The organism is Bradyrhizobium sp. IC4060 (genome assembly GCF_020193715.1).
In the GTDB taxonomy this organism is placed as follows: domain Bacteria; phylum Pseudomonadota; class Alphaproteobacteria; order Rhizobiales; family Xanthobacteraceae; genus Bradyrhizobium; species Bradyrhizobium yuanmingense.
This window is the reverse complement of record NZ_JADYVJ010000023.1, coordinates 1-57671: the sequence shown is the minus strand read 5'-3', so window position 1 is coordinate 57671 and position 57671 is coordinate 1. Positions and strand designations below refer to the sequence as shown.

General features: G+C 57.3%; 36 protein-coding genes and 7 pseudogenes (1 of these 43 running past the window's edge). 27 read left to right on the top strand and 16 right to left on the bottom strand.

Going from position 1 to position 57671, the window contains the following annotated elements:
- Positions 1-1210, top strand: partial view of a 5-methyltetrahydropteroyltriglutamate--homocysteine S-methyltransferase gene (metE, locus tag I6F16_RS35440; protein ID WP_225174497.1) — the 3' portion only. 1136 nt of this gene lie to the left of the window's left edge; only the last 1210 of its 2346 coding nucleotides appear in the window; its start codon lies off the left edge, out of view; its stop codon occupies positions 1208-1210.
- A 514-nt stretch (positions 1211-1724) separates the two neighbouring features.
- On the opposite strand, the gene I6F16_RS35435 is transcribed toward metE, so the two are convergent.
- Positions 1725-2285 carry a hypothetical protein gene (locus I6F16_RS35435; protein ID WP_162131276.1) on the bottom strand — a complete coding sequence of 187 codons (561 nt, stop codon included), beginning with the start codon at positions 2283-2285 and terminating at the stop codon, positions 1725-1727.
- A gap of 1467 nt (positions 2286-3752) precedes the next feature.
- On the opposite strand from I6F16_RS35435, the pseudogene I6F16_RS35430 reads away from it, so the two are divergent.
- The 7 genes and pseudogenes from I6F16_RS35430 to cysN form a co-directional block, all read left to right on the top strand.
- A pseudogene (locus tag I6F16_RS35430) lies at positions 3753-4011 on the top strand (IS3 family transposase); the annotation flags it as partial.
- Between the two features lie 154 nt (positions 4012-4165).
- Positions 4166-4456: a hypothetical protein gene (locus tag I6F16_RS35425; protein ID WP_202801512.1), complete on the top strand. Its 291-nt coding sequence runs from the start codon at positions 4166-4168 to the stop codon at positions 4454-4456.
- Positions 4453-4788, top strand: coding sequence for a hypothetical protein (locus tag I6F16_RS35420; RefSeq protein ID WP_202948392.1), 336 nt, complete (start codon positions 4453-4455; stop codon positions 4786-4788). The genes I6F16_RS35425 and I6F16_RS35420 overlap by 4 nt, the downstream gene beginning before the upstream one ends.
- A 1640-nt stretch (positions 4789-6428) precedes the next feature.
- A complete protein-coding gene (locus I6F16_RS35415; RefSeq protein ID WP_074448398.1) occupies positions 6429-6614 on the top strand; it encodes a hypothetical protein in 186 nt (61 codons plus the stop codon).
- A gap of 790 nt (positions 6615-7404) precedes the next feature.
- The gene (locus I6F16_RS35410) at positions 7405-8508 is read left to right on the top strand and encodes a sulfotransferase (protein ID WP_276574071.1); all 1104 of its coding nucleotides are present in this window, start codon (positions 7405-7407) and stop codon (positions 8506-8508) included.
- Between the two features lie 210 nt (positions 8509-8718).
- Positions 8719-9675, top strand: a complete 957-nt coding sequence (cysD, locus tag I6F16_RS35405) for a sulfate adenylyltransferase subunit CysD (RefSeq protein ID WP_085969306.1) — start codon at positions 8719-8721, stop codon at positions 9673-9675.
- Entirely contained in the window at positions 9675-11558 is a 1884-nt protein-coding gene (cysN, locus tag I6F16_RS35400; protein ID WP_225174496.1) for a sulfate adenylyltransferase subunit CysN, read from the top strand. The genes cysD and cysN overlap by 1 nt, the downstream gene beginning before the upstream one ends.
- Positions 11559-12899: 1341 nt before the next feature.
- Here the strand turns inward: cysN and I6F16_RS35395 are convergent.
- Positions 12900-13352 carry an Lrp/AsnC family transcriptional regulator gene (locus I6F16_RS35395; RefSeq protein ID WP_036016017.1) on the bottom strand — a complete coding sequence of 151 codons (453 nt, stop codon included), beginning with the start codon at positions 13350-13352 and terminating at the stop codon, positions 12900-12902.
- Between the two features lie 41 nt (positions 13353-13393).
- Here I6F16_RS35395 and I6F16_RS35390 point away from each other — a divergent pair, with 41 nt between their 5' ends.
- Positions 13394-14080, top strand: coding sequence for a LysE family translocator (locus tag I6F16_RS35390; RefSeq protein ID WP_225174495.1), 687 nt, complete (start codon positions 13394-13396; stop codon positions 14078-14080).
- Positions 14081-14111: 31 nt separating this feature from the next.
- Here I6F16_RS35390 and I6F16_RS35385 read toward each other — a convergent pair.
- The 3 genes and pseudogenes from I6F16_RS35385 to I6F16_RS35375 all read right to left on the bottom strand — a co-directional run bounded on the left by I6F16_RS35385 (position 14112) and on the right by I6F16_RS35375 (position 16453).
- A pseudogene (locus I6F16_RS35385) lies at positions 14112-15651 on the bottom strand (IS66 family transposase).
- 96 nt (positions 15652-15747) lie between these two features.
- Positions 15748-16071: an IS66 family insertion sequence element accessory protein TnpB gene (gene tnpB, locus I6F16_RS35380; protein WP_225174494.1), complete on the bottom strand. Its 324-nt coding sequence runs from the start codon at positions 16069-16071 to the stop codon at positions 15748-15750.
- Between the two features lie 70 nt (positions 16072-16141).
- Complete coding sequence (locus tag I6F16_RS35375) at positions 16142-16453, bottom strand: transposase (RefSeq protein WP_225174493.1); 312 nt, start codon at positions 16451-16453, stop codon at positions 16142-16144.
- 929 nt (positions 16454-17382) lie between these two features.
- On the opposite strand from I6F16_RS35375, the gene I6F16_RS35370 reads away from it, so the two are divergent.
- The 6 genes from I6F16_RS35370 to I6F16_RS35345 all read left to right on the top strand — a co-directional run bounded on the left by I6F16_RS35370 (position 17383) and on the right by I6F16_RS35345 (position 25342).
- Entirely contained in the window at positions 17383-19794 is a 2412-nt protein-coding gene (locus I6F16_RS35370) for a 2-aminoethylphosphonate--pyruvate transaminase (protein ID WP_249785726.1), read from the top strand.
- Positions 19795-19825: 31 nt separating this feature from the next.
- A complete protein-coding gene (gene rtxC, locus I6F16_RS35365; protein ID WP_225174491.1) occupies positions 19826-20884 on the top strand; it encodes a dhydrorhizobitoxine desaturase in 1059 nt (352 codons plus the stop codon).
- Positions 20881-21699, top strand: a complete 819-nt coding sequence (locus I6F16_RS35360) for a gamma-glutamyl-gamma-aminobutyrate hydrolase family protein (RefSeq protein WP_225174490.1) — start codon at positions 20881-20883, stop codon at positions 21697-21699. The genes rtxC and I6F16_RS35360 overlap by 4 nt, the downstream gene beginning before the upstream one ends.
- Before the next feature lie 162 nt (positions 21700-21861).
- The gene (locus I6F16_RS35355; RefSeq protein ID WP_225174489.1) at positions 21862-22731 is read left to right on the top strand and encodes a DMT family transporter; all 870 of its coding nucleotides are present in this window, start codon (positions 21862-21864) and stop codon (positions 22729-22731) included.
- On the top strand, positions 22728-24014 hold the full coding sequence (locus I6F16_RS35350) for a hypothetical protein (RefSeq protein ID WP_036016009.1): 1287 nt from the start codon (positions 22728-22730) through the stop codon (positions 24012-24014). Before I6F16_RS35355 ends, I6F16_RS35350 begins: the two co-directional genes overlap by 4 nt.
- Positions 24014-25342: a glutamine synthetase gene (locus tag I6F16_RS35345; RefSeq protein WP_225174488.1), complete on the top strand. Its 1329-nt coding sequence runs from the start codon at positions 24014-24016 to the stop codon at positions 25340-25342. The genes I6F16_RS35350 and I6F16_RS35345 overlap by 1 nt, the downstream gene beginning before the upstream one ends.
- 970 nt (positions 25343-26312) lie before the next feature.
- On the opposite strand, the gene I6F16_RS38290 is transcribed toward I6F16_RS35345, so the two are convergent.
- From I6F16_RS38290 to I6F16_RS35325, 4 genes and pseudogenes are all read right to left on the bottom strand, one after another.
- The gene (locus I6F16_RS38290) at positions 26313-26492 is read right to left on the bottom strand and encodes a hypothetical protein (protein ID WP_338076645.1); all 180 of its coding nucleotides are present in this window, start codon (positions 26490-26492) and stop codon (positions 26313-26315) included.
- A gap of 785 nt (positions 26493-27277) precedes the next feature.
- Positions 27278-27549, bottom strand: a pseudogene (locus I6F16_RS35340) (alcohol dehydrogenase catalytic domain-containing protein); the annotation flags it as partial.
- 1763 nt (positions 27550-29312) lie between these two features.
- The gene (locus I6F16_RS35330) at positions 29313-29537 is read right to left on the bottom strand and encodes a hypothetical protein (protein WP_225174487.1); all 225 of its coding nucleotides are present in this window, start codon (positions 29535-29537) and stop codon (positions 29313-29315) included.
- Positions 29538-29681: 144 nt separating this feature from the next.
- Positions 29682-29834, bottom strand: coding sequence for a hypothetical protein (locus tag I6F16_RS35325; protein WP_162131275.1), 153 nt, complete (start codon positions 29832-29834; stop codon positions 29682-29684).
- Positions 29835-31218: 1384 nt separating this feature from the next.
- Between I6F16_RS35325 and I6F16_RS35320 the strand changes: the two genes are divergently transcribed.
- Positions 31219-31389, top strand: coding sequence for a hypothetical protein (locus tag I6F16_RS35320; RefSeq protein ID WP_210161159.1), 171 nt, complete (start codon positions 31219-31221; stop codon positions 31387-31389).
- A gap of 757 nt (positions 31390-32146) precedes the next feature.
- Entirely contained in the window at positions 32147-32452 is a 306-nt protein-coding gene (locus I6F16_RS35315; RefSeq protein ID WP_225174486.1) for a hypothetical protein, read from the top strand.
- 1394 nt (positions 32453-33846) lie between these two features.
- Here I6F16_RS35315 and I6F16_RS35310 read toward each other — a convergent pair.
- The 3 genes from I6F16_RS35310 to I6F16_RS35300 all read right to left on the bottom strand — a co-directional run bounded on the left by I6F16_RS35310 (position 33847) and on the right by I6F16_RS35300 (position 37529).
- Complete coding sequence (locus I6F16_RS35310) at positions 33847-34038, bottom strand: hypothetical protein (RefSeq protein ID WP_225174485.1); 192 nt, start codon at positions 34036-34038, stop codon at positions 33847-33849.
- 1285 nt (positions 34039-35323) lie between these two features.
- Entirely contained in the window at positions 35324-35953 is a 630-nt protein-coding gene (locus tag I6F16_RS35305) for an FMN-binding negative transcriptional regulator (RefSeq protein ID WP_036015989.1), read from the bottom strand.
- 97 nt (positions 35954-36050) lie between these two features.
- Complete coding sequence (locus I6F16_RS35300) at positions 36051-37529, bottom strand: PLP-dependent aminotransferase family protein (protein WP_036015987.1); 1479 nt, start codon at positions 37527-37529, stop codon at positions 36051-36053.
- A gap of 528 nt (positions 37530-38057) precedes the next feature.
- On the opposite strand from I6F16_RS35300, the gene I6F16_RS35295 reads away from it, so the two are divergent.
- From I6F16_RS35295 to I6F16_RS35260, 7 genes and pseudogenes are all read left to right on the top strand, one after another.
- Positions 38058-40118, top strand: a complete 2061-nt coding sequence (locus I6F16_RS35295) for a prolyl oligopeptidase family serine peptidase (protein ID WP_225174484.1) — start codon at positions 38058-38060, stop codon at positions 40116-40118.
- An 844-nt stretch (positions 40119-40962) separates the two neighbouring features.
- Positions 40963-41133, top strand: a pseudogene (locus I6F16_RS35290) (ATP-binding protein); the annotation flags it as partial.
- 18 nt (positions 41134-41151) lie between these two features.
- Positions 41152-41268 (top strand): annotated as a pseudogene (locus I6F16_RS35285) (IS481 family transposase); the annotation flags it as partial.
- Between the two features lie 132 nt (positions 41269-41400).
- Positions 41401-41544: a hypothetical protein gene (locus tag I6F16_RS35280; protein WP_157784027.1), complete on the top strand. Its 144-nt coding sequence runs from the start codon at positions 41401-41403 to the stop codon at positions 41542-41544.
- A gap of 377 nt (positions 41545-41921) precedes the next feature.
- A complete protein-coding gene (locus I6F16_RS35275; RefSeq protein WP_225174500.1) occupies positions 41922-44297 on the top strand; it encodes a S9 family peptidase in 2376 nt (791 codons plus the stop codon).
- 361 nt (positions 44298-44658) lie between these two features.
- Positions 44659-44894 (top strand): annotated as a pseudogene (locus I6F16_RS35270) (transposase); the annotation flags it as partial.
- Between the two features lie 436 nt (positions 44895-45330).
- Positions 45331-45522: a hypothetical protein gene (locus tag I6F16_RS35260; RefSeq protein WP_225174483.1), complete on the top strand. Its 192-nt coding sequence runs from the start codon at positions 45331-45333 to the stop codon at positions 45520-45522.
- Between the two features lie 158 nt (positions 45523-45680).
- Here the strand turns inward: I6F16_RS35260 and I6F16_RS35255 are convergent, their stop codons facing one another.
- Positions 45681-46925, bottom strand: a complete 1245-nt coding sequence (locus tag I6F16_RS35255) for an ABC transporter substrate-binding protein (RefSeq protein WP_225174499.1) — start codon at positions 46923-46925, stop codon at positions 45681-45683.
- A 994-nt stretch (positions 46926-47919) separates the two neighbouring features.
- On the opposite strand from I6F16_RS35255, the gene I6F16_RS35250 reads away from it, so the two are divergent.
- The gene (locus I6F16_RS35250) at positions 47920-49884 is read left to right on the top strand and encodes a beta-L-arabinofuranosidase domain-containing protein (RefSeq protein WP_225174482.1); all 1965 of its coding nucleotides are present in this window, start codon (positions 47920-47922) and stop codon (positions 49882-49884) included.
- 744 nt (positions 49885-50628) lie between these two features.
- Here the strand turns inward: I6F16_RS35250 and I6F16_RS38125 are convergent.
- A complete protein-coding gene (locus I6F16_RS38125) occupies positions 50629-50919 on the bottom strand; it encodes an aminotransferase class I/II-fold pyridoxal phosphate-dependent enzyme (RefSeq protein ID WP_276573579.1) in 291 nt (96 codons plus the stop codon).
- A gap of 826 nt (positions 50920-51745) precedes the next feature.
- Here I6F16_RS38125 and I6F16_RS35240 point away from each other — a divergent pair.
- Positions 51746-52778: pseudogene (locus I6F16_RS35240) on the top strand (IS3 family transposase); the annotation flags it as partial.
- Between the two features lie 260 nt (positions 52779-53038).
- Here the strand turns inward: I6F16_RS35240 and I6F16_RS35235 are convergent.
- Positions 53039-53905, bottom strand: coding sequence for a hypothetical protein (locus I6F16_RS35235; RefSeq protein ID WP_225174481.1), 867 nt, complete (start codon positions 53903-53905; stop codon positions 53039-53041).
- Positions 53906-54892: 987 nt separating this feature from the next.
- The gene (locus I6F16_RS37875; protein WP_249785722.1) at positions 54893-55141 is read right to left on the bottom strand and encodes a hypothetical protein; all 249 of its coding nucleotides are present in this window, start codon (positions 55139-55141) and stop codon (positions 54893-54895) included.
- A gap of 807 nt (positions 55142-55948) precedes the next feature.
- Here I6F16_RS37875 and I6F16_RS35225 point away from each other — a divergent pair.
- Positions 55949-57671: amino acid adenylation domain-containing protein (locus I6F16_RS35225; RefSeq protein WP_225174498.1), on the top strand; the 1723-nt coding region annotated here is incomplete at its 3' end.

Here is a 57671-nt window from a genome sequence, read left to right as displayed (position 1 = left end):
GGCGCGAGCACTCGCTGGCGACCAAAATGTTGGGCTCGCTCTTGCCGATTCGGAATGCGCTGCGACTGCCCGCCGGACTTCGCCGAAGATCCATGATGCCAATGTCGCTACCCGGATGAGGGCGATCGACCAGACGATGCGCAGGCGCGCAAGCCCATTTGCCCGTCGTTCCGAGATCCAAAGGGCGCGCTTTGGACTACCAGCTTTTCCCACCACGACAATCGGATCGTTTCCGCAGACCAGAGAGGTTCGAAATGCTCGTGCGGCGCATGCGCTAGGCGCGATGAGCGACGAACAATACGGCAGGTTCATCAAGGAGGAGATAGCCCGCGCCGTACGTTGGCAGGAGGACATCGGTCTTGACGTCCTCGTGCACGGCGAATTTGAGCGCAATGACATGGTGCAGTACTTTGGCGAGCAACTCGGCGGCTTCCTATTTACCAGGAAGGGATGGGTACAGTCTTATGGTTCGCGCTGCGTCAGGCCCCCGATCCTGTTTGGCGATGTAGTGCGGTCGAAGCCGATCACTGTGGACTGGTGGTGCTATGCGCAATCACTAACTAGCAAGCCGATGAAGGCGATGTTGACCGGACCGGTGACGATCCTGAACTGGTCGTTTGTTCGCGATGATATTCCTCGAAGCGAGGTCTGCCGTCAGCTGGCGCTCGCGATCCGCGACGAAGTCCGCGATCTCGAGAATGCCGGTGCGGCCATGATCCAGATCGACGAAGCGGCACTCCGCGAAGGATTGCCCTTGCGCCGATCGGAGTGGAAGGCATATCTCGATTGGGCCGGAGAGTGCTTCCGCATTTGCTCATCGGGCGTTGCCGATCAAACGCAAATTCATACACATATGTGCTACTCAGAGTTTAACGACATCATCGGTGCGATCGCTGCAATGGATGCGGATGTCATTTCGATCGAAACGTCGCGATCGAAAATGGAGCTACTGGACGCATTCAGCAAGTACGACTATCCAAATCAAATCGGACCGGGCGTGTACGACATCCACTCTCCACGCGTTCCCGAGGTGGGCGAAATGCAGGAGCTGATGGTACTGGCTCGGACGCGTTTGCAGGAATGGCAGCTCTGGGTCAATCCGGACTGCGGCCTAAAAACGCGCAACTGGGAGGAGGTTCGACCTGCGCTAACCAACATGGTCGCTGCCGCCCGCGAACTGCGTGCAGCATCCGATCCGCAAAACCATTGATCCCGCGCTCGGGTCTGTTCTCGACCAAGCGAATTTGCTTGTGGTCATTTGCGCTCTCCGCAATCTCGAGCAAGCCTTGGGGCCAACCAAAATGCCAGGCCCCAGTTGGTGGTCCGAAGGAGGTGAACCCGGAGGAACGACGCTGACGCGTCGCGCTACTTGGCCGAGAGAGAATAGCCGACGGTTCATCAAGGCGAGAAACATTCGCCGAAAATATGGACTCATATCGACACATTTATCGTTGTTAATTATGACGTGGTAAGCGATCGTTTGGTCTGAGAGTCAAAATCTACACAGAGGTGTGTCGCTCGCGAGTACATTGGGAACGGTTGCGACAGCAATGCGAGGAGTGATGCCGGACGGTCACCGCAAGCCCCCACCACAATCGGTCCGCTCGGACATGTTTCCCGTCAGGCGCTCTCATTCAGGAAACTCTAGATAGTTTCCGACGAGAGGACGCCGAACCCAGTTCCTGCCTCAACTCACGCCAATCTATTGTGCAGGATGGCCGCCGCTATCCGAGCCAGATACGCCAATGCGTCGGCTGCACGGCGACGTGCTCTCCGGTATTCGCGTTGATCCATCCGCCGAACACCCGGCGACAAGGAAAGACCACCCGGTGAATTGAATTGCCCTCGATCACGGCAATCTCCAGATCCTGATCGAAGGGCGGCATGATTTCGAGCCGCTCCCAGATCGAATCGCCATTAGATCCTGGACGAAGTTCATCGCTGCGAGCTGACAAATTTAGACAACCTTGTGAACATTGCGAACATCGCTTGGTTTCCGCGCGAACAGGCTCTGCCCGATTAGACCGGACGGCGCGCGGTATCGATGGCGTGAGCCGCGGCAGAGGGCTATCGGCCGTCGCATCGTTGGTACGGAACACGGTCCGCTCGCGAACCGAAATATTTAGATTTCCGCCGGGAAACAAGGCCTGAGCTTCAGTCGAATCGATCTGGGTCAGCTCAAGACCTCGGCTGTTGGTATTTGTAACTGTTCTGCACGAACTAAACTGGTCTGCAGCTCCAGCAATCCGGCCCGCGGCGGGGTAGATGGTCCGGCTTTCCGTCATGTCACATCTCTTGTTGGTGACACATCTCCGTGTTCTGCAGCGTCATGGCGTGGGTGTGCGGGCGACCTCAGCCGCGCTCTCGCGCGCGTACCACGCGCTCCAGCGAGCGCGCGAAGACGCCGGATTCGGTTGACACCATTAGAATGAACGTAGCTTCGCTCGGAGCCCATAATCGGGCCTGTCCGCAGGTCGATAAAGTAGACGCCATCGCAAGCGGCGCAACTTATCATGTGCAGGTCATCGACCCGCGGCTCGGCTGCGTCCGGAAGGAGTCCTAAAAAGTGATCGCTGGTACCCGGACATGAAAGCATCATGGGCTCAAGTCGTTCTTTCCGCCATGCGTATGACCTTACTAGAAGATGACTGCTATCAGGACGGAGTCGCCGCAGCATTGATGCGGGTCAAAAGGCCAGTCCATCCGGAGTGGTTGAGCTCGAGCGGCAGCTACGTGCCACAGACGCCCGCGTTGGCAGTCGACATGTCCGAACTCGGGAGTCCGCCAGGGCCTCGCACTCTCTGCAAGACGCCAGCGTGTTGATTTGAGGCGCAACTCACGCTCCAAGGGTTACGGCAGCATTTTTCCTCATTGCTCCGTGCACGCGGATGGTCAAACGATTGTTCGCCTTTCATTGTCGGTAGCCTTGCCGGGGCTGATCCCACCCTTAGGGTTTGGCACTGAAGTCCGGACCTGGGCTCGTGGAAACGTGGGCTGCGACAAGCCTTATGATCGGCTTTGCTGTGGCGGCGGCTGGTGGACTGTCGGATGCAAGATCGGGGTTCCTTGCCTGATTGCTGCACGATCGCCTGCGCGTATAGTGCCTCGCCGCCGCATATGGAAAATCTGCACGCGCGCGCCTGCAATGCTAGTGCATGTTGCCCTCGATCGTCTCTGCGAGACAATCCTCGATCAAACACTTGATTTTCCCGGTCGTCGGCATGAGGCTCCTGAGAGGCGCTGCCCCTCGGCTCAAAGCGTCGTGCGATAAGGCAGGTAGGACAGACAGGCCATCCCTGTTCTTCGCGACAATAAGCGGCTCGCGCCGCGCTGTTACATCTGGATCTATCTTCGGACGAGCGGACAGACCTCTTGGGGTGCTGCTTGAGGCAGATCAAGTACTCTCGGTGCGAATGGCAGAATAGTAGATAAGCGAACCACGGGAAGAGAGGGGCATGCCTTCATTTAATGTTCGGTTTATTAAGACCGTTTGTGACGATACTGGCGGCGAGCATCGTGCGTGCCAGGCAGCATTCAAGGTCGATGCCGCCTCCCTGAGTGCTGCTGCTCAGCAGGCGGAGACTGATTTTTGCAAGCAAAAGAGTGTCCGCGATTGGACAATCTTCGCCGATGTGTTGGAGCTTCGAACCTCACCTGCATTAGCTAATCCATCCAATCAGCCTTTCGAGGATCCCCAAGGACGAGCTTCTCATGAGCAAGCAAGGGTTTCGCCCTTCCTGAGATTTCCACGAAAGCGGGACATCTTCACCGACCAAGGCTCGTAGTTCACGGGCCCGACGTTCACCAGCGTGCTCGCCAGTCATGGCATCCCCCTTGCTTGCCCGGCGCGACAACGAATTCGTCGAGCATGCCTATGAGACTGTGTCCGACGCCCGCGTCTCGGGCGGACGATACCTCGCCTTCTACAATGGCCGGCGTCCGCCTTCGAGCCTTGGCGGCGGCGCTCCGGATCAAGCTTACTTCCGGCCGCTGCCATTCCGTGCGGTAGCCTTACTATGGCAGACGCTCCACTTACACAATCGGCACAGATCGGCAGTCGGTCTGTGGAATCCTGAAGGCACGGCCAATACCGGAAGCGTGACCTTAAATTCGTACGACGAGGGGTCGAAAGTGAAGGAAGTCGTGGTGGGTACGGCCACCAATCATGCGGCTCACGATCGCGAACTCTCTTGCGATCTATTCTCTTATATCAATCTTAAGCTTCGCTGGGAGTGGTATTGTCCGCGTTCTCTCGTCGGCGGCAGCAGGTACGCAAGCTGGCGCACGGGTCCGCCACCGAATCCAGGACCGCTATCTCGACGAACTGAATGAGGACGTCGAAGGAATTGTGAACCCGTTGCGGGAGCTTAACGTGAAGGTGCATCGACCGATGACCCTTTGCTCGTGCGGTCTTGAAAAGGTGGCTGATTATTTGCCAGAAGCAATGCGCAAGTGATAGTCGCGCCCGAACCACTCAAAAATGGTTCCCCAGCTTACGACGATGACGATCTGCCGTTGTCCAGTCTTTACATAGATATCAACGTCCTTTCGGTCCCTCCTGACGTCGTTTTAGTCAACGACGCCTGCCCCGAACTGGCCCGGATCCTTGAACACAGTCGCTTTCCGGTCATACCGGCTCGGCACCGCCATAGGTGGATCTTTATTTGCTTTACTCTCGACACGGTCCGCGAAGACGGGACGGAGGATTTCTTCAACTATACCGGCGATAAACGTAATCGTCTGCTTCCCGAGGCGGCGCCTCGTAAAGCCATTGCTTGGGAAGCCTGATAGCTGGCGAGGGTGTGCTCGCTAGGACTGGTCAAGGTTATGCTGCATCAACTAGTTGCCAGAACCAAAAAACTGTAGCGTAGGTTCCGCAAAGCCGCAAAGTAGCTGAGTCAATTAGATGTACTCTCGCCACGTTTCAGGCCGACGATCGGCGAGTGCGCCTGTCAGCGGACCCTAAGTTGGGACGTGAACACGCTCACATCTTGCGCCACCATCGTGCCCGTGACGGTCTTGACGTATCAGGACGGGAGCTTTCGAATGTCATTTGATCGTCCAGTGACTTTAAGGGAGACTGTTGCTTCGATGTCACCAAACCGATGAACGGCCGGTCTACGCTCGTGCGACAAAAGACACCACATGTTCGATATCTATTTGAACCAAAGACACGATCTTTTGGTCATTCCGACAGGCTTTGGGATCCCCGCGGGATTGGACGGCAATTGGAAGAGAAAGAAGCGGGCGGTTCGTTCCGTGAGCGACGTCATTCGTCAAGATGTACAACAGCGTGGTTACCACCGACGTCGTTTGATCTCGTACCGGTCCAAGGCGACACTTGAGACCTCGTCACACTCCTAGTCAACGCAGCTATCTAATGCTGAACCGTTCTTCGGAAACTTCGGGCAGGATGTGGCCGATGCCGTCGAAAGCGGTGCTTACCGCGGCGACAGCAGGCGGGTGTCGCGCATTGGGCTTAAGGAGGAAGCTTTCTTTTGAAGGCGGGGCGCGCCTCTGGAGCTTACCGCAAAATAGGCGTTGTCGGGCTTTTCCTTGGGTCAAGGGCGTGTGCGTGAGTTTTCAGCTGTCTACCTCAAGATGCTGCCGGCCAGCCGCACGGTCGGGCAAGCATCGAAGTCGTTAAGCAGCATTGGCTATCTGTATAGCAGCGGCCCGGAGTGGCCAGCTCGTATGAAGCGCAGCGCAGCCGCGCGCCCCAACTCGGTATTTTCGGCCAAAGCTGATGCGGGAGGCCGGGTGCTGGATCCTCACCGAGGAGGGAAGGGAATATTTTGAGACGCTCGAACACTTAGATCGGTGTGCTATGCAGGCGTAGGTTGAGCGACAAATCGCGCAACAGCCGAAAGCTGAGCAACCGCCCCTTTGACTTCGCAGGTGGGAACGAACGCGGGCAGAAAGCGCCCCACGGCAAGCGATTGAGCCCACGTAAACCGCTGCCGGCGTGACGGTCAGCCGATCACCCCCTTGCTGATGGTGATGTACTCAACTACACCTCGAAGTTCACATTTGGAAACAGTGGCGTTGTAATGGGTATTGCGAAGTTGTTCAACGCGGCTAGGGATATTGGCTTGATTTAACCTGAGGGATGGAGAATCTGGCCTCTTCATGCACATCAGCGTGGTCGAGACGACGGTCGGCTAAACTGATCTCGGGGTTGGCTTACTCATTCCAGAGAGTGTCAGTTGCTTAGCTGCGAATAGAAGGGCGTTGATTGGAACGTTCTCAGAGCGCGAGGTGTATATGAAGTTTACAGTTCCACAGTTGTACTAGCCCAGACGTCTCGCGTTTGGAAGGCATGACCAAGTTATACGCTGGCGCCACTTCTATCATATTGTCTGTTTTTTGCGGTCGTCGTGCCGTGAAAACTATGCTACAAGCCGCTCCTCTCAAAAGGAGCATTCATCGTGAAGAAAGCAACCAAGAAACGCGTTAAGCGGCGCGAATGGACGAGGGCAGATATCAAGGAGCTCAAAGTCCATTCGAAGGCCCGAACCCCGGTCATAAAAATAGCAAAGATGACCAAACGCAGCGTCGGTGCGCTCCGCCAGAAGGCCTTGCATCTTGGAATCGGGCTCGGACACCAACGGTAGTTTTGAGCAGCGCTGGTACTGGCGCGATAGGGCGGCTCGCTGGGCCGCCCTCAGTACCCATAGAAATTTTGTCGGAAATTAGCTTTACGGATCCGCGCTGAGAGAGTGTTTGGATCCTGGTTCACTGTCGCGGTGGGAGCTCCAGCATCCTCTCATTATTGACGGACTATCTTAGACGTGGTCTCAACGGTTGTGACCAATCGGCAGTGAAGACATTACCTTGGTGATGGCCCAATCGAGGATCTCCCACATGAACGGCCGATCCAGTGTGTTGGCCGACCAACGGCGGTGCTCACTGGAAGTAGCGTCTGGATCGCTACCGCGCTGAGAAGATTGCTGCGTCCTGCCATGTGTGATGTCCGCGTTATAGTCTGCTTCTTTGCAGCACTCCGCTCATATGCCTACGTTTGTGTATGCCGAGCCTCAGCAACGTGCATGTCGCAGTTACCTCTTCAATGCCCCAGCGCATGATGTGCCGCGCGCGGTCTTTGGCAAACGTCCGTATAGTTCTTTTCAACCTTTGCTATATTTGCAGTCAATCTTCGTGCAATTGAGCTGTTGCTTGATTTCGTTTTATCGGTCGAGCAATCGGGGAAGCGATTGCAGTTATCGTTCTGTGATCCCGCCCGATCGGACTGAACGGGTCTCAAGTCATGAGTGGCAGACAAAATTCTTGTCCTTTCGACTCCTTGTACGCAAGCGGTTGCCCCCATGTGATCCGGCGGCCGGCTTTGTTTCGCCCAATCGAGCTAGCGCCGACAGATGGCGCTTGCCAAGCACGAGTGTCTGAATGATGAGCGGACGTTTTGGTCGTTCACCTGAGGTGTGCTTTCTCCTTGGTCTTCCACGATCCGGGACCACACTCCTGGCACATTTGCTGCAGCTCCATCCAGACATTGTGGCTCCGCCTGAACCCTGGTTAATGCTGGCGCTTGAAGCAATTGGCAAGGTGGATCGGCGTCATCCGGCCGGCAGCTCTCTAATTGAGGCCGCCACCTCCGAATTCTTGGGACGGATAGATCGCACGATCGTTAGCCGCGCTTTTGCAGATGCAGCATACGATCAGTATCTGGCAAAAGCGGGTAAGCGCATCATCATAGATAAGACACCACGCTATTGGACGGCACTTGAATTTGTTGAATCCGTCTATCCGGAATCGCCACACATCCTTCTGATGCGCAATCCCTACGCCATCGCCGCTTCACTGAAATCGACGTGGGGCATCCCACTGCGGGCAGAAAGCGCGCAGCCGGTGAGCGTATCCAGTCTCGCTGACCTCATGCTTCGACTGCCCGATGGCATAATATCTTCACTGGCCGATTTGGTTTTGGGTCTTCCTAGGCTCGCCGCGCAACGTATTCGCCCGCAGACTCATTTGGTGCAATACGAACTGCTCGTGGCGCACCCGGACCAGGAAATCCAGCGTCTACTGACAGCGCTCGGCTGTGATCCAGGAGGCGTCGCATCGGCGAGCATGGGACGAGTAGATTATCTTCAGTCCAGCAGCTTTGGAGACCGAAAAATCCTGGAACGAAACACCATCGACGAAAGCTCTGTCAAATCATGGCAATCTCAATTGAGCGTCGAAGAGATGCAAACCGTGACCGATCTGGTCGGTGCCGAGCTTTTGGTGGAACTCGGATATGAGCAGGAACTGCTGCATGCCCAGAAAGCCGGAGTTCTGGACAGGGGACGGGAAGTAACCGAACTCTATCGTCGGATATTCCGAACCTGGTGGGATTTGCGAAGTGCCAAGGCGGGAGGACTGTCCGGCTTATCTCACGCTGGAGAGTCGGCCCACACTACTTGGAACATTTCGGAGAACCGGGACGTAGCTATCGAGATGTTGCGAGGCGAGGTCGCGCGGCTTGAGCAGATCCTCGGGAGCTCCTAAGGACTCTGAATGCTTGTGATCAAGCCACGCTGGTTGATTTAGCCAACTTAACCGGCACGCTGATCTCCGATCAGGTGTGCCGCACGCCGGCCGTACGAGCGGCAGAATGCGATATGCTGCCGCGTCCGAAGTGTGCTGTCGAACGGGTCTTGGCCTCATTGACGAGCCGTGCGCCTTGGCCGGCCATTTCTGCCGCGGATATTCCCCGCTCTGGGCTGGAGCCATAGAGCGGCGAAGAACAGAGATCCTGCACCGAAAACAAGATATATGCTGCCAAAACATCTGCACCGTCTCGAAGCTGAATCGATAGAAATCATGCGTGATGTGGTCGCCGAGTTCAAAAGGCCCGTCATGCTTTACTCCATCGGAAAAGATTCAAGCGTTTTGCTACACCTTGCGATCAAGGCGTTCTATCCGGCAAAAATACCTTTCCCCCTGCTTCACGTCGATACGACCTGGAAGTTCCGCGAGATGATCAGCTTCCGAGACGCGACAGCCAGGCGGCTCGGCCTCGACCTGATTGTCCATGTCAACAAGGACGGCAGCGCGCGTGGGATCAATCCGATCGATTCCGGCTCCGCGCTACATACCCAGGTGATGAAAACGGACGCGCTGAAACAGGCGCTCGACCTCCACGGATTTGATGCCGCCTTTGGCGGAGCCCGGCGCGATGAGGAAAGGAGTCGCGCGAAAGAACGGATACTCTCCTTCCGTTCGGCCGGACATGTATGGGACCCCCGTAATCAACGGCCGGAGCTCTGGAGCCTATTCAACACACGGATTCGCCAGGGCGAAACCATGCGCGTGTTTGCGATGTCAAACTGGACCGAGCTCGAGGTGTGGGAATACATCATGATCGAGAAAATTCCGGTCGTTCCGCTCTACTTCGCAAAACGAAGACCGATAGTGCATCGAAATGGTGCGATGATCATGGTTGACGACGAGCGATTGCCGCTTAACTGCGACGAGACGCCGGAAATGCGGATGATCCGCTTTCGCACCCTTGGATGTTATCCCTTGAGCGGGGCTATCGAATCCGATGCGACGACGATCGAAGGTATCGTCGCAGAAATGCAGACCGCGACCGTGTCGGAGCGCCAGGGGCGCCTAATTGACACCGATGAAGCCGCTTCAATGGAGAAGAAGAAGCGGGAAGGCTACTTTTGATGTTTACAGAGCCGACAACGGAACCGGTTCCGGCCCGGACGAAGGATCAGTTACGATTCATCACATGTGGCTCGGTGGACGACGGTAAATCGACGCTGATCGGCCGATTACTGCACGACAGCAAGATGATCTACCACGATCAGATCACGGCGCTGGAACGCGACAGCATCAAGTACGGTAGCACCGGGGATAACATCGACTTCGCGCTGCTTGTGGACGGCCTCGAGGCCGAACGGGAGCAGGGCATTACGATCGATGTTGCCTACCGCTTCTTCACTACGCCGCGGCGCTCCTTCATGGTGGCCGATACTCCCGGCCATGAGCAGTATACCCGCAATATGGCTACCGGCGCCTCGCAAGCCCAGCTCGCCATTATCCTGATCGATGCCCGCAAAGGCGTGATGGTTCAGACGCGCCGCCACTCCTTTATCTGTGCGCTGCTCGGTATTCGTCATATCGTGCTGGCAGTGAACAAGATCGATCTTGTCGCATACGACAAGGAGTGCTTCGATCGGATCGCGTGCGACTATATGGCCTTCGCCGCCGGTCTCGGCTTCACCTCGATCGTTCCGATCCCGATCTCGGCGCGATACGGCGACAACGTCGTAGACCGCTCCGCGCGTGCCGACTGGTATCGTGGTCCCTGCCTGCTTGAATATTTGGAGAGCATTGACATCCAGTCCGGCACCGCAAGCCAGGCTTTCCGCTTTCCGGTACAATGGGTGAACCGGCCAAATCCGGATTTTCGGGGCTATGCCGGGACGGTGGTTTCGGGGAGGATCTCGGCGGGGGATGAGATCATTGTCGCCACGTCGGGACGGACCACGCGCATCAAGCGGATCGTGACCCACGGTGGCGACCTTGTCGGCGCCGAAGCCGGGGATGCGGTGACCATTACACTGGAAGACGAAATTGATATCGGCCGCGGCGACATTCTGTCCCGACCGGACGATCAACCGAAGGTCGCCGACCAATTCGCTGCTTATGTGATTTGGATGGACGAGGAGCCGCTCGCTCCCGGACGCAATTACATCCTGCGGATCGGATCGCAGACGATTTCCGGCAGCATTACCGAAATTCGGCATCGGATCGACGTCAACACTTGTGCGCATCTGGCCGCCGGGATGGTTTCGTTGAACGAGATCGCCTTCTGTAATGTTGCGACCACAATGCCCGCAGTATTCGATGCTTATGACGTCAATCGGAAGACCGGATCATTCATCGTCATCGATCGTTACACCAATCGTACGGCGGGGGCCGGCATGATTGCCGTTCCGCTGCGGCAGACCGCCAATATTGCTAGGCAAGCCCTATCCGTGGATAGGAGGGAACGTGCCGCGCTCAAGAATCAGAAGCCTTGCGTCATTTGGTTCACCGGCCTGTCCGGCGCGGGAAAGTCGGCGATTGCGAACCTCGTTGATCAAAAGCTGTTTGCGATGTCGCGGCATACAATGCTGCTGGATGGCGACAACCTCCGACACGGATTAAGCGCCGATCTGGGCTTCTCGGAGGCGGACCGCGTGGAGAACATTCGGCGTGTCGGTGAAGTTGCCAAGTTGATGGCCGACAGCGGCTTGATTGTGATCTGCTCGTTCATCTCGCCCACGAGAGCCGAACGGGACAGGGTGCGCATCCTTGTTGGCGACGAAGAGTTCATAGAAGTCTTTGTCGATACGCCGATCGAGGAATGCGCGCGGCGAGACCCGAAAGGGCTGTACTCAATGGCGAAATCAGGCAACATCAAGAACTTCACCGGAATCGACGCCTGCTACGAGGCACCAGAAACACCGGATATTCATCTCAGGACCATGGAGCAGAACCTAGAGCATTCAGCGAAAGCGGTAGTGGATGTCTTGATAGCGCGCTCAATTCTTGATGGTTAGATGTGCTCGCGCCACGTCATCAATTCGCACAATATCCTGCCGGCGCGGCTCAGGCGGGACCTGCGGTCAAACTTTTCGCTCGAAAGGAACAGAATGGTCGCACCCTCTCGTGTACTCCCAGCTTCCGGTTATGTGCTCGAAGTGGATGGTCAATTCAAAACCGAGTACGCGAGCAAGGATGGAGCGGTGGAGCTCAAGAGACGCCGTCCCATGCTGCAGATCAGAGTCTACGATGCGGTGAGAAAGGCCAGAGAGGAAGTCCGACTTCCACTAGGTTGAGGGGGGTGCTTCGCGCTTCTTGCTGCGCGTGCGGCCAAGGACACGCCGATCTGCCTTTAAAGCCGCGCCGGGGCCGCGGACTCGGGCGGCTTTACTCTCCCGCAGAGTACGAAGCGCGGGCCGCGGTTTTCCGGGGCTGGCTATCCGGCGAGCCTGGGCTTACTCCAGGTATATTGATCAATCTGAAGCGAGCAATCGGTCGCGATCCATCCTGTCGTGACCTATGGTAACGTCCGGCAAGCTTGCTTCCTTTTGGCCGCCGCTCGTAGGCGAACACGGTCGGCGTACGCCCAGCGCCTTCATCGCGAGGCAACGCTGCCGCGACCATTAGCCATCCTGCGCTACGGAGCTCCGTTGCGTGTTCGCGTCATGCTCCAGTCCTCCTTCCATCGTGTTGCCATGAAGGCGGCCATTGACGCGACCGAAAAGTTAAGGGAGCTCATCGCTGGCCAAGCGACAAAGAATGATCTCTCGATGAGCCGCTCTGGTCAGCCATCGACGCGCTCGACCGCACTTTAGATCGCGTAGAACGCGAGTGCACATCAACGAGCGGGCCTGCGGAGGAATCAAAGCGAGCAGAACGGCTCGGAAGTGACTATCCTCGAACCAGAGTGCCTCATGGGCGAGGTACTTGCGCTCACCGAGTGCCGGTGATGGGTGGCTCGCCGGCTGAGGCGTTTGAGCGCCGTAAATCACCGTACCTTCGCCGCCATGATCGCCCGGTGAGATGTCTCGCGGCGAGCGGCGTGTAGTAGCGAACAATGGATTCTGCCGACGATCGATTTGAAAGATGGACCTGCACCACTCATCTGGACTCGGCTCGACGCACTCCCAGCAAATCAGGACAACATGCTCTGTCGCACGGCTGCTCGCCGAAAGGTACCTACTGATCCTTGCTAAGCGGCCAGCAAGGATCGCTCAATCATCATCAACTCGAACTCGACCGCAGGCAGCAAAGTCCTCTCGAGTCAACCGCAAGGGCCTGATAACAGCAAAGCGATGCAGGAGTGATCTCGCCGGCAACGCGGAGAAGCGTAAGCGGTGTTTTCCTCCCACCTGAGATCAGATCGGGAATGGTCGGCTCGGGATTACACTTTTCATCACCAACGTCGAATTGAGGCGCATGACGTGTGGCAGGGCGAGAAGGCTGTCGTCGTACAGTCTTTGGAATGTAGCTAGGTCCTTGCTGACGACGTGAAGCATGTAATCAGGCTCACCGAAGAGTCGCTGGGCTTGGACTATCTCGGGCACCCCGAGCAGCGCCTTCTCGAACGCCAACACGTTTTCTCTGCTCCCCTCGCGAAGAGTCGCATAAACAATAGCCGCAAACCCAAGGCCCAGCTTCGATGGCTCTACGGAGGCTCTGTAATCCGTTATCACTCCGGCTTCTTCCAGCGCTCTCAATCGACGATGGCAAGGCGAAAGGCTTAAACCGACGCGCTCCGCTAAGTCGGTAGCAGAAATGCGTCCTTCGCGTTGAAGAATAGCAAGTATCTTGCGGTCAATTGCGTCCATGCGAGAGAATATGCCTCAGATCGCTCGTTCATTGCAATAATTTGGGAGCACATTTCGCCAGCGACGCCGTAAAAATCCGCATCTCGCAATCAGAGGTGCATGAGATGGAAATCGGTTTGGTCGCCGCCTTTTGGGCTTTGTCGCTGTCACTTGTCCTGACACCAGGAGCCGATTGGGCTTACGCGATATCGGCAGGCATGAAGGATCGTGCGATAGTGCCTGCCGTGGCTGGAATGTTGCTGGGGTACGTAGCAATCACGACAGTAGTAGCCGCTGGTGTGGGAGCCATCGTCGCCAGCGTGCCGTCTGTCCTAACTGGGCTTACACTGATCGGCGCGGCCTACTTGCTCTATCTTGGGCTTGCGGTTTCACGGAGCCCGCCCCTTCCGGAAGCAGGTCAACAGCAGACAGGAAGTTGGTATCAGTGGCTGACGCGCGGCTTTGGTATCAGCGGCATCAACCCTAAAGCGCTGCTGCTCTTCCTGGCCATCCTACCGCAGTTCACCAGTCGTCTGTCTACGTGGCCGATATCGGCACAAATCGCCTTGCTGGGCGTAGTTCACATAATCAATTGTGCCGTGATTTACACAGCAGTGTCGGCCACCTCACGTGCTGTCCTTCGAACCAGACCACGCATTGCTCGGCTGGTCGCACAAGCTTCCGGTGTCGCGATGATTACTATCGCAATCGTGCTTATTGTCGAACAGCTATCACAGTTCAGCAGGTGACTGCTCGTTCGATCAGGGCATCCTGCAAACTTTAGCCATTTGTCCGCCGCGAATAGTTCCACGGCATCAGCACGTCGATATGCATCTGCCTGTGCCCGTTTACGATGGCGGTGAGTGTGGAGGACAGGTAGGCGAACGGATCGACGGCATTGAGTTTGCACGTTTCGATGAGTGAGGCGATGGTCGCCCAGTTCTCCGCTCCTGCATCGTGTCCGGCAAAGAGGGCATTCTTCCGGTTCAACGCAATCGGCCTGATGGTGCGCTCAACCGTATTGTTGTCGATCTCGATCCGGCCGTCAGTCAGGAAGACGCAAAGGCCATCCCAGTGTTTGGCGATATAGGCCAACGCCTCACCGAGCGGCGACTTGCCCGCGACACGGGCGCGATGATGCGTCAGCCAAACCCTCATGTCCGCGATTAGCGGCGCTGATCGTTCCTGCCGCCCGGCGAGCGAGCTTGTGCGGAACCGCGCAGTTCTGCCTCGATCCGATAGAGTTCACCGATCCGCTTCAAGCCTTCGTCGGCAATCGGCGCTGATCCGGTGCGAGTGATCTCGACCAGTTTACGACAAGCATGCGCCCAACAATAGGCAAGTTGGATGTTCGGCCCAACACGATCCGGCGCGATCAGCCGATTATATCCGGCATAACCATCCACCTGAAGGATGCCCGTAAATCCTCGCAATATCCGCTCGGCATGTAGCCCGCCGCGACCGGGTGCATAGGTGAAGGCTATCCCCGGCGGCGCACCTCCGTCCCACGGTCGATCATCACGGGCCAGCGCCCAGAAGTATCCTGTCTTGGTTTTACGAGAACCTGGATCAAGCACCGGCGCACGGGTCTCGTCCATGAAGAGCTTCGTTGACCGCATCAGGTCCGCAAGCAAGGCATCGAAAACCGGACGCAGTTCGAAAGCTGCCCGACCAACCCAGTCGGCGAGTGTTGAGCGGTCGAGATCAATCCCCTGGCGGTTCATGATCTGGGCCTGGCGGTAGAGCGGCAGATGATCGGCATACTTGGACACCAGCACATGCGCGATGGTCGCCTCGGTCGGCAATCCTGCATGGATCATCGTGCAGGTGCTGGAGCCTGCGCTACGCCGTCGGTACAGGCACGGCAGGCGTATTTTGGACGATGAGTAACGATGACACGGAACTGCGCAGGGATGACATCCAGCCGCTCGGATACGTCCTCCCCTATGCAATGCAGGCCACCGCCACAGTTGCAGATCAAGCTCTCCGGCTGGATGATCTCTTCGACACGAGGAAGGTGGGCGGGAAGAGAGCCACGATTGGCGGCGCGAGATTTGGGGCTCGGTTTGCCCGAGGGGCTATCGGCTTCATCTTCGGCATGGATGGCCGCTATGGCGGTTTCCAGGTCTTCCAATGCGAGATCGAATTGCTCGGGATCAGACTTCTCGGACTTGCGCCCAAAGGCAGCCTGCTTGAAGGCGGCGACCAGCTTGTCTAGCCGTTCGATCCGATCATCCTTGCGGACTTCACGCGCTTGAGCTGCGAGCAGCATCGCCTTCAAGGCAGCAATATCGTCCGGCAAATCGGCGGCGTCCAACATGCCGGAAGTTTGTCAAACTCTACCTCTGTTCGCCGTCCGGATTTCTCGCTCGAGTCATCGTGCCGCACCTATTCGATTGCGGTCGGTGCTCTTGCCTCAACGGTACGAACCCGACGCCAGTCGAGCCCGCAAACAGCGCCTCGAACTGGGCAGCCCAAGGGTCATCAGACCGTCCCTGATATCTCGCCAAGTGAACGTGTGCTCCTCCAGCCGCTTGTAGGCCATCACCAGACCGCTGCCATCCCAGTAGATCAGCTTCAGGCGGTCCGCTTTGCGGGATCGGAATACGAAGACCGTTCCTGTGAACGGTTCCTTGTGCAGCTCGTTCTTTACCAGCGCCGCTAATCCGTCGTGACCCTTGCGGAAATCGACGGACTTGGTCGCCACCATGATCCGAACGCGGTTTGACGGAAAGATCATGAGGAACCTGCGCATGCAAGCGCGACAGAGGCGATCCGGGCGGCAGATGCGTCTTCTTCCAGACGGATCGTCACAGAGCCGAAGAGAATCTCGGGGCGGTTGGCTTTCTTGAGCGGCGGCTCCGAAATGGGGGCTCGACGATGACCGCTGCGAACTCCGCCGCGTCCTCGGGTTGTGGCAGAACCAGCTTGCCCTGCCGCGCCATCGTCCGCCAGGTGGAAAGGTGGTTCGGCTTCAGGCCGTAGCGCTCTGCGACTTCATTCACCAACGCTCCGGGCCGAAGGCTCTCCGAAACGATCTGCGCCTTGATCTCGTCCGGCCAATGCCGATGCGGCTCACGTCCAGACTTTCTGGTCGTGAGAAACTCCAATGTACTCTCCATGGAGAAATTCCCGTTGCTCGTCCATGGATAGGCGATCACAGATCACGGCGGCGAGGACAACGTGGGAGCGGAACATCGGTTACCGTAAACGGGCCGATTAGCCCTCACTGCGGTCCAGCTCGCGCTTGCAGGCGGAATGCTTACGATAGGTCCAAATTGAACTCTCAAACGATTCAACCGCGCTGTGAATCCTCTGTCCTCTGCTGCTTACGTCAGCTTGTCGCCGCCAAATGAGAGTACGTCAGGAAAATTTACGTGAGAAAATCCCCGGAGAGGGTTGAACCGCCCGTAACGTCAAGTTGTACGATCTCCGAAATAGACATCAGCGTCCCAGATCCTCCAACCAGCGACGGAGTGCAAATGTATCAAGTCCAAAGCAACGCATTAGACTCCCGCTGCGAACCACGATCATCGAGTGTGCCAGGCATTGATAATCCGGGCACGTCGTCTCCTGGCTGCATCGCCTTGCTAGCGTAAAGCGTGCCTGACCGGACAGGCTCACACGTAAATTGTCCGCAGACTGGCGCTTCATAGCTGCAAGAGGGCGATCGCGCGCAAGCTTGCACAGACGTGACAGTGGATGAGAGCGAACGTCGGCGCCGGTTGCGCCCGAGTGCTTAGTGCCAAAGGCTATTTGGGAGGTCTGAAGGGCATCAATGAGGAGCTTTGTGAAACATCGCTCTCCATCCGCGATGAGATATGGAAGTTTTCATCCGACAGCCTTTTCGGGCGCCGACGCGAAACGCGTCCACGATACATGTCGCTTCATTCGAAGCTGTTGATGAGAAACGGGGCGCGCGCCACGGCGCTCCCTGCTGTGCGTACTCCAGGTCATCGACCAATACAATGTTAGGAGGAATGGTTTGACAAGACAGCGGTCTTTGCTGACGCCTGGTCCATTATCGTTATCGCTGGCGGTCAGGAGCCAGATGCAGCTTGATCTCGCGTCTCGCGATGACGAGTTCAAGGAGGTGACCGCCTGCATGAGGCGGCTGATGCTCAACTTGCTGGGAAACGCTGAGGAATATTCGGTGGTGCCTATTCAAGGAGGTGGCTCCTTTGCAATGGAGGCGGCCCTCTCTTCATTTGTGTCCCGAGCCCACAGGCCGCTCGTTTGCGTAAACGGCATCTATGGCGAGCGCATTCTACAAATTTTGCGGCTGTGGGGTGTCGAAGCACTGAAGCTTGTCAAGCGCGCGACCGATCCGTTGGATCCGGAAGAGATCGGCGAGTATCTGAGCCGAAATCCCGGCGTTACGCACCTGTGTTTCGTGCATTGTGAGACGACGACCGGAATCGTCAATCCGCTGCACGAGATCGTGGAGGTGGCGAGGCGAGGTGGCGTAAAGACCATCATCGATGGGATGAGTTCCTTCGGCGCCCTCAATATCGATCTGAGCCAGCGTGGACCTGACGTACTGGTCACATCGAGCAACAAGTGCATAGAAGGGCCGCCGGGAGTTGCGTTTGTCATCGCCTCGCGCGAGCTGCTGGAGAATGCGACTCAAGAACCGAGATCGTTTGTGCTCGATGTGAGAGATCAATGGCGCTCGCTCGAGCGCACGGGTGAGTGGCGGTCGACCCCTCCAACCCACGTCGTTCAGGCAACGACAATGGCTTTGAAGATTCTGCACGAGGAAGGCATCGATGCCAGGCGCTTCAGGTACGAGAAGGTCAGAGACGACCTCATCAAGGAACTCGAAGGGATAGTGGCTCCGCTGTTGTCCCCCGAGTTGCAGTCGCCGGTCTGTGTTGCGTTCAGTGCGCCGTCCGGAATAGTGGACCAGCCAGGATTCGATGGGCTGTATCGCCACTTGGCGGCCCATAATCTTTACGTCTACTCGAAGCTGCATCTTGCGACGCGGAGCTTTCGGGTCGGTTGCATTGGGCAAATCCAATCCAGCTGGATTGAGCAGTTGGGATGCGCCTTTCGTACATATTTCCGGTCCGGTCAGGCCCGGTCAGCAAGGCCGGCGTCGGGCCAAGAGGCATATGGGGCGCGCGTAAAGATGCCGGCTCAATCAGTTGGGGACCGGCAGCTGCGGCTTTCCGCCGAGACTGCTGTTCTGCATGCGGGCTATCGACGCGACCCGGTGACAAAAGCCGTCGCAGTGCCGATTTACCAGAATACAGCTTATGAACTCGATGGCGATCTAAATCACATCGCTGACGTCTACAACGTCAAGGCGGATGGGTTCACCTACACGAGGATTATCAATCCGACGACCCGCGCGCTGGAGAAGCGCTACGCCGCTGTCGACATGGGCAGCGATTCGCTCGCCGTTGCGTCAGGTCAAGCGGCGACGTTCCTTGCTATCATCAACCTTTCAAGTGGCGAAGTAGGGGACAATATTGTTGCCTCTCCGTATCTATATGGCAATACCTGGAACCTGCTCCACAACACCTTAAAGCGTTTGGGAATCAGCGTGAGGACAGCAGATCCCCGAAGGCCCGAGACGTTCGAACGTGCCATTGATGATCGCACGATTTGCCTGTTCGGAGAGGTAATTTCGAATCCCTGTCTGATTCCGCTCCCGGTCAAACAGCTGGCGGAAATCGGCCGAAGGTACGGCGTGCCTCTGGTCGTAGACAATACGACCACGCCGCTGGTATGTCGGCCGTCAGACCTGGGCGCCGCAGTTACGACGTACTCTGCAACAAAGTATATATCCGGTCATGGCACGACCCTCGGCGGACTAATCGTTGACAGCGGCAAATTTAGCTATCGGGGAGCCTCCCGCTTTCCCTTGTTCAACGGTCCCGACGAAGCGCATGGCGGAATTGTCTGGCACAACGCTGTGCGCGATGTCGATGATCTAGGAAAGAGCGAGTTTCTCCTCAAGGCTCGCATGACCTGGTTGCGCGATACGGGTGCAGCCATCGCCCCGTTTGCGAGCTTTCAACTGATCCAAGGGCTTGAAACGCTGCCGCTTCGCATGAAGCAGCACTGCGCGAATGCCAGGATCGTCGCCGGCGTTCTAAAGGAGCATCCTAAAGTGCGTCGCGTCTTCTACCCGGGGCTCTTTGAGGGCGCCGATCGGGAAATCGTCGATCAGACACTCAACACCGAATACGGACATGGGGCGATGGTCATGTTCGAAGTGGAAGACGAGCTGGCCGGGCGCAAGTTCATCCAGAACGTTGACTTGATGTATCACGTTTCTAATGTGGGAGATGCCCGCACGCTCGTGACTCATCCTGTCTCGACGACCCACACCACTGTCCCGCGGGAAAAGCGCGAAGCGGCCGGCATATTTGGCGGTTCAATCCGGCTTTGTGTCGGCATCGAAGATGTTAACGACATCTTGCGCGATCTGGACAAGGCGCTTTCCGCAATCTGACAACCTGCAAGGCGATCAGGAAGAGGTTCTCATGAATCAGGCAGACGCTTGGAAACTGAGGTCATCACGCTATGAGGCCGTTCAATTCAGTCGGGAGATCAATAAGCAGCTTTCGGAGCTAAGGCCGGACAACATCACGGGGGCCGCCTACATTGCGAAAGATTACGCTGTCATCACAGCGTGCACGCTTGCGACCGTGTCTGTCTCGTGGTGGTTCTACCCGCTGGCCGTTCTCCTGATCGGTGCCTATCAACGCGGATTGACAACCATCGCTCACGATGCGGCTCACCGCACGCTCGCGAAGAATACGACCTGGAACTATGTGCTGGGCATTCTGTTCGCTTCCTATCCCTTGTTCCAACGCCACTGGGCCTACCGGATCTCACATGTCTACTTGCATCATCCCTATCTCGGCGACCCGGACAAGGATCCCGACCTGAAGTTTTTCCTGGCCAGCGGCGTCTACGATGTGCAGCCTCCAGAGAGATACGCTTTCAACATCATCTGGAAGCCGATCTTCGGCGGCGCGACAGTAGCGTATCTGAAGTATCTTTGGACTAATCGGTTTTCGATCGAAGAGACCGAAGAGCAGAGCCGCTCAGGCATACTTGTCGACAGGTATGGCTTCTATCTGTTCTGGTTCAGCATCCTGGCCGGATCATATGCTCTTGGTCTGCTCCATATCGTCGTCCTGTTTTGGATCGTGCCCTATCTCACCACGTTTCAGGTTCTCGGCTGGTTTATCGAACTCGCTGAGCACTCACCCATGTGCGAGACAGAGACGCAGAACGTCTATCTCACCAGGAATAGGAAAGGAAGCTTCCTCGAGCGAGCCATCCTGGGACAGAATCTGGATGAGTACCACCTTGAGCATCACCTTTCACCCGGCATCCCGTTTTGGCTGTTGCGCAAGGCTCAGAAAATCCGAATGCAGGATCCGAACTACGCGAAGGTCGCCGCCACCTGGGGCGGGCTCTTTGTCAAGGGACCTCAAGGTCAACCTAGCGTCATAACTCAGTTGAAAGAGCGAAATCGACGGCTGTATGAGCAGCCCGTTGCCGGGGTTCGCACGCGAGGCAAGGTGGCGTGAGGTTGCAACAGCCCGAGCGCACCCAAGCCGTTGTCGCCGTCACTTCGAACCGTCTTCTGGTCGATGGTGTGCATCGCGACTGGTTACGGCGCAAGTACGTGCAGGCACTCCATCGTCATGCGGGAGTGGCTTGTGTCATATTGCCGACCGTCGACGCGGAAGATGCTATGGAGGAGGTCGCCCCGGCCATCATGCGCCGGCTCGACGGTCTGGTCTTGACAGGCGATGAATCAAACGTGGACCCCGCAGTCCTGTCAGCGCCCGCATCCTTTGCGGATCCTGATCGGCGGGATGTTGAGCCTGGGATCCTTGACCGTCCCCGGGACAGGCTCTCTGCCGTAGCCATAGAGAGCGCCATCGCCCTCGGAATGCCTATTCTGGGCATCTGCCGTGGGCTTCAGGAACTCAACGTCTATTTCGGCGGAACACTCCGCCCATCGCTTGCGGAGTGGAGCCGAGAAAGCGGCGCCATGCATGCCGAGAAGCCAGATCGTCCCAGGGACCGTCAGTACGATGCCGCGCACTGCGTCAGGATATCATCCTATGGCGCACTGTTTCCAATCGCGCGGACGATCGAAGCGCAAGTCAACTCGCTGCACAATCAAGGCATCGAGGCACTTGCCCCAGCGCTAAGGCGCGAGGCGTGGGCGCCTGACGGTCTGGTCGAGGCAGCTTCAGTGATTGGCGCTCCGACGCTGCAAATCGGTGTGCAATGGCACCCCGAATGGCACGTCTCAACCGACCTCCTCAGCAAGCAACTGTTCAAAGCATTTGGAGAGGCGTGTGTTGGGTACTGCCGGACTAAGAAGGGCTAGAGGCAGATCGTGATTTTGCAAACGAAACGTGGCCCGCGCGAGCCGAAAGGGCAGTCCTCCGAAAACGACGCGCGTGCCTGGGCTTCCGAGAGCTCCGCCCGGCCTCGCGGGCACAAAAAGGGTGGACGATCTACGAGTGGCTTCGCTCTAGGAGTGTTTTTTGTGGCGCTTTATGTAGTTCTGAGCGCGGCAGGGGAGGTTTATGCGGCATCGTATTTTCAGAAAGCGGATGTGTTCGTGGCGCTCCTGCTGTCTTTCGCGGTGGTTTGTATAACGTTCAACTTCTTGGCTCGTCACGAGGGAGGCGAAGCAAGAGCCGGAAAATGGTCGCTCCTGGTCTTCGTCGCACTCAACGTCGTGACGGCGATCAGCTGGATCGGCCTATTTATAGGACTGAAATACGCTGAACCTGCGATCGTGGTCGCTTTCATGGTGGCGTTGGGGCCCGCCGCAACAGTGTGGTTAAACGCCCTGATCAGGCGCAGGGGCGCCCCACCAGCATCCGATATTGTCGTGAGCGCCGCGATTGCGACGATCGGGACTTACATGATTTGGATCTCGGCCAGCGGCAATGCGGGCGTGGAGTGGGGGGCTCGATCGTCCATTGGCATCGTCTTGGCCATCGTGGCCGGCCTATCGCTCGCCCTCACAAATATACTTGTCAAGGTGCTGTTCGACCGTGGGTTTTCCGGCCGACAGGTGCTGGCGCATCGCTTTTATGGAACCATTCTCTTGCTGCTGGGGCTGGTCGACCATTCATCTATCGTGCCCGAGATCTCGCAGCATTGGTTTGCGATCGCAGCAATTGGGCTGTCGACGATCGTTTTACCTTTGCTCTTGATTCAGGAGGGCATTCGCCGCGTAGAGCCCTTCACCGTCAACATGGTCCTGTCCACCGCCCCCATCGTCACCTTCCTGTTCCAGTACTTCGATTCTCGCATCGTGCCTTCGTCACACACGTTCGTTGGAAATGTCCTCATTACGGCTATCGCTGTCAGCAACATCTACTTGCAGTATCGGAGATCCGCATGAAAGAACGGAAATGTGTAGTCGTGGACGCATACTCTACGGGCCGCTACCTACCCGAAGAATTCAAGCGCTATGGAATTGGGACCGTGCATGTGATGTCGGCCGCACAGATTCCACCGATATTCCAAGCGCATTTCAATGCAGATCTGTACGATGAACTCATTCGCCCCGGCGAGCGCATGGGGTATGATGACATCGTTGAATATCATCTTCAGGCTCTCCAGGGCAGAGAATTTGAGTTCGTTATCGCGGGTTGCGAGTCTGGAGTCGAACTCGCCGATTCGTTGTCCGAGCGGCTGGGCTTACCTTCAAACGGGACCGCTCTATCGGCTGCTCGGCGTGACAAAGCACGATTGTCTTGTGCGCTGACCTATGCCGGTGTGCGATCGATCAGACAAGTCGTGTCTGACAATGCTGTAGAGATCGCAAGCTGGAGGCGCGAAGCGAACTTCGACGAGATCGTGATCAAACCTCTGAACAGTACGGGCACCGAGGATGTATTCTTTTGCTCGACAGATGCCGATATTCAGCGTGCTCTAAGCGCGATTGTCGGGAAGACGAACCGTGTCGGAGCATTGAATCGTTTTGCCCTCGGGCAGGAAAAAATAAACGGTCAACAATACACCGTAAACGCCGTCTCGATCCACGGAGATGCCTTCATTACGGAGGCCTGGACCTATGACACCGTTCCTATCGAGGGGGCATCATCGGTCTGCTCACTCGAGAGATTGTTGGACGGCAGCGAACCAATCGTTCAGGAGCTCTCCGACTACCTGAAACGTGCGTTGCAGGCACTTCAGATCCTCGAGGGACCGGCTCATGCCGAGATCATTGTCGATCATCGGGGGCCCGTTCTGGTGGACTTCGGGGCGAGGCTTCAAGGGACTATGTCGGCAAAAGCACGAATGATGGCGTTGGGGCATAACCATATCACGCTGACCGCTTGGCGCTACGCAGATCCCGAGGGCTTTGGGGAGTACATGAGGATGCGCGGGCCGTACAACCGGAAGGCGCACGCACTATGTGTCTCCCTGATCTCCAACAGGGGCGGTGTCGTTGCCGGCTACCCGGGACTCCAAGCAATTCGCAAGCTCCCGAGCTTTGCGGATGCCATTGCATTCGTTCCAATTGGTGAAGAGCTGGTTCCGACCATCGATTTGGCGTCGACACCAGGCATCGTCTATCTCGTGAATAGCGACGTGAATCAGCTTAATGATGACTATCACAAGTTGCGAGCAATGCGGATGGACCAGGTGTTCGAATTGGTGGCGCGGGATAGCCAGTGATGACAACTGAAGCAACCTTGACCGGAGCGAGTCCAGCCCGCGCGGCGATGATCGGCGTAAGCGACTTCGACGGTGTGCTGCGAGGCAAGCACGTCTTAGGTGAAGATCTCTCGGGTCAAGATAAAGTCATCAAGTTATCTGAAGCTGTGCTGGCGTGGGATTGTTCGGATCGGGTCATTCCGATCAGTTTCACGCAGCAGCCGTTATCAGCATTTGGGGATGCTGACCTGCGTATTCTGTCTGCCACCGGCCGTTCGGTGTCTGATGTCGGCAATCAATATCTCTACCTTGCCGAGTTCACGGGCGCACATGAGAACATCTGCCCGCGGGGTGTTCTGCGTAAGGTCCTGAGAAGGGCTGCTGACCTCGGATACAGATGCGCTGTCGGGTTCGAGTTTGAATTCATGTTGTTCAAGGAGAACGCCGATACAATTGAGGATAAGCCGTTCAGCGAATGGGCTCCTTTAACACGGGGCCCGTTCGGCTACTCGATTATGCGCTCCGTTGCTCAACATGAGCTGTTCGATGAGATCTTGGCGCTTTGTGAGAAAGCTAGAATACCTCTCAGCGGACTGCACTTCGAAACGGGACCGGGCGTGGTCGAAGCGTCACTTCGTCATTGTGATGCGTTGGAAGCTGCCGATCGAGCAACCATATTTAAGTCGATGATAAAAGCATGGGCGCAAAGGCGAGGCTTGATGGCTACATTCATGGCCAAGGTTTCCGAGGATTGGCCGGGCCAGTCCGGCCATATTCACATTTCGATGTCCTCGGATGGTCAGAATGCGTTTTACGACAGCAATGCGGTTGGCAACTTCTCAAAGGTTATGAGGCAATTCATCGCCGGACAATTGAACTACATGAACGAGTTTTGTGTGCTCGCTGCGCCGAACTTCAATAGCTACAAGAGGTTGGTGCCTGGCTGCTGGGCACCAATCTGTCCAAGCTGGGGTGTTGACAACCGCTCCTGCGCGGTTCGCGCTATCTCGGGAGAGCCGTCCGTCCATCGTCTGGAATATCGGCTGGCTGGCGCAGACGTGAACCCATATCTTGCGCTCGCATGTGCCATTGGTTCCGGAATATTGGGACTCGAGACAGGTGTGGCACTACCCGCGTCGATCGCCGGTGATGCAAGCGTGGAGATGACTGCGAGACTACCTCAAAGCCTATCAGAGGCAACTTCTCGTTTTGCACAGTCAGCAGCAGCGAACGAGGTTTTCGGAGAAAGGTTTGTTGAAGCATTCTCTTGCTCGCGCCGTTGGGAATGGGACGCCGTTCAAAATCGAGTGACCGACTTTGAACGTCGGAGATACTTCGAGATCATCTAGTTTGTCTTGATAGTTCTGTGCCTCGTTCCTCTCGCAGCCATGTGAAGGGGGCGTGGAGCTGATGAGGTCTGCTGCCAACTGCTCTGTGGCCGCAATTGCGATTGCTTCGATGTGATGCAGGTAAGATGTGCTAACTTTTTCAAGAAGGAAGGCGAAAGGGGAATAGTTGTCCAGTGGGGCGAAGCCGAAGAGCAGTGACGCGCAACGCTGTAGCCGAACCGCGGAGCCCCGCGCCCGAGACGAGGTTGGGGTAGATCAGTGCTGGCCAGGACGCGCTCCGAGCGGCGCTCTGAATTCCCTGCCGGCGAAGAGGGGCCAATCACTTTTGGTCCTGGATTCATGAGCGCGAGGAATGCTGCGCAGTCTATTTCGCGAAGATGCGTAAAGGATTGTCCCTCAAGCGCCGCACGAGGATATCGCGCAGAACCGCCCCAGCAGATCTTGGGATGGGCGCGTACAAAGGCTGCAACAATGATCTTGCCTTTATCGGCTTCGAACGGGTGAGCGCATCACGCGAAAGGCCAGAGAACTTTAGGGAAGGCCGTAAGAAAGTACTCCTCCGGTGAGGGCCCCCGGTGAGGCCGCCTTCGCTGGATAGCCGATTTGCGATCAAGCAGCGTGAGTGACGCAGGCGCGCCAGGACCGGACCGTCGTGGGATGCGATCTCTCGGTGAGTTGAATGGTCGTCTCGCCCCTGTCCTTCTGATCGGTCGCCTTGAGCGACGTCTCCGCGGCTGTCCTGATGGGTGCCGTCAAGCTTGGAGAAAATCGTGCCAAGCTAGCCAAGCCTTAAAGACATGGCAGAGCTCGCTCTTGGCGGTGCAGTTGAGTCCAAATGAGCGGGTCGCCACTAAAAGTAGCCGAGTTGGGATCGACAGCACGCTACATTGCTGCGCCCCAGAAAGATGTGACGGGCCCACCGTCAGGCAGTGCCACAAGACTAGCGGTTCGACCACACCGTCAAAGTCGATCAGTGCCGCCTTCGGTTTTGACGGGCTCTACAGGAGAATACGCTTTGATAGACAAATGAGAAAAGATCGGCCGCTGAAATACACCCGCGATGGGACGTAGATGAGTGCGGCTGAAACATCGTCTCATCCTGCCAAATCTCGCCGTCGACCCAGCAGACTCCACTCGTCAGACGCTGCATCCGGGTAATGCAGCGTAGGAGTGTGGTCTTGCCGCACCCTGGAGGACGGACAAATTCCCGTGAGTCCCTTGGCGTGAAGGCTGAATCGCAACCAGCGAACAGTTGCGGGAGATCAGCTGAACGGCGACTGCGATATAACCCAGCTCTGCTCCCTCACGTGCCCGCACCTGGACCGTTTACTTCTACAAAAATAACGACAAGAACAGTCAGAAAGGCGACAATCAGCACCCCATGGGGGGTAGCTGTATTTGAGCGCGGCGTCTCTGCAGCTAGGAGATTAAAAGGCGGGGCGGCAGGATTGCACATCCCGTACGTCACAAGGGGGAGGTTGAGCCTATCAGCGCCATCGAGGATATTGACTGTCGGGCGTTGGGGCGTGCGGATCATACATCTAAGGCTGGGTTCCAGCCCCGCGGAATTGCCAGGCAGCTTGACGGGCTGGAGGTTGTCCGCCGGTTGACCGGGTGCGGCTAGCGTCGTTTGGCTGTCGTAACCGCCGCCATTCCTGAAGCTTGGTAGCACCTCTCGGGGACCATTCTGCTTGAATGTCGCCATAGCTTTGACGCTCGAAGGACTTGCGCCAGCGGCAGCACTCGTTGCGTCTGAAAGTTCAGGTGCAAGCAGCATCAAAGCCAGGTGGAACAAGATAAATCGGATCAGCCTCATTAGAATTCCGAGATAGTCGCTGCGGCCTGCGTTCTTTGCGCCAGCTCCTGCTCGTTATCCAGCAATTTACGTGCCTTCAGAATGCGGGTCCGGGCGGCCTAGGCCAGACCGTGCATTGCGATTACATGGCCTTCTCCCGTCACACGCTGGCCGCATGCAAGGCCTTGAACGGCCGAGCCGAGATCACTCTTTCGCCCGCGAACTCGTGGCCCACCACCATGGGCACAGGCACCGTTTTACGAGCCCACTCGTCCCAGCGGAAAATATGAATATCCGTACCGCAAACCCCGGTCTTGACCCTGATCAAGAGATCAGTCGGGCCGATCATGGGCACGGGTTCGTCGCGTAGACAGAGTCCGGGCTCAGACTTAGTCTTGACGAGCGCCTTCATGTTAGAAACCTTACGCTTTAATTGATGCAGAGCACTGCGATCTCGCGCGTTGCGTAGGCATCAGTGGCGATGGCGCAATCGCGTGCGGCGGCGCGAGCGGAGACAGCAAATTCCATACCACCGTCCGGTGGAATCGCTAAGCGCCCTCTGCAATCGCCCGCGAGGTGGCTTCACGTCTTCGGGAATTGCTTGCAGTGAGATTTTTGACACGATATGAGCCGAGCGTTCCTGTGGGCCGCGAAGGCTCGGAGAGATTCGTAGGGATCGCCGGCTTTAGGTGGCTGTTCTGCCCGGCCAGCGATCCGCCCAGCTCAACATCCCGCGGCGCGGCTCCCGCACCTCACCGGCAGTTCGCGGGGCTCCGCGGCGGCAGGAGAGCGAAGCATCGTTGAAAGCCTCGCGGGGTAAATGCCGAGCGTCTGAAGAGTGAACCATCTCACTCAACGTTGTGCGGATATTTACCTTCGGGTGGCTGTTGCGCATCAGCCAGCCCGGGCTAGCGCTTTCGCAACCGCTAGCTCCCCGACGGCAACCGCGTCCCCGTCCTGTCGCGAAGACGACATTCCACTCCAAGAAGCAAGGCGAGCCGCACAATTCTTTGGCCTGGCTTTTGCTACCACAGTTTTTTGGCCACGCGGTCGGTGGATTCAAAGCGCTAGATCGGTAGAGCCACAGTTCGGCACTGGCAGCGTAAGGAGGCACTATGCAATCCGCCGATGGGGATGCACTATCGATCTTCAGGACCACTCGAGAGTCCTTGCGATCCTAAGAACCGCATTTACGATGTGTCCTTTGTTGAGGTGGCTGTACCCTGAACCGCGGGAGTACCTGCAGCATTTTAACGGACCTATTAAGCATCACTGCGGCAGTCCATATTCGAGCGGCGCATATCTTAACGACGGCGACAAGGGAGCCATCTTATGGGACACAGCTGGCGAAAAGCGCGACAACACCAGCATGATGGAATTCCTTCTAAAGAGCGTTCCTGCGCACCGGCGTTCCGAAACCGAAAGACTTTTTGAAACGTTCGGTAAGTACCATCCGCATCAGCCGCATTGGTATGTCAGTATGGTAGCCATTGATCCCATACATCAGCGATCAGGGCTCGCAGGACATCTTCTTCGGCACGCAACCGAGATCTCAGATGCCGCGCAGAGACCTGTGCACTTGGAGGCGACCAGTCCGCACGCGATGCGACTTTATGCTCAACAAGGTTGGAGTGTTTTGACGGAAGTCCAGGTCGGCGGTTCTCCACCGTTCTTCCCCATGTTACGCCAACCAAAAACGTGATCGCTTGAAATGTTCGCAGGGGCCTCTTGATGCTTGATCAACAACACCAAAGACGCTGATGATCAATTTGAGACTATGAAGGCAGCGAACGAATTACTCCTTGGTTATCCCTTCGCTAAAGGATTCAGCTACGAATCGTTGTGGCGTTTCATGACTGCGTTAAGATTGGCGAATTACGCCCCTTGATATGATGCAGCCGTGAGCAGACGATGCGAAAAAGTGGACGCGCATGATTTCAACCCGCTCAATCCTGGTGGGCGTGAGGCTTACAAAAACGGGGGGCAAAGGCGGCAACCGGACAGGCGGCCAATAGAACTTCAACCAGCCTTCCGGACGAGGCGCCTGGCGGGATCATCGCTTCAGTCGCCCGTTTAAGTCCACGGCAGATGGCTAGAGCGTGAGGACGAGCCAGGCCGGCTCAGCCCAATCGAGGCGACCTCATTCGGTTCACCTGATGGTACCGAGACCGTCTTTCACCGTGAGTGTGCCGTGGCAAGCATATGGTACTTGCGCCCAACAACAGGCATCTCGTCTGCCTGGGAGAATGACGGCACGTTGATCGAGAGCTCTTTTACGAGAACTTCCTCATATCCGCCATCTCTCTCCATGATCACGCGCCATCTCCATTCGCCGCCCGGGCTTTCATCGGCCATTGTGTTGTAGCGGAGGCGAATCAAAGTACTCATTGAAGTGCCCATCGAGATCATCTCCGACCCGAGAGGTCGAAGGAAGCCATTGCCTTCCCAAACGAAGGCGAACAAGTCGTCAAACCCAGGAAGCCTCTCCGCTGCCAGCGCCCTCTTTCGGCGTTTCAATTTAGCTGCTCGAAGCGCCTGTCCAATTCATACAAACGTTTGTGCGGACCGATTTCGGTAAATGGCTCCAAAAGAAGCGCGCACGCCTGCAATCTCGCAGTTCTCATCGTTGCCTGCACGCGGGGTTGCCAGCGTAGCGAACTTTGCGGCCGCGTCAAAACCACGAATGCGATGCGTCATGATCGCGTCCTGGGACTCGCCGCGCCTGATATGGCCCTCACATTCCGGACACGCATGGGAGCTGCCACAAGTCCGGGCGCCAGCCTTGGGAACACCTTTCATTCTCGCCGACAAACCTGGCTCGTCCGGGTCAATTTGCGTCAAGTCCGGCAGACGCTCTCGATGTTCCCAGTGGCGCTATCATCGTTGCCGTTCCGTGTGCCGATGCGTGCTCCATCGAAACCGAACAGGGCCCGCCTGTGGCCATTGCTCCGAGCCCGAATTTGGCACCCGATTTCACTCATTTCGAAAACAATGGGGCTATAATCGGCAGCCTTAAAAGGCCGGGCAACGGAGTTGGGCTGGTCGATCCGGACGCTCAGTCATAACCTGACGCTCCTACCGCCGAGAGGCTACACGAACGCGTACTGGCACCAACCCGAAGCGAACTACGGCAACAATCAGACCAGGCTCAATCTGCTCCTGGGGCCCTTTCCCTACGCCATCCCTGCAGGTTGCTTCCGCGGCCGAGTGAATCGCGACAAGAAGGGAAATAAGAATCGTTGGGGACGTTTTCGCGTCGAGAAAAGTGGCTCCGCCCGGAGGGAGTCACACCGAGCGCCACCGATGAGGATGGAGCACTGAAGAGGGGTGACGTGATCTTTCTTCGTCGATCGGCTGCTCGCAGAGGCGCGTCGTGAGCGAAAGCCTGCGAACGGGATCGTTCTGCCGGAATACGCGCTCGACTGGAGCACGCATGATGCTCTGGTCAGGCGTCCGCGATCACCATCCTTCGATTGAGTTCGTGATCTCGGGTGCGTCGAGGGACTGTAACGGCCTTCTCGGCAACTTCGTTGTGGTCTCGCCTCTTTATACCAACAGCTTCGGCGAGAGAGTTGCGGCAACTCATTCCAGGTGCAAGCGTCATCGTTGGCAGCTCGACGGCCAGCAGATCGAGTCCTGCGGCTTACAAGACGAGCTGTCCACGAGATGGGTGTGCTGGGAATATCTGGAAATCGGCCATCGCATCATCCACATGGACGTTTTCCGCAACCGGTCCGCTTTGACAGCCGTGATCTGTGGAAGACTTGGCTCGCGTCCACCCTGCGCTGTCGTGATCCCTCGGGCCCAATCTCGTGTTTGCGCTCCTCATGGACGGCCCCCAACTCGCTTTCCGCTGGCCAGGATCTTACGCTGCGAGCCTCACGGATGATCCGGGCTCGTCGGTGTTGACTATAACCTGCGCAGCGCTCATCGACCGCTCGAACGCCTCCGGGAAAGCTGCGGGGTTTGAAGCGGGGGCCGCGGAGCATCGCGCTGCGGCGTCATCACCTCCGCATGGGAAGCGCTGCGCCTCCAATCAAGGAACGCACCAGTTCACGTTACGGCCGAACCAACAGGCCTGATGCTGCAGCTCGACAGTAAGCCCGCTCCCGAAACGACGATCGACGGCCGAGCCAATTCCGACACCACGGCTTGGTATTATCTGAGCGAGGAAGCTATCGCGATTCCTCGGCAAAGAAATAAAACGGGAAGGCTGGAACTGGATCGTCGACGGCGTGAAGTAAGCGGTTAAGCTGCACGGCGTATATCGGCCGACCAGGACCAGGACCTGGATCCATGAGCCTGAGTATTGCTGGAGTCTCGCGCGGGCGACAGGTTGGTCTCGAGAACTTACCACCGCGGACCTGGAGATGATGAACCTGACCGGCGACGGCAGCGCATTCTCGGAGGCCCTCGACCCGAAGCGAAGCGCATCTTGGCGGAGGCTGCTGGCGAAGAGCAGTCGCGCAGACCGATCGATGGTCCCGCCTCGTTTGTTGGAGGGAATAACTGACGGCAAAGTCCTGCTGATTTCTGCATTCTTGTTCTTCCTGGTCTGCGAAAGTTCTGGAACGGTCTTCTGGCTTCCTCAGACCATTGCCTCGTATTGCGGGACCTGACTGCGCTGGAGTCGGCCTCCCTTCGTGATGCCTTATGCGCTAGGTGGAATGGTCATGGTCGTCTGGAGGCGCATTCCGGCGGAAAGCGGGAACGGGCCAGGGACGGCCGGCTTCGGACGGCTGAGCAGCACACCGCGGCGGAGCCGCCGAGAGCACTGTCTCCTGAAAGCAGACGTTTTGTTGAGTGTGAACCGCACGCTAACAACGGTAACTTTTCTAAAAGACGAATAAAGCCTGGTGTCAATACGTCCTATCTAACATGGATTAGGGCTTGCCGCTTTTTCCTGGTCCGTTGTAGAATCTTCTTCGTGTGAGGATTTCGAGGGAATAGCTTCCGTTCAGCTCCGGATTAAGCAAATTCATTTGAAGGATTCTGTGGGGGACATTGCGATGGCTAAGCCTTCCGTTTCCCGTGACGCCTTTCGTAGCTTGTTCGCCTTTTATGCGGCCAAGGCCCGCCATGATCATAACGGTGTCGCCGAAGCCCGGCTCCTGAAGCTATTTGGATCGAGCGACCATATCCCGGACGGGCTGCTGGAGTTGTGGTCGTCACGGACCGAGCTGATTGGCCCTGAGGCCGTTGGCAACATCATGTCACCACTGGCTCATCAGATCCTGGACGACGGCGCACAATACAACCACGCCAGCGACTTCCTGCATCGATTGTTGCGAGAGTTGGACCGAGACGGCCATTAACCGCAACTACGAGATTGGTTGGATCGCTTTTCTGGGTAATCGGGCGTCATCGTTCGGCCGCGCAATGAGTACACGCCCAAACTCGGCGGCGTGGCGGACCCTCTAATCAGGACAAGCGGTCGCTTCGATCTTCATTCGACGTTGCACTTGGGAAGACGGCAACGAGCCGATCCCCTTCCCAAAGCTCAACGTCGTGCTCGCCATACATTTGCTCGGCCCGACATCTCGCAGCCTTCTCGTCGACGCAGTCGAGCTTCGCGGCGCATATCACTCGCCTGCTGCTGTCCACCACGAGCACCCTGTACCGCATGATGACAGTCCCATCCCAAAGGAGCCTGTCATCCTAGTCGAATGTTCGTGTAAAGCAGCGCCAAAGTAAGCGCAGACGCGCGGAACCTTTGTACGTGTGGCCACTCGGCTATACCGTCGCCTGGACTCTTCCGTCACACCGGCGCGTCAGGTATCCTGCCCAGTGTAGCGCGCTTCAGCACAAGCGGCGAGCCGGACGGCAACTTGGTTCGGCGCACTGCTGATGATGCTGGGGATGCTCTCCATCTTAAGCTCGAGCCGCTCGCTTCGGCACGCGGTGAGATTGCGATGCCACCGGTGCCGAATATTTCGCGACGTAATATCTGACCTCGCTGCAAGATATGCGAGTTGTGGGCCTGTGGTGACGCGAAGAAGGCTTCGGACCCCAGCTGCATCAGCAGCAACGCAACAATGGCCGCCGCGCGTACAATCATTCCGCCGCCCCATTCTGTCTGCTTCGTACAGAGAGCGGGTCTGAGTCGCCCACGCGGCGCAAATTAAGAATCGCGCACTGGTCAAAGTGCCGGGAAACTGTTGCTCCAATGCTTCGGTGTTCCGGCCAATGGCTGCAGACGGCAGCTGCTCGTGAAGCGACCTGACCCGGCTTCGTATCAATGTCGAAGCGGGGACGGGCGATCGTTGCATTGAACGGTAGCTATCACCGCCGAACAACTCTTCTTCTCCGCGCGGCCTTCTGGATACGCCGACCAATCCTTCTCGCGTTAGCGGCTCGCAGGCGTCGCCGGAGCGCCTGCAGTTCGCCAAATAGTGCGATAAGCCCCTCGACCCGTTGACGCAGAATAGCCGAATAGTTGTAAACTTGACCTCGGTTACTCATTACTGCCTCGAACAATCACTATTGAAACAATATGCAGGCGAGAACGGGAAGAGTATGCAATCGGAGGTAGGATCGTACAAGCTAAAAAAGAGGGCAGTGTAAACGTGGAAGGACCCGTTGACACCGGAGGGGTCGTCGTTGCGGGTCACTTCGTTCGAAAGTCGGTCGACTTGGGCCAGGTTGCGGGTCTGATGCCGCAGCACAAGGATGGACACCTTTTGTCGGTTCAGGTGGGGTGCTTACTTCCTTACTGATTGGCCGGGTGCCCGCTCAAGAGGCGGCGAGGCTTGCCCAGCCCCGTGGTCGGGGAGGGAGCCTCGCCCCCAGCTGTGGTGCTCCCAACCCGCTCAAACGTCGCGACGAATGCCGCGAAGGCGGCGACGATCACGGCAATCGCGAACAACAGGATCACAGGGTCGGGATTTCGCTCAGTACTCATGAGCAACTCCACTCAGGCGGCCTGGCAGCTGAGCAGCCCCGAACTAAGTTCCGCATCGCGGCGTATCAGCTTTCACTTGAGAGCTTCGGGCCGAGCGCTCTCCAAACATCGACGTGAGCTTGCAAAACGCGGGTCCAAAATATTTGTTGGTCTCCAGGGCGTTGGTTCAGATTTGTCTCTGGTCTTGGGTTAGGCTCAACGCGCGGGCGCTCCCCGCGAAACATCATCCCGATGCTGGGCGGCTCTTCAACTGAATGTCCTTAGCGCCGTCGGCGACGAGGAGCATGTGGCAGGTTTGCTGTCATAACCCGCCGGCTAACTGCTGCTTCGACGTTGTTGAAGTCAACTGCGGTTGCGAGATCGGAGGCGGTACCATCCACCGGCTGCGAGCACCACCACGTGCGCGATTGAGGAAGGCCGCCGATCCGAGCGGAAACTAAATCGAACAAGGCGTGCCGCCGATTTTAGAGAGGGAGCATCCGCCAGCGATGGATGCGAGTAGACTGGTCCTAGCCACGAATCAGCCCTGCGGCTGGGGCCTTATACCGCCGGTGCAGCTCCGTCGGCTACTTGGCTCAACACGACGTCGCAGCACGCGGCTCGAGCTTAAGACAACTCCCAGGACCATCAAAAGCAGGCCCCCAGGTTGCCGTCCAGGCATTGCGAGGAGGTCAGCGCTCAATTGAAGACCATGAACGCGAGAAAAGAAGAAAACCGGCAAGATCTGATCGAAGAGCTTGACGCGGCGATCGGAAGGCTCCGCGGTATCGCAAAGTCGCTGGAGAACCCTTCCCTGAGGTCGGCCGGTCCGTTCGTCAACGCGCACCAAAGTTGGCGGCGATCTTCAACGGGTAGAGTCCATCAGTGTAGCGTCGCGTTGGCATCTACCAGATACGGCGATCCCAACGATTGAGAGGAATTTCGCGCTGGCGAGCTTGGTGAAGCTTGGTACGCTGCCATAGGATGACGTGCCACCGATGGCGCCTTGGGTGGTGTAGGTGCAATTGCTGGCATTATAAGACCAGGCCGCTTTGACGCGTCCGCGCTCGCCATGACGAGGGCAGTGAGGCAGGCGGCGCCAGCCGGTACGTGAACAAGCCCACCGAAACCCTAGACCGAAGCTCGACGCCAAACCTTCACCCCTGCAGCCAGCAAGCGTTCACGCGACGATAGAGAAGATGCGAGGTCCCGGCGTGACGGCCACGAGCATCGCCGCTGCCAGGAAAATGAAGAACTGGTACCCGAACACAGGTCGGCCTGGCGTTGCGGTCTGAAGCGTCGTGGCTCAGGCCAGCGTTGGGACCATGATGCTGACTTCCTGATCGCGCGGTTCTTGGCTCGCAGCAAGGCCGGTGACGACACCGATACGGTCGGCAAGAGGACGGTTCTGGCTCATCTTGCGCTTGCCCTCGAACTTGGTGACAGGAATGCGGATGCCGACAATCCCACGCAGCTGGGCGCCGATGAAGTCTGCCGGAGCGTCGCTGACAGACCAAGGTGTCACCCGTGAGCCCTCATGGATGTTCGTCAATCGGGTAACTACATCAAGCAGACGTTCGTTATCTTCGAAGAACTCAACCGGACCGTAAGCATGGACGGCGATGTAGTTCCATGTCGGCACTACCTTTTCGGTTTCCTGCTTGGTGGCGTACCATGAGGGGGTCACGTAAGCTTCCGGACCCATGAAAATGGCCAGGGCTTCGCCGATCGGAGCCGCGCGCCATTGCGGATTGGCCTTGGCGAGGTGGCCGTACAGGACTCCCCGTTCGCCTTCCATCGGGTCCAGGAATAGCGGAAGTGGTGTTGCGAGCGGCCCTTCTGCCGTGGCTGTGATTAGGTTCGCCAAGCGTGCGGAGCTGATGGTCGATCGGATGTTCTCGATGTTATCATCCCGGAAGGCGGGGGGCACGTACATAGCGGTTCTCCGTTCTCCGCTCCGGAATAGCCCAAGCCTGCTACGTTTAGAAAGGCCAGTTCGTCACGATTTCGCTGGTCCAGTTGTTTCGCAGTTATCACCGTGAACGAAACTGGTCCCTCGCTTGCGCCAGGAGCTGGCACCCACGCTCAATCTGATGAGCCTCCAGCGCAGCATAACCCAAGATGAGCCCGACGAGGTTTTGTCCGCGCCGGCGGTCCGGCTGACGTTGATCGTACAGGAGCGAGATGGGGTAGATGCCAACCCCCTTTGCGCGGGCTGCTTCGATCAATGCTGCTTCGGACTTCTTGGGCAGATCGTCGAACCAAACGACCAGATGCAAGCCGGCAGCGTCACCTTCGATTCGGACTCGGTCGCCAAATCTCCGCCGCAATGCCTCGATCAGGGCTCGCCGGCGCTCGTCGTTGCGCCGCCGCATGCGCCTGACATGGCTGTCGTAGGCGCCCGCATCGAGCATCGTCGCTAGTGCCTCTTGCTCGATGAGAGATGTGTGCCGGTCCATGATCTGCTTGCCGGCGCTGAACGCGAACTGCAGTTCAGGAGGCACCACGACATAGCCGATCCTCAAGGTAGGCGAGAGTGTCTTGGAGACGGTCCCAAGATAGATGACGTGCTCGCTCTCTTCGAGAGCGTGCAGCGGGAGCACAGGTTTCGTGTCGTAGCGGTACTCGCTATCGTAGTCGTCTTCGATCACGTAGGCCTCAACCTTCTTGGTCCAGGCGAGCAACTGATGCCGCCGCCCGATCGGCATGACACCGCCAAGTGGAAATTGGTGCGAGGGCGTTACGTAAGCGAGACGAGCTTCGGCCCTTGCAAGCCTCGCCGTGTCCAGCCCGTTTGCGTCGACCGGAATTGGCACCGCAATAGCTCCGGTCGCCGAGAGGATGTGCCGCGCCATAGGATAGCCGGGATCTTCCATGACGAACCGATCTCCAGCGTCAAGCAGCAGCCGAGCACACAAATCGAGCCCTTGCTGTGACCCGTTGACGACGATGATCTGATCGATCTCGCATCGTACGGTCCGCGAACGCCAGAGATAGCCCTGTAGTGCCGTCCGCAGGCGCAGCGAGCCACGTGGATCATCGTAAGTCAAGGTTCGGGGTCGCTGCGTGATCGCAGCGGTTACGGCTCTCTTCCATGCTAGTACGGGAAAGTCCAAAGGTGAGAGATCACCATAGCGAAAGTCGGCAACGAGATTACGAGGTTGCTCGGTTGAGCGTGCGACGACCTGTCGCAAACGTTCACCATACCGCGAGACTCGTGCCTTGCGTGTAGACGACCGTGCTTTCGTGCCTTTGCGCCCGGTCCCGACGACAGCCTTTGCGACCCGTGGGCGGGCGCCATGGCGGGTCTCGATGAATCCCTCAGCCGCCAATTGTTCGTATGCGACCGTCACCGTCCCGCGCGATACTCCCAGCTCTTCGGCGAGAGCGCGGGACGAGGGCAGCGAGCCATTCGAGCCGTATACGCGCCCTAGGATCTGATCCCTGAGCACTTCATAGATCCGACGCGCTCCCATCTGCCCGACACGGTGTGGCACCTTAATCTGGACCATATGAACCTAACCAAGAACGCTATTGGTTAGACCAGTCTGCGCCCGTTCGGCTTCAAAACCAAGCTGGTTCAATCGAGGTGGCCGCGCAAAACAAGCTCCGTGAACTGCTGACCGTCTGTATTCCGGCGTGACCCAATATCGGTCTCGATGAAGTCTATCGCCGACTGAATTGCAAAGAGCCTTCCGGGTTATGTGCTCAACAAGGCCGGGACTGCCGTTTTGAGACGATACCGACAAAGTTGGTGGGATTGTCGTGCTTGAAACCAAGTTCAGGTGCTTCTCTGCCTCGGGCGACTGGAGATTCCATCTGCTTTGATTGGCCCGCCTCTTGCTGAGTTCAGGCAAGTCGCAGACGCGATCTCCCATGTGACTCTTTGAGACCGAATCCAACCCTTCGTAGCTTCCGTCCAGTTCGCAAGAGCTTGGCCGGCCAACCCAGTCCAGGACATGCCCCTAAATAAGTCGCTCCTCCTCGCCGCATCACTCTCCATGACTTGCTTGTTCTCCCCGGCGTTTTCCCATGCCTTAGTGGCCAGCGTGCCGGCAGGTGATCCTTTTCTTTGGCTTGAGAAGAGGAAGGCGCCGCGCGCATTGAGGTGGGCTCGCAACGAGACCCGTAAGACACTACAGATCCTACAATCGGATTGGCGCTATGAGCGCTTCCGCCAGGACGCGCTCGCCATCACGAACGCCCAAGACGACATCCCGAAGGTTTCCTTGGGACGGCGCGGCCTAGACAATTTCACCCAAGACAAGAAGCACGTGCGCGGCATCTGGCGTCGTACCACGCTTGATAGCTATCGCACCAAAGAGCCGCAATGGGAAACTATTCTGGACGTGGACGCGTTAGCTCCGAAGGAGAAGAAGAATTGGGTGTTTAACCACACAGACACCAGATGCCTGCAGCCCGAAGAGCGGCTGTGCTTGGTCAAACTTTTCGATGGCGGAAGGGAAGCTGCATTTGTACGCGAGTTTGACCAAGATATGAAGGCCTTTGTCAAAACCGGCTTCAATCTCCCTGAGGGAAAGCAGGATGTCGACTGGGTAGACCGCGATACTATTCTGGTGGCGCGAGATTGGGGCAAAGGCACCATGACACGTGCCGGTCATCCCTTCGTCTTGAAGGAGGTCAAGCGCTCTCAGCCGCTCGCGCAAGCACGCGAGGTCTTTCGCGGCGAACGGACCGATTATAGGGTTGAGCCATTCGTGCTGCGAGACAATGAGGGCGCGGTCCATGCGACCGGCGCCATACGAGTCACGAGCCGCGATGAGCGGGAGTATATACTCCTGGGACCCAAGGGGCCAATCAAGCTCCGTCTGCCCAAGCGCGCGGAGATCGGCGGCATCACCGCTGGCCGCCTGCTCGTTAAACTTGATAATGACCTCGATGAAGATTGGGCGCCGTTCGGTGGCGCCGGCTTCAGGGCCGGCTCGATAATCTCGTATGATTTGGCGGAATGGAAGCGGGATCCGCTGCATGCCAGGCCTTCGCTTGTCTTTCAGCCCGGGCCTCGACAGGAACTCCGCGGCTTCCACATCAGCAAGAGCTTGTTGATACTCACAGTCCTTGACAATCTTCAGGGCAAGGCATTCACCTACAAGTACGACCGCGGCACTTGGCGGGTCACGTCGATCGCACTTCCAGAGAATGCGGATGTCAGCCTGTTAACCGCTTCCGATACTTCCGATCGAGTAGTGTTCACCGTCTCCAATTACCTTAAGCCGACATCACTCTGGTACTTTGACGCCGAGACCGAACACCTTGAGTCCTTGAAGGTCGCGCGTGAAAGCTTCAACGCGTCTCTCGTTGAGCAATTCGAGGCGACCTCGCGCGACGGAACGCGTATTCCTTACTTTTTGGTGCGGCCCCGTAACGCCCGTCTCGACGGTTCACTTCCTACTCTTCTCTATGGCTATGGCGGCTTTGGGCTTCCCGAGCTGCCGTCCTATGATGGGGTCATGGGACGACTCTGGCTCGAACAGGGCAACGCATATGTCGTCGCGCACCTGCGCGGCGGCGGCGGGCTAGGGCGGCACTGGCACGAGGCTGCCCAAGGAGCATCGAAGCAGCGCACATGGGAGGACGCCATCGCAGTTGCGGAGGACCTGATCAGGCGGAAGGTCACTAGTCCGGGCCGGCTGGGAGTGTTCGGCGCCAGCCAAGGAGGCCTGCTGGTGGGAACCGCGCTGACCCAGCGCCCCGATCTCTTCAATGCAGCGATCGCGCAAGTACCGTTGTTCGACATGCTTCGGTTCACCAAGCTGACATTGGGCGCGCTCTGGAGGGGTGAATATGGCGATCCCGCCATTCCCGACCAACGCGAATGGATCCAGCGTTACTCGCCTTATCAGAAGCTGGTGCCAGGCAGAACCTATCCGGCTCCGTTCATTCTCAGCGCGACTAACGACGACATCGTACATCCAGCACACGGCCGCAAGGCAGCCGCGAGGCTGCGTGCGCTTGGCCAGCCGTATTTCTACTATGAGGATTTCAACGGCGGACATGGGCCCGCCACTCCTATCGAAAGTGCTCGCCAGGATGCGCTCATCTACATCTATGCACATCGGCGGCTTGTCGATGGTGGGTGAAGTGGAGCACGATCAGCTCGTCACTTGTTACTTTCACCAACGCTGACTAACATCAGCTCGTGCAGCCCTCGGCAGCTTTGAGAACTTCTCAGTGGAGGCAAAGTGGCAGTGGGCTGAAGACCTTTCGATACTCAGGCAGCGCGCTGCAAGGGAAGTCGGCACAGACCTCGCATGCCGACCAGCGCCTTGAAAAGCGGCGCCGGTAATGAGCCATCGCTCGGCCGGCGCCTCCTAGGTCTGTACCTAATTAGCGAACTCTGATTCCTTCGCACCGAGTTGATTCGGCGGGGACTTCGATGCGCAAAGGGCTGTTCTGGCTCAACCACAAGCGATGGGCTCAGATAAAGCCGCATCTGCCCACGAACCAGACTGGCCCGGCGCGCGATAACGACAATTTGCTCACATAGATTGGGCTGAGACTTGATACGTCAGCTCAACTTGTTGCAGCTTGCTATGAGACGTCTCGCTGCTGTGTCTTTTCCATATTCTGAAGCTGAAGCTACTACTCTGACGATTGATTCGCACGGAAACGGTAGAGCCAACGAGCGCCAGCTCCTTCCGGCATTCAGCCGTCATGGCCGCCCGCTGAAAGCGGCGACGACACACTCTCAAGGATCGCCGTCTGGCTTGCATTGAATCGCTTACCGTCAATAGTCCCAGCACCCATGAACGGCCAAGAACTTCCGATTCAATTAGGGTCCAGGTTTTGCACTCCGGAGGAGACGTAGGCTGGACCGCGTCCGAACGCTCCTTCGATACTTCAGCCGGTGCTCAAACAGAAAATGATGCGGGTCCGTGATCGTGACGTGAGACACGACCCGCTTACGAATAGGGGGACTTTTGTTTCGGCGACCCCACCATGACGCTCGCCGCCATCGATCGCCTCGTTCACCAACCCACCATCGTTGAGGTGGACGTCGAGAGCTATCGCAGGCGCACCGCGCATTCGGTCGAGTGGAAGTACTCGCACGCGCGCCGTAAGGCCAACCGCCTCATTCATGTTCGATCGCTCTAGTCGAGCGCGGTTATCTGGCGGATGAAGACCCTGAAGGGCCTCACGCCCTACGAATACATCTGCAAATGCTGGACATCCCAGCCAGAACGATTCAAGCTCAATCCGCTCCAGCAGATGCCGGGACTAAACACCTAATGCCGGGTGAGTTTAGCTTCCGCGTGCTCCATGCGGATCCGTTGCTTCGAAAAAGTGCGCGTCTTGCAGACCGTTTGCCGGTTACGAGTCAATTTGTTCGGGATGCGCGTCGACAAACACTGCGAGCTGTGGATGGAAGGGGCGCTGCGCCAACTCTTTAATCCGGCGAATGACAACTACGACTTCCCGTCTGCCGAGCGCCTTGCGATAGCAAAAGAGTTCTCCGAACAGAGTTTGGCGCTGAATCCTCCGGACGCTGTCCTTAGAGAAGGGTAGGAATGAGCATGTTGATGAAAGAGTCCCCCCAAGGTGAGGCAAACATCATGCCGTTCTTGTTTCGGCTATCGATGCAGGTGCGTGCTCGATAAATGCATCTTCCTCATTGCTTTAGACCAATCTCTAGAGTGGCGGCGATCATAGCGATTGAGGATCGTATAGGCAGTGAAGTCTCGCTGGTTCACCGTGTCCGAGTTCAGACACGCGGGGCGCATTGGCGTTCACTGCAACGTCATTTAGACGACATCTACATCTAAAGACCAGACGGATACACATTGCGCCTCGCCGGCATGATTTCTGCTTCTGTCAGGTTCGACATGCGGGCGGTGTCCCGCACAATGAGGACAGCCGACCAAGTCATGCATAAGCGCGGCGTCATGTATAAGATCGGCGCTTTGATGGTCGCTGTCTTAGCTCAGCTGGAGGCGGCTGCCGTGAACGGGTCCAACGGGAACGCAGAAAACGAGGTCCTGCGTCCTTCCGATTACAATCGAGCGCTCACGATAAACGATCAGCATGCCAGACTGATGATCAATGCTCCGGAGGTACCGTTCTGGCTCGCAGATGGTGCGTCGTTCGCCTATCGATTGACGAGCAACGGCAAGCGCCAATTCGTACTCGTGAATGTTGCCAACGGCAGAAAACAGGCAGCTTTCGATCATAAGAAGCTAGCTTCTGCGCTGAATCGCTTGGGCCACAAAGATGCTAATGCCGATAATCTGCCATTCGACCGTTTTGAGCTCGCTGACGATGGTGGCATAATAAGTTTTGAGATTGAGGATACAGCTTGGAGCTGCGAACTTATAAACTACGCGTGCTCGAGCGAGACAAAGCTTTCCGCAATCGACCAGCAGAGCCCATACGATGATACGCCATCTGTGGAGAATGATCCTAAGAGGGCGAGCGTGTCGCCTGACGGGAAATGGCTCGCCTATACCAAGGATTACAACCTGTTCCTGCTCAGCAAGGAGGGCTCGAAGGAGATTCGTTTGACTTGGGACGGATCTGAAGGCAACTACTACGCGTTTTCGACGCTGAGTTGGTCTCCAGACTCGCGTCGCCTCGCAGCTTACCGCGTCCGTCCGGACCACAAGAGGGAGGTTCATTACATCGAATCATCCCCACGCGACCAGCGCCAACCGAGACACTGGACGATGACTTACCCGAAGCCCGGCGATGCTCTGGCACTGCCACAGCCGGTGCTTTTCGACGTCGGTGATCGTCGCGAGATCGCAATCGACAATGCGTTGTTCCCAAATCCCTATGACCTCTCTCCCATCCGATGGTGGAAGGACAGCCGCGGATTCACTTTCGAGTACAATGAGCGAGGCCATCAGCTTTACCGGCTCGCCGAGGTCGAGGCGGCCACAGGCACCGTTCGAACTCTGATCGACGAGCGCAGCAAGACGTTCATCGATTACCAGCCCCTAAGAATGGACCAGTCGAATACTGGCAAGACCTTCCGGTACGACGTTGAGGACGGGCGGGAGATCATCTGGGCCTCAGAACGCGATGGATACGAGCATCTGTACCTGTTCGATGGATACACTGGCGAGCTTAAAAACCAGATCACACGTGGAGCTTGGGTAGTCCGTTCCGTCCATTACGTAGATCCTATCAAGCGCCAGATTTGGTTCAGTGCAAGCGGAATGAATAAAGGGGAAGATCCGTATTTCCTCCACGCCTACCGCATCAACTTCGATGGCACGGGACTGACGTCGCTCACGCCCGAAAGGGCGAATCATCACGTCAAGTTCTCGCCAGACGGCCGCTACTATCTAGACTTATGCTCACGCAGCGATCTCCCGCCGCGCCTAATGTTGTACCGAACCATTGACAATTCGGAGCTCGTGCAGGTCGAGAGCACCAATATTTCCGCGCTCGTAGCCGCTGGCTGGCAGCCGCCACTGACGTTCCATACAAAGGGCCGGGACGGCGAGACCGAAATATGGGGGATTATTCATCTCCCGATCAACTTCGACCGAAGCCGCCGATATCCGGTCATTGAAAAGATTTACGCCGGCCCGACCGGTTCTTTCGTTCCGAAGTCTTTCTCGCCTGTCGTGGAGCCGCTCACACAGCTTGGATTTGTCGTCGTTCAAATCGATGGAATGGGCACGAACAATCGGTCGCGTGCGTTTCACGACGTTGCCTGGAAAAACCTGAGAGATGCTGGCTTTCCCGACCGAATCCTTTGGCACAAGGCGGCGAGCGCGGAGTTTTCGTGGTACGACATCTCGAATGTCGGCATTTTTGGTGGCTCGGCCGGCGGTCAAAACGCGGTGAGCGCACTGCTCTTTCATTCCGATTTTTATAGGGTGGCCGTCGCCAATAGCGGTTGCTACGATAATCGTATGGACAAGATCTGGTGGAACGAACAGTGGATGGGATGGCCGGTCGGTATTGAATATTCGCAGTCTTCCTCGGTCGACAACGCTCATAGATTGCAAGGCAAGTTGCTGCTCATCGTGGGCGAATTGGACCGCAATGTCGATCCATCCTCTACATTTCAACTAGCTGACCGGCTTATTCGAGCAGGAAAATACTTCGACATGCTTGTGGTGCCAGGTGCGGATCACGGAACGCCCGGGTCTTACAGTCTGCTCAAGCTCCTCGATTTTTTCGTTTTGAATATCCTCAGACAGACGCCGCCTAATTGGAATGACCCATCTATTGGCCAGCCAAAGAGCCAGGAGGCTCTATCATCGTGCGAAGAGTCAACAGCTGAAGGCTGCCGAGACCGGCCAAACTGACTGGAGATAGAGGCGCCTGGGCCATCAGCATCGCATGTAGACGGCGGTTGCCAATGGGAAATAGTATCGTTTGTCGAAGTAGCTGCTCTTCCAGCGACTTGACAGCCGTTCGGAAGGGGCCGTCAGTGACAAACTGATGCTGCCTGTCTCTCCTCATCACGTTTCCATGGTCAGGTTGATGATGGCATCTAACGCCCCGTACGAACGAGTCGATCTCGCGCGCATGGCCACCAGAGAGCAGGACGTAAAGCTTCCCGCTCGTTGACAGCCCATGCCGATGCTAAAATTTCGCCTCTCCTCTGGGCGCAGCGACTGAGTTATCCGGGCGCGAGTGCCAGGCCTACAAGATGGCAAAGAGGCAGGCGCGCTGTTTGGGCTCACGCCAAAGATATACCAATCGGGAGAAAAGGACATTATGGGCAGGATTACGCTGGGCAGCGACGAGATAGTGCGTACAGAATTGTTTGAAGCCGCCAACGCTCTACTATCGCACATCACGCGTTTCTGAAAGCGTAGCGCTGGGGGAAGGACGTCGCCGACCGGCGAGGCTCTAAGCGCGCAAAAGTCGCCTTGGCACGTAAGCTCGCAGTGATCTGATCTGCCACTGAGTATTCCTCCAGCAAACTCGTTTGTTGGCGAAGGATATGTGCTCGCCGATGTAGATGAATTGTCCGCTTGCGCGCCGTGAAGGATGCGGTCGACGACGAATTGGTCCTTGTGGCCGGGATTGAGGCGTTGGTCGCCGGGCAGAGCATGGAGGAAGCCATCTCGCGCGCTCACGCTTAGGCAGACGCGGGAGTTGACGCGATTCTCATTCATTCGCGCAGGAGCGCCGCGGACGAGATCCTCGCGTTTGTCAAAGCCTGGGAGAACAGGTTGCCCGTTGTGATCCTTCCTACGAAGTAAAATCGAACACCCGTCGCTGTATGTCGCAAGACAAGTATCGCCACGCTAGCAGGTGTTCCGGGTCGCCAGTCGCGTGCCTGCAGTCCAGCGGAAGAGATAAACGACCTCCGCGTCGATACCGGCCACCTTGGCGACAAGCGACGATGCCGCAGATAAGCGCGGCCTTCAGTTCTTCGAGCACGAGCGGGTGCAGCGGCTCTTTCAGGTTTACACCTCCGATTTCCGCGCCGATGTGGCCGGTGAGCGGATGAACGGCAATACTGCGCGGGACCGCTGCCGGAGTATTTCAGAAGGGCGAGGTGGGCTTTTGAAGAGTTGACGTAACCATAGTGGCTCCTTTGCCAGGTAGGTTCGTTCGATAGCCTTCGAGAGACTGAAGTCAGGGACAGCGGATTTTCCCGGTGCGGTCCGTGTTCGTGCGCGGCACGGATCATTGACCGACCCTCTCAGTGGCTTTCGGCTGCTCGAAAGGGCGTGTCACGCCGTCGGCGTTGTTCTGCCAGGCGATAATCGCGTTGAACCGGCCATCGACATATGGCGCAATGTCGATTCTCTGTTTGAGCGCGCCGGTGGCGAACAAGCCATCCGAGATCTGCTGGAAGACCTGGATGGACTTCGCATCGATCGGGTAGCGCCATGTCCGGCAGCATCGTCCAACCACTTGCCTTGTTCGAAGGTGAGGCCTTCCTGCTTAACGTAGCTGGCGCGTATCCACGCGTCCGGGTTTGCGCCTTGCCAGTTGTAGAACGCAACCGCGCGGCGCACGAAGTCAGCAATTGCGGCGGTTTTCGCGGGGTCATCAAGCAAGGCCTTCCGGGTGAGTATGACGTTGACGCCCCAGTTATGTCCGTGGCCATCGGCGATAATCGGTGGCTTGCCGATCCGAAAATATTGACCTCCGACGACGATCGCCGCATCCACCGATCGGGACGCGAAACTCGGCGCGACTTCAGTTCCGGCGAGTGGCACGCCCTTTACTGATGACGCACCGAGGTCAAGACCGTTGGCATGAAGAATGCTGGCCAGCACCATGTGACGACCAGAACCCGGAGGATAAGCGACCGTCCTCCCTTTAAGATCGGCCACCGCTTTGATGCCTCTGTCCGGCTGTGCCACCAGGTAGTAGTTCTCAGGGCTTCCCGGATTGGCATAAATTGCAATTGCAACGAGGTCTTTGACGCCTGCGCCGACTGCGATCGGCAGTGGCGCTTCGCCGATATAGCCGATATCGACCGCCCCGGAGATCAGAGCCTCGAGCACGGCCGAACCACCATTAAAGTTTGCAAATGTGATGGCATACGGCAGTGACTTGTCTACACCGGACAACGCCCAGACCGCGGATGCCTGGCTCTGCTGCTCAGCCACGATAAGTCGCGTCCGAGGCGGAACGGCCGCGGCGAGTTGAGCTGCGAGGTCCGTCGCCTTCCTGTCTTGAGACGCCACTGGTGTGGTCGCCGTGAAGCCGGCGAGGCAGGCTACCACCAAGAAGATTGCAAGTAGGCCCGATCCCCTTTTCCGCGCGCCTCGTGCCTCAAAAAACAGGACAGGCAGCCACGGCATCAGCCGTGGATCATGAAACACCACGGCGCGGCGCCGTTGGACCCGGATATATCCTTCGACTTCTTTGTCGAGCGCGCCGAGCACGCGCAAGAAGGTGCTCTTTCCAGAACCGCTGCGGCCCAGGAGCGCCACGAACTCGCCGGCGCGCAATTCGAGAGACAGATCCGCCAGGACGGCCGGGCGTCGAAGCGCTTATTCAATGCTGAGACGATAACGGCCGAATCGGCCAGGGCTGCAAGATCGGAGTGGGCTTCAATCGCCAGCGAATGCCCTCCGCCAGACTTACCTTCTTGGCATTCGAGAGGAACGGTCCATACCAATGGGGAATTGCTGACAATTGGGAGATCCAAGTCAGCTCTTGGTTACCCAGGCTGCTATCTGCCTTGCAGCGCCAAATCAACCTGCAGCTCGATGCGCAAGAGATATCCTCTAACTCATACTCGGTCCTACCCGAAGCCGACGAGCAAGCCGGTCTCGACAGCTTCGGGCCGCTCCGTCGCGGCTTATTCGGTGGAAGCGCATACGCGCGACAACTTACTTTTCCCGATCGAACATCCGCGCTCTTCGGGCAAGTTGAGCTTGCGCTTTGCCCCCGTGACGATGCTGAGGAGTAGCAGATTAGTTTCTCCTTTGATCGCGCGTAGCAACGGCTCCGGTTGCCATAGGCGCCGTTCTACCTTCTAAGTGTCATGAAAAGAATTGTTATAAACCGGACATTCCCGCGCAAGGTGGAGGTCCTAGAATCAGTTCGCCACTCCGAGTACCATTAGCCATCATCTGACCCAGCGAAAGCCAACCACTCGTATAGCAGGATCGATCAGCCTCGCAGCCTCGCAGCAGCGCGGGAGTTTACCACGACTGGCAAATCCGGTGCCGGCGATCGTATCGACCTCCTAGCTCGGAGCCGCAGATCTAGTTGACAAAAGAACCGTACTTCATTCGCGGCACGGGAATTGCTGTCCCGCTCCTCGAACGCGACTGCCGTCAACATTTCCGTGAGTGCAATGCCGTACGGCAACCTCTCCATTTCTGTCGTTGGAGTCGCTTGCAACGAGAATACGATTGTGCGGCCGCATGGCCTAAACCAACAAAGCATTCGTGGTGAGGTGGCTTGCCAGGCTAGCGCGTCCGTTCGCCAGACTTCAAGGAGGCACGAATGAATGATCGGAACGTAGCGGAAGTCGATCTTCACGACTTAGAGATTTCGGATCCGCTGATTGGGAAATGCCAGCAACTGGTCAGGGACGTGGCAATTCCCTACCAATGGGAGGTGCTGAACGATCGTGATCCCGAGGCGATACCAAGCCACGCGGTAGAAAACTTCCGCCTTGCCGCCGGACGTGCGAGCGGCGAGTTCCGTGGCGCGGTTTTCCAGGACAGTGACGTCGCAAAATGGCTTGAGGCGGCTGCGTGGTCGCTATGCCAGGCACCAAATCCAGAGCTGGAGAAAGCCGCCGATGAGCTGATTGAATTGATTGCGGCCGCCCTATGCGACGACGGTTATCTCAACACCTATTTCATACTAATCGCGCCTCAGGAGCGCTGGACCAACCTAGCGGAGTGCCACGAGCTCTATTGCGCCGGCCACTTGATTGAAGCGGGTGTCGCGTTCGTCCAGGCGACGGGCAAACGGCGATTGCTGGAAGTCGTTTGCAGGCTTGCTGACCATATCGACACAGTTTTTGGTCCGGAGCGTGATCAATTACACGGCTATGATGGCCATCCGGAAATCGAACTTGCGTTGGCACGCCTCCACGAAGCGACAAAGGAGCGACGATATCTCACACTAGCCGATTATTTCGTGGAGCAACGCGGCACGGAGCCGCACTTCTACGACACTGAGTACGAGAAGCGCCAGCAATCCCGCGTCCCGAAATCCGACGGCACGCCTTGGATGATAAAAAACAAAGCGTATAGCCAAGCGCACCTGCCGCTTTCGGAGCAGCGGACTGCAACAGGTCATGCGGTTCGTTTTGTGTACCTAATGACGGCAGTAGCTCATCTCGCGCGTCTGCGCCAGAACGAGCAGCAGCGCCAAACTTGCCTCCGGCTATGGCAAAACATGGTCCAGCGCCAGATCTATATTACCGGAGCCATCGGCTCGCAAGGTGCCGGCGAAGCGTTCAGCAGCGATTACGATTTGCCGAATGATACGGCGTACGCGGAAAGTTGCGCCTCGATTGGCTTGATTATGTTCGCGCGCCGTATGCTGGAGATGGAACTGGACAGTCGCTATGCCGATGTGATGGAGCGCGCGCTCTACAACACCGTTCTCGGCAGTATCGCGTTCGACGGGCGTCACTATTTCTATGTTAACCCGCTCGAAGTGCATCCCAAAACGCTGAGGTCTAATGGCATCTACAATCACGTCTCGCCGGTGCGACGACGCTGGTTTGGTTGCGCCTGCTGTCCACCGAACATCGCGCGCCTTTTCACATCCATTGGTCATTACATCTACACGCCCAGCACCGATGCGCTCTATGTAAATCTCTACGTTGGTAATAGGGTAGCAATATCCGTCGACGGACATGCGCTGCGGTTGGTCATAAGCGGCAGCTATCCCTGGAGAGAAGAGGTGGAAATCGCCGTCGAATCTGCGCCGCCAATTGCCCACACGCTCGCCCTGCGCCTGCCAGAATGGTGCAACGCGCCGCAGGCGAGCCTGAACGGCGAGCCTGTGAATTGCGAGCCGCGCAAGGGCTATTTGCACATTCGCCGAACGTGGCAGCAGGGAGATCGCGTCAAATTATCGCTGCCGATGCAAGTGCGTCGGGTATACGGCCATCCACAACTTCGCAATTTGGCCGGCAAGGTGGCCATCCAGCGTGGCCCCTTAATTTATTGTCTGGAGGAGGCCGACAACGGGACCGAGTTACACAACGTTTGTCTTCACTCAGACAGCCGGTTTTCCCTTATGGAAGGAACTGGCCTCTTTAAAGGCAAAATTTTGCTGCAGGCCGACGGGGCGCGGTTGCAACACACGCATTCTGAAGAAGCGGCGCTTTATCACTACGACAAAGTGCCTGGACAGCTAGAACCGCAGCGGCTGACATTCATTCCGTGGTTCAGCTGGGCTAACCGCGGCGAAGGCGAAATGCGGATTTGGATAAATGAGCATTGACGCCGAACGCGCGGATCGCGCTTCCACGAGTCGAACTTAGATATAGGTCCCGACGCTAGGCGATATGGTTGGTCGCCTACGATGAGAAACATCTTGCAATCTATGTTCGTTGTGAATGACCGAAGAGGCGGGAACGGCCAGGTGTGAGGAGTCATCGTGATCTTCGCCTCAACCCTGCGCGCGAACCTGATTTATAGCGCGACGATCGGGATGAGAGCGGCCCGTCAATCAAGGGTCCTGCCGCATATTTCGTGGCAGGATGCGGGATTCACCGAAGGTGCGAATAAGGCCACAACGTCATGATGTCGAAGTCGCAGTCGATACCCGCGATTCTGCCTAGCTTCATAGCCTCCGCTTACATACAATTCGTAAGCCAATGAGATCTTCCTCGAGGCCGGTTGCGAGACCGCCTCGGGCCGCCAGCACCGTGGCAATCTCCCGCCATTGCGTGGCGATTGGATCGGCTCCGGTCGGATTTGTGGCAACAGGCGTGCAACAGCGCGAGATCTCCGGATTCGGCCGCACCGAGTGCCTGCATCGTCGCTTCAAGGTCAAACTGCCCATAACTGGAGTTGAACGTGCGGTACGGCACGACCTTTAACCCGGCTGCTTTAAAGATCTGCTGATGATTGGGCCAAGTTGGTGTCCCCATCCCTATTCGGGCGGAGGATCGCGCCGTCGAAGCAAGCTGGGACGCCAAACGCAGTGCTCCGCATCCACCCGGGGGGCTGGATGGCGAACCAGTCACTGGCGTCGCTTTGCGAGAAAAGTAAGGCCCGCGATCGCCTCAAGGAACTCGAGATTGCCTTCCTGTCCGAGATACCCCGTCGTTACTTGCTTATCGAGCAGTTGCGCTTCCGCAGCCTTGATCGCCGTCATAACAGGCGTAGCGCCGGTTTCGTCCCGGTAGACTCCCACACCAAGATCTAGCTTTCGCGGCCTAGGATCTGCATCGAACATCTGTATCAACGCGAGAAGCGCATCAGGTGGCTGAACAGCAAGTGTCGCGAAGAATGATGATCGAGGTGCCGTCATATTCAAAATAGTCTCCGAATAATTTGTTTTGGGATGGCTTCAGCGGAACGGTCCATGTTGTCACGAAGCCTTTTCAAAAGACTACATGTCATTCGACTACCCCCAAGGGCATTTTGGTGTCACCCGTAGCGGCAAGTGATACACTCTACAACCTGGCGCATCGTGCAGTCTGCTATCAGAGGTACGAAAACGCGCACCGGGTTCTAGGATCGACTGTGGAGGACAGTTTGCACCAACTTACGAGGGATATCGTCAGCTATTCAGCGCTTACTAAATTCGAAGTCGACGGGTTTGCGGGCAAAAGCCGATTGTTTTTAAGGGGGGGGCTTGCAACGAAATGTGGTTCTCAAAAAGAACGCCAGCGTAAAGGCGTCCTCAGGACGATCGTTGGCATCTCTTCGGCCCATGACTCAGGGTGGGCATCTGCGACATGCGAAGCCTGCGTGCTTGAAGCTTGAGAGCCGGCATGCATCGGTGCTTGTAGATGGTCAATGCGTCAATGCAGAACGATGATCTTGAGAAAGTACTCAGGCAACAGGACGAGCTCAAGGTCAAGCTGCTTCGCGCCCAATCGGTTGTCGCCGAATGTAAGGCAGGATTGGCGGATCTGGAGCGGAGGCTTGAGTGTCGAGCGGTCTCATCGTCGATCGATGAACGCCAGCGCAGCTCTGCGCCAAACAATTCAATACGCAACGCACGACCGCCCAAATCCCGAACCGTCGATAATCCTGTTAACCCGGATGCAGCCGTGGCGTTTCCGCCTCGATCATGGGACCGTTGAAAGCTGCCGCCGCGCACGTTGACGGCGACAGGTTTGGTCACCGACCTGGCGAAGATCTGCCGCAAGGCCGGGATCAGCCAGGCGACCTATTTCATCTGGAAGAAGAAGTATGACGGTCTGCTGCCGACCGAGATCCGCCGGCTGAAGCAGCTCGAGGAGGAGAGCGGCAAGCTGAAGAAGCTGGTCGCCGATCTCAGCCTCGACAAGGAGATGCTGCAGGACGTGATCCGCCGAAAGCTATCAAGCCTGGCTGGAAGCGCAAGAGGTCGACGAGGTCTGTGGCGAGTGGCAGGTCTCGATCCGCAAGGCCTGCGAAGCCCTCGAGTTCGATCGGTCGACCTACCACTACGAATCCCGTTGCCCCGGCCAGGCTGCCCTCGAACAGAGGATAAAGGAGATCTGCCATGTTCGTATTCGCTACGGTTATCGTCGTGTTCACGTCCTGCTGCGTCGTGAAGGCTGGCGCCATGGCCAGAACAAGACGCGGCGGATCTATCGCGAATTGGGCCTGCAATTACGCAACAAAACGCCGAAGCGCTGGGTCAAGGCCAAGCTGCGCGATGATCGCAGCCCGGCCACACGATCGAACGAGACCTGGGCGATGGACTTCGTCCATGACCAATTGGCGACCGGACACAAGCTGCGCGTGCTCACGATTGTCGATACCTTCTCCCGCTTCTCGCCGGCCCTGGCGCCGCGGTTCACCTTCCGCGGCACCGACGTCGTGGAGGTGTTGGAAAGGGCCTGCAAGGAAGTGGGGTTCCCGGCAACGATCCGCATCGATCAAGGCAGCGAGTTTATGTCGCGTGATCTTGACCTGTGGGCCTACCAGCGCGGCGTCACGCTGGACTTCTCGCGGCCCGGCAAACCGACCGACAACGCGTTCATCGAGGCCTTCAACGGCCGCTTCCGGGCCGAATGCCTCAACGCTCACTGGTTCCTGTCCCTTGCGGACGCCCAACAAAAAGTGGAGACTTGGCGCAGATACTACAATGAAGAGCGGCCCCATGGCGCGATCGGCAATCGACCGCCGATTTTGCTGCAAAACAACGTTGGCGCATCCAGCCCGCCAACGTGATCACGGCGAAAAACTCTAGTTCTGAATGGTCCAAAGATCGGCCTCGCTGCACAGAGGCGCAAAACTCTAGTTCTGAGTGGTCCAAACTTCGGTCTCGCTGCTAAACTTCGGTCTCGCTGCAAAAACCCCGAGACTCTAACTGCCGCTGGATGAAAAGCAGTGGCAGGTCACTCCTTCGTCAGGCTAATCGCTGTCGCTCAGGGATGCTGCTCATGCACCCTTGAAGCACGACTCAACTTTCAGGAAAAGTGGGGACTACGCTAGGCCAATGCCACGGCTATCCTTCGAGTGCCCGGTGCCGATGTCCAATTGTTCACTGCATGCGCCCAAGTTAGGTTGTTCAGAATAACAAGGTCCCCTGGTTTTAGCTTGAGAATAATCTCGTCACAAAAAAGTTTCTCGTAATCGGCGCCTGAACACCAGCTCCGTCCCGCATTAACGGGATCCAGTTGGTGCAACTCAAAACCGTCCGGGGGGAACTTGAGAAGTCCGCGCTCCTGCAACATCCGAACGAAGAAGTGAAGACAGCTTTGGTCAACACTACCAATGTTGTCCCAAAGGACATTCACATCGCGCCCTAGGAGAAGGGAAAAGCTTTTTTTCGGCCTTGCCATAACAATCGCCAGCAAAAGGCCCGGGATCTCGGATTTCACCTCGGCTACGATTTGGTCATCTGGTACCAAATAGTCATCCGGCGAGCTCAGACGATAAAGTGCTTTTGCACGAGTGATCATGCCCCGAGACAATGGTTTTGATCCAGGTAATATTTTTGTCGTTTTTTCTCGTAAAAGTCCCCATGCCTCACTTGTGTCGTCGATGTTCAATAGGATTGTTTCTCCTCCGTCTTTACTATTCTCGAAGCAATAAAAGCACGACAACTGCATATTAGATATTCTATCTCCTTCGGAATGCGGGGTGACAAACTGATAATCATCCCGGGAATTAACGCTCATGAAGTATTTGTTGATCCGCCGTCGGTGACCAAGAAAATCGGAAAAGCCGGCCTCCAGCTCTAGCTTTTTTTGCAATCCCAGTTCACCGGCAATTTGATGTACGAGGCCGTCCGCCTCGGTCGGTGAGACATTACGAATCAAAATGACACAGTCTCGACTGAGTGCCTCGATCACGCAAGTCACATCCAAGCCGCTGCACCCAAGGGTCAACAGCATGCGCCGATGTGAGAGATCAGGAGTCAGTTGTGGTTGCGACATTGGCCGTGGACCCGTTCTTCGTCGCTTTCGTCGCCTCACGAGCAAGGGCCGTGCCACAGACGTCGGGGCGGCATTAAGCGAAAACGCTACTTAGTGTCGAGCCCCGGCCAGTTTGCGAAAACGCGATGCGTGGCGAACTTTGCAACATCGAGCGGAATCCCTGTCGCAGGACCCGCTCTCACTCGACGAGCAGACCACCTGGAGAAAGCAGCGGCGAGCATTTTGGCTCGCAAAGGCAATTCGGGCAAGGCGCGGGCGCCGCCCTCTTCAGTGGTCGTCGCTGTTGACGGCGCGTGCTGTTGTGTTGAGCTCTGTTCGGTTCAAGGCGTTAATGTCCCAAGCCCGACGGCAAAATTCTGGCAACCCGGCGAGAAGCGAATTGTTTTCTTCAGAATGAGCTCGCAGAAGGTCATTGGCGCGTGCGTTACTTAACGTGAGCGCCAAGGAGATTCTGCTGTACGCGCGGTCATGACGGCGGCTGTTGCAGAGCTTCCGACGACTTTGCGGACGCCCATGCGGTGATCGTCGCCAATGACGTCCGTATTGTTGTGCTGAGCTGTGTCTGGTTCAGGACATCGATGTCCCAAGTCCGACGGCGGCATTCCGAGCGAGGCGCGCGTTGTTTCTTCAGGAAACGCTCGCAGTACGTCATTGGTATGTCGATTGCTTGAAATGCGGGGTGATCCGTTACGGCTTCATCGTAGCCCCTATCTAAGAGTTCAGATGAAACGTGCTACACCGGTTGGCTCTTGCATCTTTGTTGGTGGTGGTACGCTAGCTATTAGATGTGCTCAGCTAGCGATGGAGATGGGCCACGGGATCCGGGCGGCGCTGTGTGCCGACGCCATATTCCGCGATTGGGCCGCTCTCGCCGATATCTTGTGTGTGACGAGCATTGAAGAGCTATCTGCGCTGCTCAACGCCGAGCCAGTCGAGTGGGTATTTTCCGTTGCCAATCCGTTCATATTGCCAGCAGATGTGTTTGGGAAAGCGCGTAGAGGCGCTTTCAATTACCACGACGGTCCGTTGCCGCGATATGCCGGAACTCATGCGACGTCTTGGGCGCTTCTTGCCCGAGAGACCGAACATGGCATCACGTGGCATCGTATCGATCACGGTGTTGATACTGGTGAGCTGGTCGTCCAACGCCAAGTGTTGATTGCGACGAGCGATACTGCGCTGACGCTGAATCTCAAATGTTATGAGGCTGCTATCGATGGCTTCCGCGAGCTTCTAACTGGCTTAACAAATGGAGAGCTTAGTGCTCGTCCGCAAGCGCTAGCGGACCGAAGCTTTTTCCCGAAAGGTCGACGCCCAGATGCTGCGGGCTGTCTGCGATGGGATCGATCCGCACAAGATCTGGAAGCGATGACGCGCGCCTTAGACTTTGGCCCGTATCATACCAATCCATTGGGGTTGTCCAAGGCTCTCGTAGGCGATGACGTTATCGTCGTCAGGCGCTTGGAGGTGACGGCTCGGCGCTCGGGCTTTGCTGCGGGGTCTTTAGTTGAGATCCACCCCAGCCACTGGCGTGTGGCGACAGGGACAGAGGATGTTGATGTTTGGCTTAGCAGCTTGGATGGTAAGGCTCTGGATGCGCGGGCACTCGCGAGGCGTTCTGATTCCCATGTAGGCGACCGCCTCCCGATTCTGAGCGATGACGAGGCGCGGAGCATAACGGTTGCGCATGAAATGTTGGCGCCTCGTGAGAGTTTTTGGCGACGGCGGCTTGAACAGTTCAAAACATCCCAGCTTTCTTTTTTGTCGTCTTCAGTAGCTTTGGCTGCACCTCGATGGCAGTTGAGTTCATGGCGAATTCCAGGTGCTTTGGCTGAGCTGTCTCCCAGTAATCGCACGGAATTCTTGCTAACGGCTTGGCTGATCTACCTAGCCCGCATCACAGGAGAATTAGAGCTTCAATTGGGATGGACTCCCGCGCCGAGTGGATCGCGAGCGGGCTTGAAAGCGCTCGGGGTGCTTGTCGCTTCTGTTGTGCCGATGGCAATTACCATCGATCTCGACAATGATTTTGCAGAGGCGCGCACGGTGGTGGCGGCCGAATTCGCTCAGCTGAAGGAGCAGGATAGCTTCGCGCGAGATCTTATCGCGCGCTGCCCAACGTTGCTCGGTATGGAGGCGTTACGATTGCGCCGCCCCTGGCCGGTTGGCGTTATGCTTACTGTAAGTGGCGAGTCTGCCACTTGTGACCTAGCTTCGAGCCCGACTTCTGAGGCAGCCCTGCCCGGTGAGGCGTTAACATTTGAGGTTTGCGCTCTAGATGGGAGCTTCCGATGGCACTTTGATGCAAGTCGCTTGGAGCCCAAGCATATCGACCGTATGACCCAGCATTTGCAAAATTTGCTATGTGCTGTGAAGGCAGATCCGCGGCAGCCGGTGGGGCAGATTGAACTCTTGTCATCCGCCGAGCGCGCGTATCTGCTGGAGGAGCTGAACCGGACGGCATCGGCCTATCCGTCGGACGTGTGCATCCACGAGCTGTTCGAGGCACAGGTTCGCCGTGCGCCGGACGCGGTGGCGGTGGTCCATGAGGAGGAGCGGCTAAGCTATGGCGAGCTGAATGCGCGGGCCAACCGCCTGGCGCATCATCTGATCGGGCTCGGGGTCAGGCCGGACCAGCCGGTGGCGATCTGCGTTGCGCGCAGCGTGGCGATGGTGGTCGGGCTTTTAGCGATCCTCAAGGCGGGGGGCGCCTATCTGCCGCTGGACCCGGCCTATCCGCCGGCGCGGCTGCGGCAGGTTCTCGACGATGCGGCGCCGCGGCTCCTGCTGGCCGATGCGGCCGGCCGATCCGCGCTGGGCGCCGATGCGCTGGCCGATGTGAGCGTGGTGGATCTGGAGACGGCCATGCCGGCGTGGGCAAATCTGCCGGCGTCGGATCCGGACCCGCGCGCGCTTGGCCTGACCTCACGCCATCTCGCCTATGTGATCTACACCTCCGGATCCACAGGCACCCCCAAGGGGGTCATGGTCGAGCATCGCGGAGTGGTGCGTCTGGTGGCGGAGAACGATTTCGTCGAGATCTCGCCGCAGGACGTTTTTCTCAACGCTTCCTCGCCGACATTCGATGCGACCACGTTCGAAGTCTGGGGAGCCTTGGCGAACGGCGCCAGTGTTGTGCTCTATCCTGAACGCTATCAGTCGACGGCAACGCTGGCCCGGATCATCCAAGACCAAGGCATCACTATCGCTTGGATGACTGCGCGGTTGTTCGACGTCTATGTCGGGGAGGGGCGGAGCACCAGTGGGCTGCAGCAACTGCTGGTCGGGGGCGAAGAGGTCTCAGCCAGTTCCATCAGAGCATGTCAGAAGCGACATCCGACGCTGCGAATCTTAAATGGCTACGGCCCGACCGAGAACACCACCTTCAGTCTCTGCTACCCGGTGCCTGCTGGCTTCGATGGCCAGCAACGGGTGCCACTGGGACGACCAATCCGGAATTCGGTGGTCTATCTGCTGGACGGTCATGGTGCGCCGGTTCCGTTTGGCGCGGTCGGGGAGCTCTACGTCGGCGGGGCGGGGGTGGCGCGCGGTTATCTGAACCGGCCCGAGCTGACCGCGGAGCGGTTCATCGCCAGTCCCTTTGTGGACGGCGACCGGCTGTACCGCACCGGCGATCTGGCGCGCTATCTGCCGGACGGCAATCTGGAGTTTTTGGGCCGCA

Excerpts from the sequence above, each read along its gene's own strand:
- I6F16_RS35435 (WP_162131276.1), bottom strand. The coding sequence starts at position 2,285 with ATGACGGAAAGCCGGACCATCTACCCCGCCGCGGGCCGGATTGCTGGA.
- I6F16_RS35425 (WP_202801512.1), top strand. The coding sequence starts at position 4,166 with ATGCGGCTCACGATCGCGAACTCTCTTGCGATCTATTCTCTTATATCA.
- I6F16_RS35410 (WP_276574071.1), top strand. The coding sequence starts at position 7,405 with ATGATGAGCGGACGTTTTGGTCGTTCACCTGAGGTGTGCTTTCTCCTT.
- cysN (WP_225174496.1), top strand. The coding sequence starts at position 9,675 with ATGTTTACAGAGCCGACAACGGAACCGGTTCCGGCCCGGACGAAGGAT.
- I6F16_RS35395 (WP_036016017.1), bottom strand. The coding sequence starts at position 13,352 with ATGGACGCAATTGACCGCAAGATACTTGCTATTCTTCAACGCGAAGGA.
- tnpB (WP_225174494.1), bottom strand. The coding sequence starts at position 16,071 with ATGATCTTTCCGTCAAACCGCGTTCGGATCATGGTGGCGACCAAGTCC.
- I6F16_RS35375 (WP_225174493.1), bottom strand. The coding sequence starts at position 16,453 with ATGGAGAGTACATTGGAGTTTCTCACGACCAGAAAGTCTGGACGTGAG.
- I6F16_RS35370 (WP_249785726.1), top strand. The coding sequence starts at position 17,383 with ATGCAGCTTGATCTCGCGTCTCGCGATGACGAGTTCAAGGAGGTGACC.
- rtxC (WP_225174491.1), top strand. The coding sequence starts at position 19,826 with ATGAATCAGGCAGACGCTTGGAAACTGAGGTCATCACGCTATGAGGCC.
- I6F16_RS35350 (WP_036016009.1), top strand. The coding sequence starts at position 22,728 with ATGAAAGAACGGAAATGTGTAGTCGTGGACGCATACTCTACGGGCCGC.
- I6F16_RS35345 (WP_225174488.1), top strand. The coding sequence starts at position 24,014 with ATGACAACTGAAGCAACCTTGACCGGAGCGAGTCCAGCCCGCGCGGCG.
- I6F16_RS38290 (WP_338076645.1), bottom strand. The coding sequence starts at position 26,492 with ATGCAGCGTCTGACGAGTGGAGTCTGCTGGGTCGACGGCGAGATTTGG.
- I6F16_RS35330 (WP_225174487.1), bottom strand. The coding sequence starts at position 29,537 with ATGGGCACTTCAATGAGTACTTTGATTCGCCTCCGCTACAACACAATG.
- I6F16_RS35325 (WP_162131275.1), bottom strand. The coding sequence starts at position 29,834 with ATGACGCATCGCATTCGTGGTTTTGACGCGGCCGCAAAGTTCGCTACG.
- I6F16_RS35320 (WP_210161159.1), top strand. The coding sequence starts at position 31,219 with ATGCTGCAGCTCGACAGTAAGCCCGCTCCCGAAACGACGATCGACGGC.
- I6F16_RS35315 (WP_225174486.1), top strand. The coding sequence starts at position 32,147 with ATGGCTAAGCCTTCCGTTTCCCGTGACGCCTTTCGTAGCTTGTTCGCC.
- I6F16_RS35310 (WP_225174485.1), bottom strand. The coding sequence starts at position 34,038 with ATGAGTACTGAGCGAAATCCCGACCCTGTGATCCTGTTGTTCGCGATT.
- I6F16_RS35305 (WP_036015989.1), bottom strand. The coding sequence starts at position 35,953 with ATGTACGTGCCCCCCGCCTTCCGGGATGATAACATCGAGAACATCCGA.
- I6F16_RS35300 (WP_036015987.1), bottom strand. The coding sequence starts at position 37,529 with ATGGTCCAGATTAAGGTGCCACACCGTGTCGGGCAGATGGGAGCGCGT.
- I6F16_RS35280 (WP_157784027.1), top strand. The coding sequence starts at position 41,401 with ATGGAAGGGGCGCTGCGCCAACTCTTTAATCCGGCGAATGACAACTAC.
- I6F16_RS35275 (WP_225174500.1), top strand. The coding sequence starts at position 41,922 with ATGTATAAGATCGGCGCTTTGATGGTCGCTGTCTTAGCTCAGCTGGAG.
- I6F16_RS35250 (WP_225174482.1), top strand. The coding sequence starts at position 47,920 with ATGAATGATCGGAACGTAGCGGAAGTCGATCTTCACGACTTAGAGATT.
- I6F16_RS38125 (WP_276573579.1), bottom strand. The coding sequence starts at position 50,919 with ATGACGGCACCTCGATCATCATTCTTCGCGACACTTGCTGTTCAGCCA.